The sequence below is a fragment of the Lacrimispora sphenoides genome (assembly GCF_900105215.1).
In the GTDB taxonomy this organism is placed as follows: domain Bacteria; phylum Bacillota; class Clostridia; order Lachnospirales; family Lachnospiraceae; genus Lacrimispora; species Lacrimispora sphenoides_A.
Genome location: NZ_FOIP01000002.1, coordinates 1 through 57,671, shown reverse-complemented (window position 1 = coordinate 57,671; position 57,671 = coordinate 1). Strand labels below are relative to the sequence as shown.

General features: G+C 38.6%; 38 protein-coding genes (1 of these 38 running past the window's edge). 3 read left to right on the top strand and 35 right to left on the bottom strand.

The features are described 5' to 3' along the window. From BMW45_RS29110 to BMW45_RS16870, 33 genes are all read right to left on the bottom strand, one after another. Window positions 1-5,422, bottom strand: partial view of an LPD25 domain-containing protein gene (locus BMW45_RS29110; RefSeq protein WP_092246740.1) — the 5' portion only. The gene continues 3,881 nt to the left of window position 1, outside the view; 5,422 of the gene's 9,303 nt are visible here — the first part of the coding sequence; the start codon lies at window positions 5,420-5,422; its stop codon lies beyond the left edge, outside the window. Window positions 5,423-5,506: 84 nt separating this feature from the next. Further along, window positions 5,507-5,635, bottom strand: coding sequence for a hypothetical protein (locus BMW45_RS28765; protein WP_278320799.1), 129 nt, complete (start codon window positions 5,633-5,635; stop codon window positions 5,507-5,509). Window positions 5,636-5,643: 8 nt separating this feature from the next. Continuing rightward, window positions 5,644-11,685, bottom strand: a complete 6,042-nt coding sequence (locus tag BMW45_RS17010) for an InlB B-repeat-containing protein (RefSeq protein WP_092246738.1) — start codon at window positions 11,683-11,685, stop codon at window positions 5,644-5,646. Between the two features lie 224 nt (window positions 11,686-11,909). Further along, window positions 11,910-12,230, bottom strand: a complete 321-nt coding sequence (locus BMW45_RS17005; RefSeq protein ID WP_092246736.1) for a hypothetical protein — start codon at window positions 12,228-12,230, stop codon at window positions 11,910-11,912. An 18-nt stretch (window positions 12,231-12,248) separates the two neighbouring features. Continuing rightward, window positions 12,249-13,010, bottom strand: coding sequence for a hypothetical protein (locus BMW45_RS17000; RefSeq protein ID WP_092246733.1), 762 nt, complete (start codon window positions 13,008-13,010; stop codon window positions 12,249-12,251). Between the two features lie 41 nt (window positions 13,011-13,051). Beyond that, a complete protein-coding gene (locus BMW45_RS16995) occupies window positions 13,052-14,161 on the bottom strand; it encodes a hypothetical protein (RefSeq protein WP_092246730.1) in 1,110 nt (369 codons plus the stop codon). Then, entirely contained in the window at window positions 14,142-28,208 is a 14,067-nt protein-coding gene (locus tag BMW45_RS16990) for a SpaA isopeptide-forming pilin-related protein (protein WP_092246727.1), read from the bottom strand. The genes BMW45_RS16995 and BMW45_RS16990 overlap by 20 nt, the downstream gene beginning before the upstream one ends. Window positions 28,209-28,350: 142 nt before the next feature. Next, a complete protein-coding gene (locus BMW45_RS16985) occupies window positions 28,351-29,223 on the bottom strand; it encodes a transglutaminase-like domain-containing protein (RefSeq protein ID WP_092246724.1) in 873 nt (290 codons plus the stop codon). A gap of 15 nt (window positions 29,224-29,238) precedes the next feature. Continuing rightward, complete coding sequence (locus BMW45_RS16980) at window positions 29,239-29,940, bottom strand: DUF5710 domain-containing protein (RefSeq protein ID WP_092246721.1); 702 nt, start codon at window positions 29,938-29,940, stop codon at window positions 29,239-29,241. 80 nt (window positions 29,941-30,020) lie between these two features. Continuing rightward, window positions 30,021-30,851: a Fic family protein gene (locus tag BMW45_RS28760; protein ID WP_092246719.1), complete on the bottom strand. Its 831-nt coding sequence runs from the start codon at window positions 30,849-30,851 to the stop codon at window positions 30,021-30,023. A 31-nt stretch (window positions 30,852-30,882) separates the two neighbouring features. Next, window positions 30,883-31,317 carry a TnpV protein gene (locus BMW45_RS16970; protein WP_092246717.1) on the bottom strand — a complete coding sequence of 145 codons (435 nt, stop codon included), beginning with the start codon at window positions 31,315-31,317 and terminating at the stop codon, window positions 30,883-30,885. Window positions 31,318-31,532: 215 nt separating this feature from the next. Further along, complete coding sequence (locus BMW45_RS16965) at window positions 31,533-31,769, bottom strand: hypothetical protein (RefSeq protein WP_143057060.1); 237 nt, start codon at window positions 31,767-31,769, stop codon at window positions 31,533-31,535. A gap of 93 nt (window positions 31,770-31,862) precedes the next feature. Beyond that, window positions 31,863-32,210 (bottom strand): hypothetical protein, encoded by a 348-nt coding sequence (locus BMW45_RS16960; protein WP_092246711.1) that lies wholly within the window; start codon window positions 32,208-32,210, stop codon window positions 31,863-31,865. 21 nt (window positions 32,211-32,231) lie between these two features. Further along, a complete protein-coding gene (locus BMW45_RS27950; RefSeq protein WP_166433407.1) occupies window positions 32,232-32,396 on the bottom strand; it encodes a hypothetical protein in 165 nt (54 codons plus the stop codon). Between the two features lie 21 nt (window positions 32,397-32,417). Further along, entirely contained in the window at window positions 32,418-32,855 is a 438-nt protein-coding gene (locus tag BMW45_RS16955) for a hypothetical protein (protein WP_092246708.1), read from the bottom strand. Between the two features lie 37 nt (window positions 32,856-32,892). Continuing rightward, complete coding sequence (locus BMW45_RS16950; RefSeq protein WP_092246705.1) at window positions 32,893-33,147, bottom strand: hypothetical protein; 255 nt, start codon at window positions 33,145-33,147, stop codon at window positions 32,893-32,895. A gap of 31 nt (window positions 33,148-33,178) precedes the next feature. Beyond that, on the bottom strand, window positions 33,179-33,526 hold the full coding sequence (locus BMW45_RS16945; RefSeq protein WP_092246702.1) for a type II toxin-antitoxin system Phd/YefM family antitoxin: 348 nt from the start codon (window positions 33,524-33,526) through the stop codon (window positions 33,179-33,181). A gap of 231 nt (window positions 33,527-33,757) precedes the next feature. Further along, the gene (locus BMW45_RS16940; protein ID WP_092246699.1) at window positions 33,758-37,786 is read right to left on the bottom strand and encodes a M26 family metallopeptidase; all 4,029 of its coding nucleotides are present in this window, start codon (window positions 37,784-37,786) and stop codon (window positions 33,758-33,760) included. A 29-nt stretch (window positions 37,787-37,815) separates the two neighbouring features. Next, complete coding sequence (locus BMW45_RS27945; RefSeq protein WP_166433406.1) at window positions 37,816-37,962, bottom strand: hypothetical protein; 147 nt, start codon at window positions 37,960-37,962, stop codon at window positions 37,816-37,818. Between the two features lie 83 nt (window positions 37,963-38,045). Beyond that, window positions 38,046-40,253, bottom strand: a complete 2,208-nt coding sequence (locus BMW45_RS16935) for a hypothetical protein (RefSeq protein ID WP_092246696.1) — start codon at window positions 40,251-40,253, stop codon at window positions 38,046-38,048. A gap of 187 nt (window positions 40,254-40,440) precedes the next feature. Next, the gene (locus tag BMW45_RS16930; protein WP_092246693.1) at window positions 40,441-40,620 is read right to left on the bottom strand and encodes a hypothetical protein; all 180 of its coding nucleotides are present in this window, start codon (window positions 40,618-40,620) and stop codon (window positions 40,441-40,443) included. After that, the gene (locus BMW45_RS16925; protein ID WP_092246691.1) at window positions 40,617-41,735 is read right to left on the bottom strand and encodes a hypothetical protein; all 1,119 of its coding nucleotides are present in this window, start codon (window positions 41,733-41,735) and stop codon (window positions 40,617-40,619) included. Before BMW45_RS16925 ends, BMW45_RS16930 begins: the two co-directional genes overlap by 4 nt. Continuing rightward, entirely contained in the window at window positions 41,662-42,084 is a 423-nt protein-coding gene (locus BMW45_RS16920) for a hypothetical protein (protein WP_092246689.1), read from the bottom strand. The genes BMW45_RS16925 and BMW45_RS16920 overlap by 74 nt, the downstream gene beginning before the upstream one ends. Before the next feature lie 113 nt (window positions 42,085-42,197). Then, entirely contained in the window at window positions 42,198-43,058 is an 861-nt protein-coding gene (locus tag BMW45_RS16915; protein WP_092246687.1) for a hypothetical protein, read from the bottom strand. A gap of 4 nt (window positions 43,059-43,062) precedes the next feature. Continuing rightward, entirely contained in the window at window positions 43,063-44,772 is a 1,710-nt protein-coding gene (locus tag BMW45_RS16910; protein WP_092246684.1) for a phage tail tip lysozyme, read from the bottom strand. After that, window positions 44,772-46,658 carry a VirB4 family type IV secretion system protein gene (locus tag BMW45_RS16905; protein ID WP_242883140.1) on the bottom strand — a complete coding sequence of 629 codons (1,887 nt, stop codon included), beginning with the start codon at window positions 46,656-46,658 and terminating at the stop codon, window positions 44,772-44,774. Before BMW45_RS16905 ends, BMW45_RS16910 begins: the two co-directional genes overlap by 1 nt. A gap of 15 nt (window positions 46,659-46,673) precedes the next feature. Further along, entirely contained in the window at window positions 46,674-47,300 is a 627-nt protein-coding gene (locus BMW45_RS16900) for a hypothetical protein (RefSeq protein ID WP_092246678.1), read from the bottom strand. A gap of 2 nt (window positions 47,301-47,302) precedes the next feature. Then, a complete protein-coding gene (locus BMW45_RS16895; protein ID WP_092246675.1) occupies window positions 47,303-47,644 on the bottom strand; it encodes a hypothetical protein in 342 nt (113 codons plus the stop codon). 52 nt (window positions 47,645-47,696) lie between these two features. Further along, window positions 47,697-47,951: a hypothetical protein gene (locus tag BMW45_RS16890; RefSeq protein ID WP_092246672.1), complete on the bottom strand. Its 255-nt coding sequence runs from the start codon at window positions 47,949-47,951 to the stop codon at window positions 47,697-47,699. A 14-nt stretch (window positions 47,952-47,965) separates the two neighbouring features. After that, on the bottom strand, window positions 47,966-48,847 hold the full coding sequence (locus BMW45_RS16885; RefSeq protein ID WP_092246669.1) for a conjugal transfer protein TrbL family protein: 882 nt from the start codon (window positions 48,845-48,847) through the stop codon (window positions 47,966-47,968). A 10-nt stretch (window positions 48,848-48,857) separates the two neighbouring features. Beyond that, window positions 48,858-49,304 carry a hypothetical protein gene (locus BMW45_RS16880; protein WP_092246666.1) on the bottom strand — a complete coding sequence of 149 codons (447 nt, stop codon included), beginning with the start codon at window positions 49,302-49,304 and terminating at the stop codon, window positions 48,858-48,860. A gap of 8 nt (window positions 49,305-49,312) precedes the next feature. Further along, complete coding sequence (locus tag BMW45_RS16875) at window positions 49,313-51,400, bottom strand: type IV secretory system conjugative DNA transfer family protein (protein WP_092246663.1); 2,088 nt, start codon at window positions 51,398-51,400, stop codon at window positions 49,313-49,315. A 2-nt stretch (window positions 51,401-51,402) separates the two neighbouring features. Beyond that, complete coding sequence (locus BMW45_RS16870) at window positions 51,403-51,852, bottom strand: single-stranded DNA-binding protein (RefSeq protein WP_092246660.1); 450 nt, start codon at window positions 51,850-51,852, stop codon at window positions 51,403-51,405. A gap of 145 nt (window positions 51,853-51,997) precedes the next feature. Here BMW45_RS16870 and BMW45_RS28535 point away from each other — a divergent pair, with 145 nt between their 5' ends. The 3 genes from BMW45_RS28535 (at window position 51,998) to mobP3 (ending at window position 56,080) form a co-directional block, all read left to right on the top strand. Beyond that, entirely contained in the window at window positions 51,998-52,612 is a 615-nt protein-coding gene (locus BMW45_RS28535) for a tyrosine-type recombinase/integrase (protein ID WP_092240002.1), read from the top strand. 173 nt (window positions 52,613-52,785) lie between these two features. Further along, window positions 52,786-53,166 (top strand): hypothetical protein, encoded by a 381-nt coding sequence (locus BMW45_RS16860; protein WP_143057059.1) that lies wholly within the window; start codon window positions 52,786-52,788, stop codon window positions 53,164-53,166. Beyond that, a complete protein-coding gene (gene mobP3 / locus BMW45_RS16855) occupies window positions 53,159-56,080 on the top strand; it encodes a MobP3 family relaxase (protein ID WP_092246654.1) in 2,922 nt (973 codons plus the stop codon). Before BMW45_RS16860 ends, mobP3 begins: the two co-directional genes overlap by 8 nt. Window positions 56,081-56,341: 261 nt before the next feature. Here the strand turns inward: mobP3 and BMW45_RS16850 are convergent, their stop codons facing one another. Next, on the bottom strand, window positions 56,342-56,800 hold the full coding sequence (locus tag BMW45_RS16850; protein ID WP_092246651.1) for a hypothetical protein: 459 nt from the start codon (window positions 56,798-56,800) through the stop codon (window positions 56,342-56,344). Window positions 56,801-56,870: 70 nt separating this feature from the next. Then, on the bottom strand, window positions 56,871-57,671 hold an 801-nt coding region (locus BMW45_RS27940; protein WP_166433405.1), incomplete at its 5' end, for a hypothetical protein.

Here is a 57,671-nt window from a genome sequence, read left to right as displayed (position 1 = left end):
CTACGCTTGGATCAATATCCCCATTCCGCACTGCATCAGCCCGTTCAGCTAAAGATTCCACCATCTTCTCTTGCAGCTTAGTCGGCTTTAATTTGACATTTACATAAGTAGCTGTTGGTACACTCAAATCAAGCATATCGGCTGTTTGAACATCAGCTGCCTCTTTCCAGAGACTCATTAATTCTGGGATGTTAAAAAAGCTTGAAAACCTTTTTTTAGCTCGGTAATTAGTTCCCTCTGGAGACAGCTCTATGGCCGTTTGAATATTACCAAAAGTGGAAGCCCATGCATCGAAATTCTCTAATCCATAACGCTCTAGTAAATCTGACTGAAGATAACGCATGTTTGTGTACAGTTCTGTCATTGAATTACTGATTGGTGTACCAGATGCAAACACAATGCCACATTTTCCCGGAGTTATCTCATCCATATACTGGCACTTCATGTACATATCGGTACTTTTCTGAGCCTCGGTCTGCTGAATGCCAGCTACATTTGACATTTTGGTATAGAGATATAAATTTTTATAGCTGTGGCTTTCATCAACGTACAATCTATCAATTCCCAACTGCTCAAATGTAATTACATTATCTTTTTTTCCTTCATTATTTAGCTTTTCAAGCTTGGCCTGTAATCTCTTTTCTGTTTTTTCCAGCTGTTTAACAGTAAACGATTGTCCGGACTCTGCCTTTTGTTCTTCAATAGCTCTCTCTATAGCCGCTATTTGACGATCAATATAATACCGCTGCCGCTCAACTGATAACGGAATCTTTTCAAACTGCGTATGACCAATTATTACCGCATCATACTCCCCAGTAGCAATTTTTGAGCAAAATTCCCGCCTTCTGGCTGGAATAAAATCATCCTTTTTTGCAACTAAAGTGTTAGCTGAGGGATATAAATCGGTAAACTCTCGCCCCCATTGCTCAGTAAGGTGGTTAGGAACTACAATCATAGCTTTATTACATAAACTGATTCGCTTCTGTTCCATCACCGACGCAGTTATTTCATACGTCTTTCCAGCACCAACCACATGAGCAAGCAGAGCATTACCACCATATAGAGTCCGGGCTACCGCATTCTTTTGATGGGGCATCAGCTTGATTTCCGGGTTCATTCCCGGAAAGGTAAGATGAGATCCATCATACTGTCGTGGCCGATTGTTGTTATAAAGATTATTGTACTTATGTACGAGATAATTTCTACGATCTGGTTCCGCAAATATCCAGTTCTCGAATTCGGCCTTTATCGCTTCGGCTTTCTGATTACATGTGGCTGTTTCCTCTTTATTCAGAATGGAGTCGTAACGCTGTTTCTCAGTGTTCCACTTCTGGTCATAAACTTTTGAATCTCGTAAATTCAAACAGTTTTCAAGGATATGAAACCCATTTTTTCTTGGAGTACCATACTTGGTAGTAGCAAGGAGTATTGAATCACCTACAACCTTATTACTGATATTCCATTCACCATTGAGTTTTTCAAACGATACCGTAAGACGCTCACTTTTATTTGCCGTATCTGTAAATCGCCAATCTTGCAATTGAAATGTTTCTTTTAAAAACTGTTCAATGTATTCCGGCTCAATCCAGGTAGCTCCCAAGCGTACATCTATTTGCGATGCTTCCAACGGTTCAGGCTGTACCTGCTGTAAATATTGTACGTTTATATCATATTGTGAATCTTGCTCCACACTTTGTATGGCTTTCTCCAGCTTACGTTTTACATTTCCAGACAGATATTCGTCGGCAGTGACAAAACCCGAATACTCATCCTCACCGGTTTTATCTGGGTCTTTAAAAATTACCCCTCTCAGATCAGAAACTAGCTCGCTTTTCTCTTTCCCCACAAGTCCGGCCATGTAATCAAGAACAATACGCCCTTTTTCTGATAATGACATCATCAATGCTTCATTTGCCGTGTCTACATGTGTTATCTCAGCTTTGGGATTGATAACACGTTTTGAGAATAATGCTGCTTTTCCGGAAACATCATTGTTATCATCCATTATCTCAAAGCTGCACAGAAAACTGTATGTAACATCCTTTGAAAACAGCTTCTTATTCTCTTTGGAATGAATTACACCAAAATGTTCAACAAATATATCATATAGCTCATTTAGCTTCGACATTTTAGCATCAATGCTATAATCGGAATCATTATTTAGTTCTGCATCCAGCAACTCATACCCCATATCCCGCAATTCAATCATTGCTTTCATCCGGGACAAATCCTTAGAACTTATTTGCTCTAAAACCATAACTGAATCTGTGCGATAGTAAATATCATCATTCACCAAAGCATAGGTATAGTTTCTAACCTGGGGATCTGCCGAAATAATGTTTGTTTTTTCCGCTTCAGCATCGCTTTTGACATAAGTATTAGAAAATTCACAATGGATATATTTATTAACCACAGCTTTCAGCTTATCATTCAAATCAGAATCGGTAGCCCTGCATGTCAATCGTTCACCGAACGGACCGGATACGAATTGAAATTCTCCCAGTACCATATGAGGATTTTCTATGAAATAGCGGTTACAGCTATAGACCATTCCTCCACGTTCTTTTAATGTAACGTTCTCATCATTTTGTCTAAGTTCAGTCTGGCTATCATCTAGTGCCTGTAAATCGTAGAATACTTTATTATCCATTTGCTGAATTTCTATGACTCGTGCATCAAATTCTTTTTTCCTGTATGTGGAATAATCATATTGACTTGTTGTCACGATATCCCCAACTCTTATAGGATCCTTATCTCTAATATTTTGATCCACATATAACCATAGCGGGTTAGGATCAGGTACATGATCTAACTTTTGGAAAAAAAGTATATCTGTCACTGCTTCCGTGCCAGCATTTGCTTTGAATGCATTGTCAGGCAGACGAATTGCACCTATTAAATTAGCTCTCTCAGCAAAATACTTTCGGGCTGATGAGTTTTTCTTATCCATGGTCCAGCTGGAAGTTATCACAGCCATCACACCACCTGGGCGCAGCTGATCTAGGCCCTTAGCAATAAAATAATCATGAATAGAAAAATTATACTTATCATAGATACGATCAGAGACTTTGTAATCACCAAAGGGGACGTTTCCCACAACCCCATCAAAAAAATTATTTGGGTATTTAGTTTTTTCATACCCAGTAATGCTTATATTTACATCCGGATAAAGTTGTTTTGCAATTCTACCAGTCAAATCATCAAGTTCAACACCATACAGCTGACATTCAGACATGGAAGCCGGAAGCATACCAAAAAAGTTACCAGAACCACAGGCCGGTTCCAAAATGTTCCCCCTTTTTACCCCCATATTTTCAAGTGCCTGGTATATACTTTGGATAATTAATGGAGATGTATAATGGGCATTTAGTGTTGACGCTCTGGCTGCTAAATACTCATTCTTTGTCAACAATTCATGTAAATCCTGGTATTCATTTGCCCAGGCATCTTTCGACTCATCAAATACATATGCGAGACCACCCCATCCTACAAAACCAGCCAAAACTGCTTGTTCTTCATATGTGGCAGATCGTTGATCCGCCTCTATTGTTTTTAATACTTTAATTGCTTCTATATTTTGCTTAAACTTGGCCTTAGGCCCACCACCATCATTTAAATGTAAATCTTCAATTCTATAATTACCTGGCGATGAAATATCAATATTTATTTCATCTTTGTTCACTTCTATGACTTGTTTATAATCAAGTGTAATGTCCTGTTCAACTGTAAAATCCAAAGAGGTACTGGATTGTACAGCTTCCATCAAATCATACTCCGGATTAAATTCATCTGCGGAATACGTCTGTACCAAAGAACCAGACTCATCTGGTGAATAAATAACCAAACCTTCCTGCATCATTTTCAGTTTTATTTCATTCACACATAGCTTGGAACCACTAAGTGTATCAACCGTATAAGAAATTTCTGCAATCTGTTCAAGCTTGTCCTCTGATATTTCTCCCGCAGTTTCTGGCAACATAATTTCAGCAGAAGGATTTGTCCAAATCTCTCCTTTCCGCTCAAACTCTATGAAATCTCCAGCTCCCCCTATTTTAATAAAACCATGTGTATTATTCATAGCTGCACTGAAAGCAATTTCTTTCCTGTATTCCAGTCGTTCTTCTGGGGTAATATATTCGTCTGCGCTAATCATTGAGTGGATTGTCTTTTCAACTGTATTCCATGCCACTTTAGCCCGATAACATAATCCTTGCGTTTTCCATTGTAGTTCCATTTCCTTGGCCATTGTACTAATAGAATATACACCTTCGTAGCCATCGTCTGGCTTAAAAGAACTTCCTGATTGACCATATTCTTTTTTAATAGCCTTAGCTCGATCTGATGCAACTTCTAATGCCGAAGTACCAACATAAAATTTTTCAATTTGGAATTTACTATGCTGAATATTTCCACCTGTTTTTAAAACAGTCTGAAGTAATGGTTTTGGTATCTGATCTGCTTGAATCGGATTATTCCAATTACCGGGAAAATCTTCCTCCGTAATTGGCTCTGTTATTCTTTCAATAGCAAGATCCTTTTTATTAATATCTTCGCTTTCAAAAATAGGTAATTTAAGCTGGCCATAAGGTCTTTCAGTCGAATAAACTGTTTCTTCTAGCCTCTCATCTGTAGGAGTCTGCACCGGAACTGTTTCTACTCTTACATTAATTGGAGCATTTTCCAATAGTTTAATCTGTTCCCTTATTTCCTGATAAACTGGTTTTGAAAATCTGATAATTCCATCATTTATTACATATAGCCCATTACAATCTAAGTTCTGAACAGAATAACTATTATTTCTTAATAGTGGTTCATTGAGTCTATCACAAATATCCAAATCGAGATCACACCTTGAAAAAACAGCATATGCAACGGATGCATGAAAATAATCTTGAAGTTCGTCTATCTCCTTAGAAAGAATTGCAGAATCATCATTATTAAGTTCTCTCAGCAAATCTTCTGTCTCTTCTCGGTCAATAAACCCTTTGATGTAATTCCACATCTTTGATTCTATAGAACTTTCAGAATTGTCTCCTGTCAATTCAGAAACATAACTTTTTTCTTCAGGAAAATTCCACAATTGAGGGAGTGGGCTTTGATTCCTTGAAATAACATCCGCAATGTCAAATAAATATTGTAGCTGCGGCTTTCTTTTGGAATAATCTACATACGGTATACCTTTACTTCCTTTGCGTGGGACGCAATTAATTGCGTTCCACTGTGAATAAGACGCACACGCCGTGGCTCCTGGCCGTTGTGAATGAATCATTAACTGTACGTCAAAAGGATAGTGTATGAACTTACCCTCGCTTGTTAAAAAAGCTTTCCAAGCATCTTCTGAGCTTCGAATTTGATTTAATGCATCATTATAATATTTTCTTACATCAATAAGTTTTGAAATACGACTTATTTCCCTATTCATAAAACTATCACTTCCTCTCCAGAGTTGTTTTTATAATGCAAACCTCTGTTTAATAAACAAAGGTCTGAAGGCACATGAATCTTCTCAGCCTGGGAAGGGTGGCTCCCCGGAAAGAAGGACTGTATCGGCATAAACTTCCAAACTTGGCACTGATGTCATTATCAGGGCGGCACACAATGTGTATGCCGTCCCTTCCATCATCTTTTTGTTCATTCTTCCTCCTATTTTTTATCTATGCATACCCCGTTTTCGTCTACCCAATTTCCATCTGGAGTATATTCATTTCGATACATGGAACCATACGGCCGGTCCAACAGACTCAGAGGTGTATTAAGTATCTCAAAATCAAATAACCACCCTATCTTATTGTCTCCCAAATAGGTAACACGTTCATTCTTTTCTGTGAAGTAGTATGATTTATTATCAATGCGCTGCCACCCAGTAAGCATTTTTGTTGTTCCTGGATCAAAGAAATAACGCTTGTAATCCATTGGTTCGTAATTCCAGCCAATTAACGCAGCCCCAAACTTGGCTCCTGGTTCCTTGTTCAGCTTGTACCAGGTTTTTTCACCTTCCAGGAACCAATCATAATTTAATTTTCCATCAGGATTAACATGATACCAGTCCTCTCCGTCACCAACCCATTCATCCCTTGCTACCGTTCCGTCTGGTTTGGTATAGGTGACATCGCGAGGATCAACAGGATTTACCGTAAAAGTTCCTCCCGTATCCGGTACTGTTGGCTTTGTTTTAGTGTCAATGCCTGGATCTACAGGTTTTGTCTCCTCATCGTTCTTTCCGGATTCATTGGTGGTATCTGGTTTGGAAGGTCCTGGGTTAGAGGGTTCTGGTTCCGTGGGTTCTGACTTTTTATTCCAATGAGCGTAATAAGTCGTCTCTCCAAGTGGTGCTGGTGTTGTTTCTATTACCTTGTCCCCTCCGGATGGAGCTGTGTACCAGCCTAAGAAGATATATCCCTCTGCATTTATGACTGGCAGATTTCCTACCACCTCACCATAGGGAATGATCTTATCTTCTGGATTTTTCTCTACTGTACTCATGTTTTTATTAAAATGAATCGTGCACTGTTTCACTTTCCAGTTTCCATAGTAGGCCACATTCTGCGTTCCCGTTCTGGTATCTTCTGCTATCTTCTCTCCAGTCCCATTTATTCCTGTCCACCAGCCGAGGAACTCCCAGCCATAGATTTCAGGTGCAGGAAGGCTTCCAAGTTCTGTGCCAGCGGTGTATACTCTCTGGATTACACCTCCTGTCCATTTTTCATGGTCAGGATCAAAGCTTGCTGTGTAAGATTTCTCTTTCCAGTGTGCGTACACGGTGATATCTGATGCTGGCATCCGGTTTCCGCTGTAGGTGTATTTATTTCCTCCTGTTGGAGAAGTATACCAGCCGTCAAAAGTATATCCTGGCTGACTGACTTCATTTTTTCCATCGGTAAGGATCTGGTCGAGTGAATCATTATAGTTTACGGTCCATTCCTTCACCACGCTTCCTTCCATACTGCCCCCATTTCCATCTAAGGTCAGCTTATAGCCGTTTATGGTATACTGGGCGGTTATAACCGTATGGTCTTGAATATTTGTAGAAAGCTTATCCCATCTTGAGAAAGTGTAGCCTGGCCGGGTTGGTTCTGTTGGCGGTGTTGCGTCAGCTCCAATATTCACCACCTGGGTTTTCAGTTCTTTCCCGTCCCAATCCTGATAAGTAACAAGGCTTGAGTTGCGGACCCAATGGGCATACACAGTGACATTGGAATCCGGCATTGTATTCCCGGTATAGTCGTACTTCGTTCCTCCGGTTGGAGAAGAATACCAGCCAGCAAAGGTATAATACTTGAGGGTTACGTTGTCTCTACCATCTGCAAGTGCCTGGTCATAAGATTCTCCATATTTGAAGCCTAGCTCTTTCACAGCGCTGCCTTCCATGGTTCCCCCATTTCCATCCAAGGTCAGCTTGTGGCCGTTTATGGTATACTGGGCAGTAATAACCGTATGGTCCTGAATATTTGTAGAAAGCTTATCCCATTTTGAAAAAGTGTAGCCTGGCCGGGTTGGTTCTGTTGGCGGTGTAGCGTCAGCTCCAATATCCACCACCTGGGTTTTCAGTTCTTTCCCGTCCCAATCCTGATAAGTAACAAGGCTTGAGTTGCGGACCCAATGGGCATACACAGTGACATTGGAATCCGGCATTGTATTCCCGGTATAGTCGTACTTTGTTCCTCCGGTTGGAGAAGAATACCAGCCAGCAAAGGTATAATACGTCCGGGTCGCCTGGTCTCTTCCATCTGTGAGAGCCTGATCGAACGAGGCCTCATAATTAATTTGTACTGCTTTAGTGGAACCTCCAGCCACCATTCCACCGTTTCCATCTAAGGTCAGCTTATAGCTGTTGATGGTGTACTGGGCGGTAATAACCGTATGTTCCTGAATGTTTGCGGAAGTCTTATCCCATTTAGTGAAGGTGTACCCTGTCCGGGTTGGTTCTGCTGGCGGTGTAGCGTCAGCTCCAATAGCCACCACCTGGGTTTTCAGTTCTTTCCCGTCCCAATCCTGATAGGTAACAAGGCTTGAACTACGGTCCCAATGAGCATACGCAGTAACGTTGGAATCCGGCATTGTATTCCCGGTAAAGCTATACTTCGTTCCTCCGGTTGGAGAAGAATACCAACCGTCAAATGTATAATACGTCCGGGTCACCTGGTCTCTTCCATCTGCAAGAGCCTGGTCATAAGATTCTCCATATTTGAAGCCAAGCTCCTTCACAGCGCTTCCTTCCAGGGTTCCCCCATTTCCATCCAAGGTCAGCTTGTGACCGTTTATGGTATACTGGGCGGTAATAACCGTATGGTCTTGAATATTTGTAGAAAGCTTATCCCATTTGAAGAAGGTATAGCCTGGCCGGGTTGGTTCTGTTGGCGGTGTAGCGTCTGCTCCAATATCCACCACCTGAGTTTTTAGTTCTTTCCCATCCCAATCCTGATAAGTAACAAGGCTTGAGTTGCGGACCCAATGGGCATACACAGTGATATTGGAATCCGGCATTGTGTTCCCGGTATAGTCGTACCTCGTTCCTCCGGTTGGAGAAGAATACCAACCATCAAATGTATAATACGTCCGGGTCACCTGGTCCCTTCCATCTGTAAGAGCCTGGTCATAAGATTCTCCATATTTGAAACCTAGCTCTTTCACAGAGCTGCCTTCCATGGTTCCCCCATTTCCATCTAAGATCAGTTTGTGTCCGTTAATGGTATACTGGGCGGTAATAACCGTATGTTCCTGAATGTTTGTAGAAGTCTTATCCCATTTCGTGAAGGTGTACCCTGTCCGGGTTGGATCTGTTGGCGGTGTTGCGTCATCTCCAATAGCTACCACCTGGGTTTTCAGTTCTTTCCCGTCCCAATCCTGATAGGTAACAAGGCTTGAACTACGGTCCCAATGAGCATACGCAGTAACGTTGGAATCCGGCATTGTATTCCCGGTAAAGCTGTACTTCGTTCCTCCGGTTGGAGATGAATACCAGCCAGCAAAGGTATAATACGTCCGGGTCGCCTGGTCTCTTCCATCTGTGAGAGCCTGATCGAACGAGGCCTCATAATTAATTTGTACTGCTTTAGTGGAACCTCCAGCCACCATTCCACCGTTTCCATCTAAGGTCAGCTTATAGCTGTTGATGGTGTACTGGGCGGTAATAACCGTATGTTCCTGAATGTTTGCGGAAGTCTTATCCCATTTAGTGAAGGTGTACCCTGTCCGGGTTGGATCTGTTGGCGGTGTTGCGTCAGCTCCAATGGAAACTTCCTCAGTCTTTAATGTTTTTCCGTCCCAATCTTTATAAGTTACCTGATATGATGTACGATTCCAATGAGCATATAGGTTCAAATCTGAAGATGGCATGATATTTGATTTAGATTCATCATACTTATCGCCATCCACCCTTTCCGTATACCATCCTTCAAAAGCATGATATTGCATTGAGGGTCTATTTTCGACCTTCCCATATATTAAGGAATTTAAATCATATCCTTCACCTACCTCAAATGATATCTCTGTTTTTCCATCATGACTGTTAAATAGACCACCATTTGCGTCAAGTGTAATGTTATAATTATTTGCTTTATATTGAGCGGTAATAATTACATCATTTTGTATGTTTATATAAGGTTTATCCCAACCTAAAAATGTATGGCCCTCCCTTACTGGATCAGCAGGTGGGATGGCATTGCTGCCTATTTGAATATTTTGTTCACTAATAACCTTTCCATCCCAATCCTCAAATGTTACTTTAAAATATTCTTCTTTAACATATTTAGGAACAAAAGTTAATGTTTTTATTATATAATCAGGTCTCATTGAAGGGGATCTGGGATCTTCCCAATGAGTAAATATATATCCTGGTTTTAATGGTGCTTCAGGTGGTATGCTTTTACCTCCAGCTTTAACATCTTCTTTCTTTAATCTATTGGTAAAATTTTCATCATCAAAATAATATGCTGAAAATGTACCATTTGGATCATACCAATAAGCATAATATTTATCATCAGGTTTATCATATGTATAATTTTTAGTATTTAATCTTTGGCCCCCTCCAGCAATATTTGAAAAATATCCTCCAAAACGATACTTTGAATAATTTATATAATCTTTTAAATACACAGTATCATAAGCATAGATTCCTGAAAACGGATCTTTAGTTAGCAAATTTGAAATATCTAAAGTTGTGCCAAATTCCTTATAAGAAATACTTCTATAATAAACTGATGCTGAGTTAAACATGTAAAATTCAACACTATTTGCATCCCATTGAGAAAAGATTTGCCTAGTATCATCTATTAATGATAATTTAGCCATCCCTTCCTTTTCCCATACACCATAAAAACTTATTGAACTAGGCCTATCTGCCATATTAATATAACTAGAATTTATTCCACCTATTAAATAAGTTACACTTGTTTGTGAACCAGGCTGAATAAGTGGAAATCCAGTTGTTGTTTTCATTAAATTTTTGGTGGATTTTATAGGGTGCATAAAGGACGCAGCCGGTACATATATAGTAGCACCCGATTTATCATTTAATGGAATCTCATAATTTGGATCATAGCCAACCAAATAATCATAATTTTGCGGATTTGTTTGCATATCATTCGCAAAAAACGAAAGATTTGTTGTTGGTGAGAAACAAGAAAAGAATTCTGGAAGATATCCTAAAAATGTATAACCCTCTTTTTCTAATTTAGGAAAAGTTATCATTTGCGTATTTTCTGATAAGCTATAATCTTTTACATTAAAAGTCATCCAAAAATCTTCACTGCCATCAGAATATTGAGATTGAAAACCATTGTTCCTAAATTTACCAACTGTTAAATCATAAGACGGCGAATTAGAGTCTGTTTCTCCTGGTATATTATTATAAAAATATAATTTCAATGATCTGTAATTATCTAACAGCATTGCTCTTTGTAGTATTGGCATTAATTTTATATTGCCATTTTTATCAGATTCAAACCATTTAACATTATTTTCATTTTTAATATTCTTAATATAACCGTAGAAAAAATAAGAATCTTTAATATCCCCCTCTTCAATTTTATTTGTTTTTATATGCCAAATGTCGTAATTGGAACTATCCCAATTGTCAAATTGCAACTTTTCCTTGTTTGTTACAGTCATTTCGTACTGCCGCTCAAGTTCATTCCAATTTTCATCATTTGGTTCTTGACTCTCCAATATATATGGTGCAAGATCGTAGTATTCATCATCCAAACTTATGGAAATGAATTCCTCATTTACAACTCCATTCTCGTCAGCTTCATACCAGAGGGGAAATTCTGCCTCTCCCTGGACAAAACCAAAATCCCGGTATTGTAAGTTTCCATATCGGTCCTCAAACTTCCAGAACCTTCTGCCCGCATAGGCATAGGATGCCTTTTGGTAATATTCCGGAATTTCTTTCTCCTTCGGTTCCACTCTGATAAATTTCCTCTCCGCTTCAGAAGGTGATGCTTTTTCCTCTGGGGGTACTGTCTCCGATGGCGTGGCCTTATTATCAGGCCGCACAGCCTCCGATGGTGTAGCTTCTGACACTTGCATCGTAGCTTCAGATGGGGACGCAAGCAACTCAAAAGCTTTCTCCATATTTGTCTTCCACGATGCTGAGGCTGTTAATGGAGGGGCATACCAAACTGTGGTTACTGCTATCACAGCCGCAAGACAAAAACTTAATATTCTTTTTCCATTTTTTTTCATGCTTTTTTCTCCTATTCAATTTCCATAACTAGTGCAAATTTCGCAGCGGTTCCAGCCAAATCAACAAATACTCTTTTTCGCTCTATACTATTCAAATCCGCCCCCCTTGTAAATTAAGTATATTGTCCTATTTAACTGTCCGGTTAAAATGTCTTCTTTATTGGTTTAGTAAAGTATTTTAAAATATTTTCAATTAAGCATTACAATCCTCCTTTTATTTCAATTTAAATTAAATTCACAATTGGCAATATCCTAAATATCTCATCCCACGCTTGCTGTAATATCAGCAATACCTCTGTGCGGGGGGCAGGGTAACACAATGCCAATATACCAGTCAAAGCTAAGGCTAAAACAATGACATTTCTTACCAGGCAAACAAGTGAGATAAATGTGTTAATCGTAAACTTGAAAGTATTTGCTTTTTCAACAACAACCACATCTTTCCCTTCAATCCCGAATTTATCTTTTATTTTATCCTGTTTCTTTTCATATTCTTTTTCTTCATCTGCCTGTTGCTGTAAAACAGAATTATATTTTTCCTTCATTTCCGCTCCTCTTCATAATCAAAAATTTACAACGCCGGTTTTTAACAATATAGCAAGCAAAAATATGGTATACACACAGATCAATGTCAGTATTCCAGGAAATGTTTTCAATCGGCTTTCCAACACAGAACCCAGGCGTTTTACATTTCTTAACGCCTTCACAACTAGATTTGCCTTTTTAGGTGAAGGAATCAATTCCTCAGACAAAAACTCTCCAATAATCTGTCGATACACTTTATTGCTGGTTGCATCATAAGAAAATGAATCTGGATTATATCCCACGAAAAAAGTGCTTGCTGCCCGGTTTGTCATCTGTTTCAATATTGCACTTCTATTGTCAGGAGGAACAAATGAAAAAATAAATTTAGCATGGTTAAACTCCGATTTCTGTAAAATAGGGCTTACTTCAAAAATCTCATTAGGCTTCACCCCAGAGCACACAATATGTATATCTTGTTCCAGGTATGAAATTTCATTAAAGTTATCATTTTGAAATGAACCATAATCTTTCACCAAGTACTGATAACTCTCATTTAAATCCAAAACAGAATGATACATATGAATGCCTTCATAAATAATACAACCACCATTTTTCTCAACTCCACCATATAACTTACGAAGTTGATCAATATACCCATTTCCTGATAAATCAATGAAGGCAACATCATAACCTCTAATTTGCAGATATTGTAGCAGCTGAAAAGCTTGCGTTGTTGTTCCGATTCTTGACTGTGCCCCACAGATAGCTATCGTAACCGTTTTTGATAAAGATGGTTTCATATTCCCTTAAGGCCCTTTTACTAAAGCCTGTCCCCCTTCATTTATTTATCAGAATCATTTATATATGTAACAGATGGTTTATCCTTTTTCTTTTTTCGCTTAATCAGCATTAAAAACATTACAATAAAGAATAAAATGAGCAGTACCGCTATGGTAATCGGGTTTTTCACAAACTCTATAAACTGTTGCCAAAATGTTTTTTCAATTGTAGCAGCCTCTGTTTTATCCACTAACTCATAACTTGCTGTTGCTTGAATCTTATATACTGTTTGTATCTTTTCCTCTGGTGCAATGCTGCTATATTCACATTGATAATACCAGTATGGTTCTGAAGGAATTGTAACATTGCCTTCAAAAACAGCTACGATATTCGCAACCCGACGGCTGCCATGAGCAATGGCGGCCTGTATCATCTCGCCATCTTGTTCATAAGGCTCGTCCTGCAGCTCAATACTGCGAATTTTATAATAATCCGGGCTAAGTCCCAAAACATTTAAGAATTCAGTTCCATATTGGCTCAAATCCGCTTCCTTAGGTATTTCAGTGGTACCCAGCATGTAGGTATCTGCATCTGCTGAAAATATAGTAATTGGAAAGGAGAAATCATCTACCCAATCTTCACCTGTAATTCGATAATCAGTTCGTGGTAACTCCTGCTTATATTGTTTGCCAGTTAAGGAATCCGTCACTGTTACCGATCCCCGTTCAGGCAGCTCATCAATATAACTTACTCCGTTATACTCAATCTCGGATTTCTTATTTTCAGTGCGCTCTACCGTCATTCCAGATAATAATACACTGCTTTTCAGGTAATAGACTCCGTCCTGTTCAATTGTCTCTGCAGGTGGATTTTCCTCAGCTGAATTAGTGCCATATAACCTATCAGAATCAACATCTATTATCGTTTCTTCTTTTTCAGGATATGAGTCAATAATCTCTGTTTTAATTTCCAAAAGCTTATATTTCTTTCCGTCTTTAGAGTATTCAGCATTAAATTGGCCAATACCTTCATCATCGGGATTATAACTTTCATATGTATCTTCAATAACCATTTTATTCTCTTCCAAAGCCGGTGTGGTGCCATATCCCATTAGGGATATGGCTACTACCGCCAGTAAAAGAACCATTCTCTTATTCTTTACTTTCTTCACTTTCTTTCCTCCTGTCTTTTTTGAGGATTATAAAAAATACAAATGCCGAACCACCAAAAAATATTGCCAGCAACGCATAAAGTATGATATGACTCTCAACTCCAGTCTTTGGCAAACCTATGGTACTAAACGGGGAACCCGGAGAACCAAATAGTATATGACCCTCACCTGAAATATTACTATTGTATTCAGGAACAATTCGTCCAACCTTCTTTTCTGGCTCTGGCGTTGGTGGCTTTGGCGTTGGTGTGTTTCCATCAGTAGTAATTTTTTGATCAATCATGGTAATGGTATCAACCGATCCGTCCTTGCTGACCGTAAACACAATATCAGCAGCTGTACGGTAGCCAGAAGGAGCTTGTTTCTCCCGGAGCCGGTATGTCTCTCCAGCTTTTAGCTTACCAACGATGGAATATACCTGATCGGTGACTGTTTCAAACTCCAGCACCACGGTTTCTGAAGCATCAATGACCTGCAGCACAGCTTTCCCCAGAAGATTCCCCGAACTATTTTCTTTCCGGACATCAACATTGGTTTCTTTATCCATCATTACCACGTAGTCCGGACTTCCATCTGTACTTATCGAAAACTTTATAGCTTCTGTATACGCATAGCCCGTAGGGGAAAGATCTTCCACCAGCCAATAATCTTTACCAGCCTCTAATACTCCTGTTACATCCTGCGGACTACCATCAGCATTTCCATCATATTCATAGATCTTCTTGCCTTTTTCACCTCCGTCATCTTCATGGATGGAATAATGGCCACCAGGCAGCTCTTTTTCGCCAGTAATATCCGTCTTGCTTATCACTACATGAGTAGGAATATCCCACATAATAACTGTATCAATAGTACCATCATGAGAAACGGTAAACGGAACATCCTCTGCATAGGCAAGGCCGACCGGCGGTGTTAATTCATGCAGATAATAAGCCGTATCTACAATGAGCTGCTTTGTAATTACTGTAAATTCATTGGTTGTAGTAAAATTCAAATCTTCTCCCACTTTAAACAAATTGTCATCACGAATGGCCTTAACCGGCTGCTTATCTGCATCAAGAATTTGCATAATAGCACCAGCCTGATTACCATGATGTTTAAAGTCCGGAGCCGCCTCAGAAGCAGTGGCCAATTTGTAGATATGTTCTGTGTTTGGCTTGTCCTCCATCACTACCACATCAAAGGCTCCATCTTCATTCACAGAAAATTTGATATCCTCCTCATAGGCAAACCCTTCTGTAGGATTCTTTTCAATCATGGTATATTCTTTACCCGGCTCCAACTCAGCTTCAATCTCATGGGGTTCATCACTGGAAATCCACTCATCAATGATATTTTCATCTTCATCTTCAATGACAATATGCGTGCCAGGCAGCTCCTCTCCGGTTGTAATATCTGTTTTATGGATCATCTGTTTGGTCTGCTTATCATATACGCCAATTCCTTCTATGCTGCCATCTTCCGAAATCATAAATTTCAACTGATTTGTCTTTAATATTTCACCGTCGGAAAATACAGTAGTTTCTGTTAACAAATACTCTTCACCTTTGATGAAATTTTCCCGCTCTGACGTATCAACCGTGTGCCTGGCAAAGATCGCAGCCGCTCCCAGTCCTGATGAAGCTATTCCGGAAGTATTCCTGGCTTCCACCTCCAGGCTATCTTCTATTCTTGTGACATCATACCGAATATTTTTGTAAATACTGCCCGGATTAATGACAATAAACTCGTTTCCCGCCAGTGAAATAGTGTCTCCGCTCTTAATGATCCCATTCTTGCTGCCAGTGTAATCATAACTGCCTTTTAGCTCCACGCCGGCATTGCTATACAACTGAACCTTAAACTGGCTTGTCTGATCTGCAAATAAATATTTACCGCTTCCGGTCAGTTCATTGAAAATCGTCAGTTTATTGGCTTGCAAGATCGGCGTTTCTTTCGTTGTAACAGTCGTCTTTCCACTGGATGTTAGTGTTGCTATTACACTTGTTGAACTAAAATCATGATCTGCTTCAAGCTCAAATGTTACATATCCGCCCTGTAACGGCTTCACATCAGGAATAGTAAAAGTAAGCTTATTATCATCCTGATCTCCGGCTCCGCTGTCAATAATTCTTACTGCATCATCAAACCGAAGTGTTAATTCAACATCCGTTGTTGTATGTGATGTATTTGCGTAAAATACTGATCCAATTACTGCCTGGTTCGGATTCAGCACATCTCCCGGCTGACCATCACGGTTCCATAAAAATATCTTTGGATTTTCCGGATTAACATGATTCTGTATGGTTGCTTCCGTTAAATATTCTTTTGGAATATAGGAGTGGATTTCCGTTCCGTCTGCGTAGGCAAGCGTTAAATTATTGCTGCCGATCGTTCGATCTTCCACATGATAGCTGCCATCATTAAAATGCAGCCTCCGGGTAGTTTTTCCGGTTAATAACTCGGAACCATCGGAAAAATACACGATCTCCCGAATGGTATATAGTCCTCCTTCAACCAGATCCTCTGATGGATATATATCATACCCATTACCTGTTGTGGTCCATCTAAGAACTTCATAGCCGGCCTCATTTACCATGATCTTTTCCATCTTCGTTGGATACCGGCCGCTGATTGTTACGGACTGTATGGAGTCCACATCCGGATTATAAGTATCCATCGTAAAATCATCCGTTTGAATGGTATTGACCGTTACTGTATGAAGCTTGTCAGATATCGTTGTAATCTTCCGGCCGTCCTGTGATACTGTAAACATGACTGGATTCATAAGGTTATAGCCTTTCGGTGCCTTTTTCTCTACCAACAGGTAGCTCTTTCCAGCAACCAGACCTTCCACCATATGCTGTTCTGCAGTCGTTGTCCATTCAGTAAATGCTTTGCTTTCATCGTAGATGAAGTTATCCTCTGCATCCCGTCCCAATAGTTCAAAGATAGCCATTTGTGCACCATCAACGAAGGCGCCATCAATACCGGTATCCTCCAGCTTGTCAAAATCTCGTTTCTCAATAGTAATCTTGGTTTTCTCATTTAGTACTGTAACGCTATACTTTGCTGTTTCTCCTGGCTGATAAGACTTACCGCCATTATCAGGAGCAAAACTAAAGGTTTCGATCAAAGTATTCACTGCATATCCATCCGGCGGCACGATCTCCTTTACCCGGTACCGGTATGGTTCTACACTTCCGTCTGATAAGATTCTTCCGACCGACAGCCCTGTCAATATAGCCTTACCATTGGTCGTACTTACCGTTCTTGTAAATACTGGTTCCCTGCTTCCTGATTGCTGTAAATATGCACTTACTTCAAAAACAGCACCGGATAACAAATTTGTACCAGTTTCATCCGCTTTGATAATTTCCAGCTGACCTTCCGCTACCTGATTGCTGGCTCGGACAATCCTTATATCATCAGCCCGGTTATATTCGATCCTGATTGGCTCAAATAAGGTGTAGTAGTCTGCACTGGCATTTTCTACCACGTAATAAATTCCATTGTCCATACCAGTTATGGTGTGTGGCTTTAAATCTCCCTGACTGTATCCTTCCGGAATCCGGCCATTAATAAAATCAGCTTCGGTATATTCTCCATCACTTCCGGTAAACCATGTTGTAAAAAGATACTCTGGTGTTTTTATAAGGCTGCTATCAGTAGCAGCTTTGTAAAGTGCTAATTCGTTGCCGGCAAATTCTTTGGTTCCATCGCCGCTGACTTTGCTGATCCGGATCGCACTCACTTCGTTTTCAATGGCGTAGTGCTGCACATCAGCAATATCCTTTACAATAATCACCGTATCCTCTGCTTTTGCGTACCCTTCCGGGACACCTGTTTCAACCAGCACATAGGCCATGCCGGCTGGCATATAATTGAACCGGCGGTAGCCCTCGGCGGTCAAGTAAGAATACGCTTTAGAATTAACTACGGACAGCTGCTTATAATCATACTGATATTCAAACGTATAGTTTCGTCCATTTCTGTCTGCGGTACCCTCATATACGGTAATCCGGATCATTTCCCCATTATCAGTTTCAAAAAACATAGTAGCTTCTGTTGGGAATGCAGTTGTATTTCCGCTGTCAATCTGAGTATGAGACACATAGGCTGCGGACCGGTTGACGATCCATTTAATGGTGTTCGCTCCATGATTGGCATCATAAGCAGATAAAAATCCATCCATATCCTGCTGATCCATTCCTGCCGGGTAGGTGATCACACCATTGATGATAGGAATTTTCGTTCCATCTTCCATGACCCAAACGGTATCATTTTTGCTGGTTCTCGTGGCAGTTCTCTCTACTGCCCAGGAAATGCTTGTCCCAGGCTTGGTGCCGTTTAACTTGTACATGGACTCAAATTCTAAGGTGAAGCCGCTCTGCCCATTCTGATTGCTGTTAGGATAGTTTCTCAAATCTATAGATTCTGTGTAATCGGTAGCATCATTGGTCACCCAGGTGTCAATAACCGTTGTGTCATCGTAAACCGGCTTTCCATCTTGATACACCACACCAGATTTATCCATAACTGCCGGATATAGGGTAAAGCCAACATTCCCCAGGAAAATCCTCTCATCTCCGACTGTTACATACTTATCAACTTCCACTTTTGTATGATCGTTATTCATTGTGAAGTTTTGAACTTCTCTGGTATTTGTAACGGTTATTTCTACTGGTGTAGCAGTTACATATCCTGTTGGTGTTGTTGTTTCTTCCAGCAAATAGTCTCCGATAGGCAATCCTTCAAAATAGACCGGCGTTGTTCCCGTTGTCCAGGCTGCATGAATCACTTCAGGAGCCGAAACCGTGTCGTTTGTTGTTGCAAACGCTACCGGGGTATCAGCCGCTTTCTGTAAATAATATCCGGAAGAGGTATAAACCCGTTTTGCTTTATAAAGAGCCAGATCCGCACCGGAAACATGCCCGTATCTGTAAGTACCTTTCCCCTCTAATACAGTTCCCATCGTTTTTCCGGAAAGCATATCAATACGATTTACAGTATATTTATTAGTTCCGTCTAGTTTTTCAATTTCCGTCTTAGTGGACGTATCTACCATTTTTGTATTCTGCATATCTGCTGTTTCCAAAACGGTTTTACCCACCGGCAGGCCTTTGTTCATACCCTCTGGACTTATGAGTTCCTCCAGGATATAGTTACCTTCTGGTAATCGTTTTAAGATATCTGCCTGACCGTCTGTCATGGTAAGATCAAATGGATCATTGGGAGTGGTATCAGAAGTGACCCAGGTATTCTGCACAATATAGGCTTCTCCCATCCGGTGGTATAGATTCTTCTGATTCTGGTTCTCTCTTGTCTCATCTCCATCAAGTAATTCGCCCGGCTCATTGATACGATAGGCTGCTTGATTATATTCCTCCAGATTATCGGAATCCTGATAGCGGACAAAATCACCGTTTCTGTCATAAAGTTCTGTCCCTTTATCGTAAGTTTCATCACTACGCTGGTAGTATGAGGGCAGACCATGTTCATCGTATACCGGATTCATGTCTTTCTCAAAACTACCATTATTTTCATCAACCAGTGTACTGTCATTCATACTCTGGCCATTGCTATTCTGTAGCACTGATGATTGTTTATGACTTTCTTCTCCGGCATCGGAACCCCAGGAGCCGGTAATATATCCGGATTCCGTGTGGCTGTAAGTTGGATTTGTGACTGCTGTCCCTGAATTATTAGTTACTTCAATTGTTCCGTTGTCAGGGTATCCTGCTTTATTTTCGCCAACGGTTGCTATCCTAGAAGTTGTAATTTTATCCCTAGCTATTATATTTCCATAAATATCTCTCCGGATATTAACCGCCCACACAAGGACTTTCTGACTTCCGTCAGGCTGTTTTTCGAGAACATATGCCATACCGGTGTAAGGATCAACCAGTGCATCCCGGTTTCCATCCCGGTCAATGTGATAAACAATCGTATCTTCTCCGACCTCAAGCATCTTATCATTTGCTGAATAACGGATCTGTGTGAAATCACCGCCAACAAATTCCAGGTAGGCAGCTCCATTTTTGAATGCATAAATGGAATACTCACTGTCCGTCTTGTCAAAGTTTACTTTATCTGACTCCAGCGTAGATAACGGTACCGGAACATGTTTCCTGTCATATCCATATTTAACGCTCTGACCTTCAATTGTCTTGGTAGTAAAAAGATTTAGACTGTCTAGGTCATAGTAGAGGATATCCGTATCTAATCTTTGAACCGTTTCAGCTGTCCAGATCGCTCCGGATTCCATAATAGGATTCTGATTTTTATCTACTCCGGCCTGGACAGTTACCTGGCATTCATTTCCAGCCTCATCTGTTTCTTTGACAAACTCAACCTTTTCGTCAGCAAAGCCTTCTTTCACATACATTCTGGTAATGTTATTGGTGCGGTTTCGTTCAATTGTCAGCCCATTGTAGGCGTGATCCTGGGTATCCCCGGTTGGCTTAAGTTCCAGGGCATCGTACAAAGTCATCGTTGCCCCAGCAACATATTGGTTGGTATCATTGGCCGTTTCCAGTGTTCGTGTTACAAAACCATAGCCGGTAAATACATTTCCTTCATAGGCCAGTTCCACCAATTCACCAGCTGCTTTTCTTGCTGCAAGCTGCTCTAATGTACCTTTTTTCCATGCGTACCCTAAGTAAGTACCATTTTCACTGTAGGCGTATATAAGATCAGGGTTGTTACCAATTTCAGCAAGGGTGCCGTCCACACGACCGCTAACCTTATAGGTTACGGTCTTATCTGCGGTTGTCTCTGCTGTATTAACACTGGATTCCTTCACCTTTTCAACCATAAGTTTGATCGGAGTGTTTTCTACATTAATTCTGGCCACATTTACAATATCCTGGGGTTTATTCCCATTTGTGGACTGATTGTCGGAAGGATCTTCATACATGGCCGCAAGCACACGGTCATCTTTGTTTCCCTCTTTGTAATAAGCCACTTTATCAGAATACAATTCAAGTGCTACCGGCTTACTCCTGGTATATCCGGAAGTTGGTTTCAGTTCCGCCACAACATAGGTACCTGCACCTAATGGCTGAGGTGTTTCAATATATCCAACCGTCTGATACTGGTATCTCTGGGTAGAGTTATCTGTTTCATCTTTCATCAAGCCGTCCAGAACGGTACTGTAGGCTTTAAATGTTACTGTCTGGTTCCCAAAGGAATCACCTAATATCACCTGATCCGATTCCTCGCAGATCGGGGTTCTAGCTGGTACAGTTCCGTTGTAGAGATTTCCAGGGCCGGCTTCTTTTCCAATCAGTTTTTCGAACCAGGAAAGGTTCCGCACAAACGGAGTGATTCCAGTTGCTCCCATTGCTTCCAGAAACTCTTTTGTCCCGGAAACCAAAGTGTCTGTTTTGTAAAATAATACTGCTCCGTCACCATCTTTCGAATCGTCCCGTTTTGCTGCATAAATTCCAAATATCGCACCATCATGAAGAATGTTCTCATGGGTTTCGCTATCCAGCTTTTCAATCCTCAGTTTAGAGGTATAGAAACGATTTTCAAACTGGTTATAAGCATATCCAATGTAGGAACTCTCCCCACTTGGCTGTGGCGTTACCTCATTTGCCTCACTGCTGGCACTGGCCGGTGCAGTTACGGTATAAGGTACCAGCATTGCAGCAAATTTTCCGTCATAAGCAGTAAGGTTTCCCTGCATGGACTTCACATTGTCCTGGTACATAATTCCAAGCAGGTTATCTTCTGTCACAGCAGCTCCCGGATATGGCACATCATTCGCCACTCCAAAAGATTCTGAGACGGAACTATAACGATATGATGTTGAAATTCCATCTCTTCCGCTTTGTCCCTCTGTCAGGTAATACGGCACATTACCAGTCATCCGATCATCCTGAACATTGTAATAATTTTTAAGTGGACGGTATTCTGACTGAGTAAGGGAAAAATAATCACCGGCTCCCGGTATACCAGGTACTTCGTTTGTAATCTGGCTGATGCTTAATCCATGCTTATACACTTCAAAATCGCCGTTATAATTATGAGCCTTTATCACATGATCCTCTTCAACAAACCGGATCTGATACTTAGCCGCCAGCTCCTCTGCCGTTTCTTCTGCATCATAGTTATAATATTCATTAAGCATTGCTGGAATCTGCTGGGAACCATCATAAGAAGCATATACCGTAGGAACGACTACTTCTCTTGGCTTATCAATCTGATAATGCTTATTAGCAAAATCCTCTAAACTGCTATATTGTGGTTGCTGCTCTGCCACTACATAAACTCCGTATGGCAGATATTCAGAAGTGTTAAAGTAATATTCGTCTGCTTCTATATTAGCAGAAAGCGTTGATAGATCGTCATCAGTTCCACCGCCGCCTTCTGTATCCCAATCAACAGCATAAATCTCGTCCATATCATAGCTGAAAAATGGTTTTAAATAGTTTTCTGCTTTGATGATTGCATGATACAAGGCTTCATCGTACAATTCGTCAGAATAAGTGGCATCACCGGCAGTTTCCGTTTCCTCGTTGTTCGATGGAACCTTCTGTACCAGTTTGGCGATTTCATCATCTAAGTACCAGGTGATGGCAAACTGACGTACCATGTCAGAAGCTTTGGCATTCTCTATCGTGTAAGTCGTTCGATTTGCCTCATTTCCGATTGGCTGATAAGAGGTATAAGTCGGTGTGGCAATATCCCATTTGTCATTATTGGCTACCGCAATTGCATCAAAGAACTTTTCGTAATTGTAGCCTGAAATAACTCTTGTGCCGGCTGCATCTTCCACCAGTTGATCTGATGTTTCCAAAATGGCAGTATAACCACTATTTTGCCCATCGTTGATGAGATCACCGGTGTAGCTATACAATTCCTTGTTGTAAATAACCGCATCATTGGAATCCCTATAGAGCGGATCCGTCTGATGAAGAGCTTTTGTATATATCTTGTTCACCAGCTCCGGGTAGGCATCATTAACCGCCAAAACATCAATCTCATTACCCTTTAGATCTACCCATGTGACGGAACCGGCCTCATCCCGATACAGCCTCAATAAATTAGATCGTAAGTATGTCTTAAAGCGGAAATTATCCATCTTGTTGATCTTAGGAGTGCCAAAAAGTTTCGTAAACCAATCTTCCTGTACATCGCTGTAAGAATTTGTGTTTTCATAAGAACCAGGATCAATTTTCTTTGTAACCTTGATTTGCTGCTTGATTGCTCTCTGTTCTACTCTTACAGGACTTAATCTGGTATTCGTTCCTGGGCGGTTTTCTCCATCCTGCCAGATATATTCCTGTCCCGGATAACTTAGGGTAATTGTCTTAATATAGCTTCCCTCACCGGCAATACTTAGTTTTTCATAATCCAGGTATATTTTTATGTTCGCATTTCTTACTGCCACATAATAGGAGGCCGCTCCCATCTTATCCCCTGCAGACCACCCGGCCGGGTTCCTCATTGTCTCAATATCTGCCTGAGTCAGGGTAATCTGTTTTTCAGGTACGACAATCCGGAAGGTGTAAGACTGTAAATCTTCATCTGCATGGGCCGCTCCATAAGCATCTGTATAACTGCTGACGGCATGGCAGATCTTGGCTCCATTCACGGTAGAAAGGGGCAGCTCTATCCACTGTCCGACAGTCACATCCTGCATAATCTTTTTGGTCTGTTCCACGTACTCATATGCTTCGATTGGATTTCCGTCCTTATCATATGGAGTTTCACCTGTTTGATAATACACATTTTGAGTAATGGTTTTACTGATCAGTCCGCCCGTTCCGGTTGCTACGGCATCTGTAATCAGACGAGCCGATATGTAGTAGCGGCTTCCAATCAGTTCTGATTTAAAACCATCATAGGTACCAAATGCTCCATTGTCCGGATTATTAGAATACGTTGCATATATGTATCTTGGACTTTCACTCGTATCATCTGGAAGGTACTCTACCCGATTATAAATAATACTGTCTGTTTCCGGATCGCTGCCGGATGCAAAAAAGGTCTTTGGATTCCCATACTGGCTTGCATAAACCGTAATATAGTAAGCACTGGAATCCTCTTCTATGCTGTGAACACCGCCATAGTTGTAAAAATTGTTCGTGTTATAAAAATCCAGGACAGACAAAATTGCATCTCCGACTTTAATTGGATTGTCCTGACTGTCCAGCTTGTTAATTTGCAGTGTTATAATTGGGGAACCATACACCGTGCGGATTGCAGGGCTTCCAGGAGTTACCCCAGACACACCATATGCATCAATATCGCCCTCTCTCACTCCGGCATCAAAAACACCTGCATAAATACTGGAATAACCACTACCGTTGGTTTTTATTTTAGGAGTATTCTTTCCACTACTGCGGAGTGCTTTTTCGGTTTTCCCTTTCAGAAAGTTAAAATCATCAGAAGTAAAATCGCTGGCCAGCTTATCCAGGACCTCCACGTCAGTCATGGCCGGCTCTTCACTCTCTAGGGCCGCTTGAACCGCTGTTGTGTCGAGATCCTGCCACTGTGCAACCTGGAATTGGTTGGCCTGATAATTCGTTGAAACTTCTGTTGTCATCAAGCTGCCGTCCGGGTTATATTTCGGATACTGATAGTCATTTTCTGCTGTAACATAATAACCAAGCATTACCTTATCATAAACACCCGTTCCTACTTCTACTACCCGGCTTTCCGTTCCATTATCTAAGCGGTATATTTTTGATCCCTCTGGTAGGTTATTAAGTAGAATATCAAATCCAGCCATTCCAGTCCCTTTGCTTTCCACAGCAAAGAACAATTCGTTATAATCTGGGCTTCCCCATTCACCAGTTGGATTATCTGAAATTTGTCCCTCTGGATACAGATTTTTGGTTATGGCAGCGTAACCGCTTCCTGAATTACCAGGTACCCCTGTATTTACATCCTGGCCATTGTTTGTATGACTGTTTTCTTTGCTTCCTACAGAAAGTTCAAATCCCTCAGAACGGCTTAATTCTTTCACATAATAATCACCCATTAAAAGTGGCCGGCCAATCCATTCATTTCCATTATTGGATTTATTATCATAATACGCTCTTGTATACTCGCCATCTGCTGAGTAATCGTCATAGGAACTGTCAGCCACATAGAGGTTGGAAGGAGCTTTTCTTGCCCAGCCGCTTGCTGTTTCCACCACGGTTCCGGTTTCATAGTTGTAAGTAAATCCAGGAGCCTCTGTATATGCCATAAAAGACAACTCACCATTTTTATCAGCGGTTCCGATGGAAACAAGATCATTCGCTTCATAGACAGTCCCGGTTTTTCCATCCGGATGGGTTAGTGCACTGGCAGCAAACAGCCCATACACACCTCCTTCAACAGTTCCATCCCCCTGAGCATCACCGCTGGGATCATACTCTCCAGATTCTCCTTTTAAAAGCTCTATATCATATTTTTTTGCATGAATTTCCCCTTCAGTCCGGTGATCATATATCCTCCACCGGTTACCTTCTCCATCTGAATCATTACAGTGACTGTAATTAGTAGATGGTCCGGCTTCAACATCTTCCCCTACACTGGCCGATGTCAAAGCAGTATTATAGGCTGGTACGAACAGATCGCCGGTACTACCAGTTTCATCATCACCTTCTTCAGCCAACAAATTAATTCCTGACCTTGCGTTAGATATTGTTGTAAAAACAATTTCTGATTGAACCAGTGCATTAGAATTTGTGGCTTTATTTACCTTTGAAATTCTCTGGTTCATTTCCGTTTTTGTTTTCGCCACTGTCTCTGGTTCTTTCTCTTTTGTTGCTGCTGGTTCTGATTCCTCAGCTACTTCTGTTTCAAGCTCGTCAGCCGCTTCTGTTTCGGGTTCCTCAGCTGCTTTTGTTTCGGGTTCCTCCATCACTTCTTCATTTTCGTTATACAGAATAGAATTAGAAACATTGGAAGATGATAACTTCAAAAATTGTGAAGAATCATATGCATTTGAGTTGGTGGCTATCTTGTCACTGTCATCAAACAACGAATCGTCATTATCAATTTCTTCCTCAACCTCTATATCCTCTGATTCTGGATCAGGAGGTAAAAAGAAATTAATAATTTTTTGAATGATAGTTGATTCCTTTTCCTGCTCAAGCTTAATATCTTCCTCTACAGGCTCCTCCATCTGGAATGCTTCAATTGCCGCTCTTTGTGCTTTAATTATGTAAGCAGATCTTCCAGTAACTTCTGAATTGATCGCAATATCTTTGCTGTACAATCCTGAAAAAGAAGCATTGTCTCCGTTTTCAGAAGCATCCGTTGTTATAACCTCGATCGGAACATCATCTGGATGCAGATCATGCAGAGTATATCCGTCTTTCGCCGTTGATTCTATCCAGGTATAGCTATATTTCATGGAAATAAATTTTTCATAAGTGGCCTGACAATCTGCCTGGCATCCGGATTCCTGATATGCTTCCTCTTCACTGGCTGATGTCGTTACGCCACCGTCAGGTGTATCACTTCCCCCATCAGACAGAACACTTTCAATCTCTGAGACATTGACTCCTGACTGTATCCAGTGAAAATGTACCCCCTCGAATTCCCCGGAAGCATGTTCTTCACAATCTGCCACACAGCTTACCCAGGCATTTGCAAGGCGTTGATTTTCAGCCTGAGCAGCTTCAATTTCTGCTTCATTGGTTACCTCTCCGGTTTCCTCATCAGTTTCCTCCTCCGGAACGGAAACAAATTCAGGAGCCGGATGCCCATCACAAAATGTTTTATCGTAATTATAAGTATGATTAACAGTTTTTTCACCATAGCCAGATTCATCCGTTGTTACAGAACCAACAAAGCGGAAGTTATCCCATATGACAGGATTATCTGAATAATAGCTCTTGTAAGGCTCTCCACCCTCATACAGTTCTACTGCGCCGTCACGCTCCGTATTTACCCGGCCTTTATCATCAAAACGCTCATAAAGCTTAAATATTGCGTTTGAGAGTGGTTTTCCGGTTTCACCATCATATTTATTAAGTTGCAAGTTATATGTAGATTTCATCTCCTCGTTATGGCGATAGATCTTAAAATCAATGCTGCCACCAACAAGAGAAGGGACCGGATCGGTACCAATTGCAGCATAATACGGTTTAGAAGAAGTTTCTAACTCTAAAAATACCAGACGCTGATGATCTTCTAAGGGAACTGTCTTTGAATGACTTACATGTGTTCCGCTACATTGTGTACAAACCCATAACTGCAAACCATCTTCATAAGCATCCTCAACAGAAGCAAAACTACCTGCAGTTTGATATTCAGTACCATAAGTATCAAACTGAATATACAGCTGAGGGGGGGTCGGGTTCGGATTGGAAAATATGATATTAGTATCCGTTTTTTGATATGTCCACCCTCCCATTGGTTTAGGAAGAAAAGAACCAATACTGCCATCTGACGAGAATTTTAACGGAACCTTTTGAATAAAATCTGTATCAGCTCCACCAACATCAAACTCAATAGTAAATGTATTCCCCACACTTAAAGCGGCCGATAAATCTGTATGCCCTTGCAATACTGATGGAATTGATTTTCCAGAATTACTTGTCTCAGTTCCTGAACTAATAATTCCACCTAGCTTCATATATTCCTCAGCATTATTTACTGCATCTACAAGCCAGGGATATTTCGCTCTTGTCTCAGCCTTATGTATAATAGTTTTTAAGTCTGTTTCAGTCACCAGTTTATTAATTGGTGTTAAACCAGCTCCAGCAGCTCCAGCATTAATTTTATCAATAATAGTATTAATATTTTGCTGATTACCAAAGCCTGCGAGCATTGATAATGTTGCCCAAAATAAATAGGCTCTTTCTGTATCATTCAAGCGGGTAGATGGTAACACGTATGTGTACATATCTCCAGCCTGTAAGATACCATTAGATGCGACCCCATAAGCATCAATACAATAGAAATGCCAATTATTTCCGAAAGCCGGCAGACTATCTCCTGGATTATGCAGCTTAGCTGCTTGCACCGGAAGATAAGGCATAAAAGCCATTGCCGTTATCACAACAGACAACAACCATGATATGTATCTGTTTCGTTTCTTCATTCGCTTATTCATTATTCCCTCCTATTTTTAGTTATTTAATTAAAACGCTCCACTCTCGCTCATGAACGATTTAAAAAACTAAAACAAAAAAGAAGTAACCAGTCAGCAAATTGCTAAATGATTACTTCTCTTTTTCTGTATACCTATTCAGTTATTAGTTACCGAGTCCATCTACATGTCCGTCCCAACTCATGAACTTTTCTTGAATTTCGGTTTCACTCATTCCCGAATAAATCCTTTGATAATACTCAACCCAGGTTATTTCTCCCGCTTCGGCCTGTCTCTGCCATTCCACTTGCTGCATCTGATCTTGATACCACTGGCTGCTATTTACTTCATTCGCATACCGATTATATTCTGTATTATAGTCAACTGGAATAGTGTAATTACCATTAAACAAAGGTGAAACCATATACGGATCAACTATGATCCATTGTTCATTAATCTTTACCAAACAAGCCGTATGCATCGGTCCTGCACTGTAAGTTACACACTCTAAACCCACATATGAAGCAAGACGCTGAAAATCTGATGCAAAGTTCATGCAAACTCCTTTTCCATACTGCAATACTGGAAAAGAACTTGCAACTGGACTGCCCTCAATATTTCCACTCTGGCCATTAGCAATTCTTTTGAATACCCTTTGAAGTCTGGTCAGTTCATCACTATGAATCCAGTCAAAGCTGTTTACAAACTCCTGTAAAAGAGGTAATGCTTCTGAATAATCAGCTTTATACCCTCCAGCACTGTTTTTTGTTCCGATTGTTTCTCCTGGGTAGAGGATAGATTCTTTTAAAAAGTATTCAGTATCAGTGATTTCCGGGTGTACATTATTAAATACTGGCCCTCTCCCAATAGTTACGCTGCCACCATTATTAAAGCTCCATGTCAAATTATTCGTATTACTCCAAATCCCATTACCATCCAAACGACTACCAAATTGTGCTGCATATGCCGGAAAAGCATTTCCTGCTAAAGTTGCCATTGTAATTGCCATGGCTGCAATCTGCTTCATTCTTTTCCTCATAATTATATCCCCCTTCTATAAATCCATAATGCTTATTTTAAAATCCAGAATTTCTATTTTCTTGTTCTCATCAAGTATAAATTGATCATAGGTATAAATCCCGTCACCTGTATAATACTGTGTGAACAAACCATCTTCACTTAAAAATATTTTAAATAATTTAAAATCTTTTGGTTGTGGCACACCATTACAATATAAAGTGTCTAAGTAAAACGGCCCTCCCGGAATTTCGTGCAACAAGCTAAACTTCAAAACTGCTCCACATTCCCAGCAGTGATTCGCGTAACAACTAGAAGATTCATAATAATATCCAAATCGTTTCTTTAGATAGTTTTCAAAACGGTTATGGTTTCTTTGCTCCTCATCTGACCCAAACAAAACCTCATCTTCTCTTTGTATAAGACGAATAAATTCATCATGATAATCCCACTTCTTGATTTTGCCACTCTTTGTCACTTCTACTTCAAAGTGATTTTGAATAGCAAAAGCAATTACACTTGTATTTTTATTACACTTGGGACATTTATATTTTGTTCTTACTATATATACCCAATCACATATGATATCATCATTTCCAAGGTAAGGATACCATCTAAGAAATTTTTGATAATTATTTTTATTTGCGACATACCATTGTTTCCTGCCATTATCCCATACTGCCCCTAATTTTTTTGCCTGTTCTCTTTCTTCATATGGAACCTGTAAATAAAGTGGCATATACTTACCCCTAACTCACAATGATAATTTTGCTTTCTTTATTTTACCATATATTTCCTTCTAGGGGTATAGCAATTTTACTAAAGTTCTATATCTATGTTGTTGTCTGGCACATAAGAGCTTCCCGAATTGCTATCTTGTCTCTTCTGATCCATATTAGCTTTCCAGTCAGAATCAAATGCTGGCGTTTCAAAATCTTTACCAAATGGCTGCGGTTTATCGGATTCTTCTATTTCTTCTCGACTCATTTCAAACCGCTGCATAATGCTGTTTTCTTTATCACTTAAGCTTTTGAAAAAAGCACTTAATCTATTAATATCCTGATTTGCCAACAACTCAAAGTAGTCTACCCTATCATCTTTAGGAATAACAATTGGAACCTGATCCTCCTTAAGAAGCAAATAATTGATTAAAAGACGACCCGTCCTTCCATTACCATCACTAAATGGATGAATCCGTTCAAATTGCAAATGAAAACTGGCTGCTTTTTCAAATACGTTTTCATATTCAGTATGGTCTATATTATGCATCAGATACATCATTGCCTGCGGCACCTCATTCGGTAATGGCGGAATATGTTCTGCTCCTCTTATAAATACACTTCCTTTTCTATAATTATCAATTTCATCAATATTTTTATTTACAAGTGATGCAATGTGACAAACAAACGACTTTGACAATGGCAATTCCAAGTTTTCTAACATATAGGAAAGTGCATATTTATGGTTAATTGCTTCATATAACTCTCTGGGAGATGTTTTAACCTTAAATGAATTATCATTCCACAAGATAGCATATGTCTCACCATAGCTTAATGTATTGCCCTCAATTGCATTTGAATGGTAAGTACTTCTGGTGATAAAATCCTCAAAATATTCTTGATTACTTTTTATTACATCCTGAAAACGCATTGATTATTTGCTCCTCTCGCTATATTCTAACTTAAACATAAATCAGTTCATTGGCAACAATTTCATCCACCTGGTTGATCATATTATTGAGTGTCTGAAGATAATCAAAATAGTCTTCAGTTTGTAAATGCCGATAAGGTTTCATTCTCTCTTCTAACAATTTCTGATGCATCTCTAAAGCTTCCTCTTGCACATCCAAACAATGCTGATGCAGTTCCATTGTCATGGTCAGCTCTGACCACAGCACCATTTTGTGATCCTTAATATAATTAAGTCTCATCATCCCCCACTTTGACAGGCTCTGTTCTGATTCTTCCATAACAATATTAGGATAAAAAATCCCACTTTCCGGTTCTTCCACATAAGTAAGTCCATTCTCATCAAAACACCTTAATCCGGAATCCGAATCAGTATAATATTCTCTATTTTCCTCTGTTAGTACAGTTTGCATCATCTCTTTATCCATCTTAATCCTTTCTCTGAGCTGTTAATTCAGCTTATTTATTCTTATATTTCTTTTTGATTTTTCTTATTGTCCATAAAGCATAAATAGTATTATATAATATACCTGTGACAATCATAGTTATAGCAAACACAATACTTTCTTTCAAAATTTAAAATTCCTTTCTTCGTTAAATGCTAATTTCCTTGACTAGACTTATGCCCCGTCGAATATCAGCTTTACTTCTGGGGCCACTCAATCTCCTCCCCACATTTTCCGCAGAAAACTTTATTGAAAGAGTTCATCACATCTGATCCACAATGAGGACAATAACCTTGTAGATCGCATTCAGTTGGTGCCCATACACAGGAAACCGTCTTGGGAATGCTTTTACAAATATCCAATTCTTTACACTTTCCAGTATGTATACTTCCTTGTGTTATATTTAGCATATCTTTATCTTTTTCATCAGCCAAGTAAGTATTACCTATTTCATCTATAAACATTAAACAGTTATCTGGTATTTGTTTTTTTTTTTAAATAAGTTCACTTTTAACCTCCTATAAATATCAGTTTAATCGCCAAGCCCTTAATGGGTTTCTCCTGGCTTTGTTGAAATACGCTTCATCAACAAGCCCTCTTTGCCGTTTGCCGTCGTAATAGATGAGCCTGCGAGTACCGTCCTTATAAGCATATATTTCTTCAATTTTTACTACTTTGTACCAAGTGCGGCTTTCAGTGCTACAGTCTATCGCAATCAAATTTCCTACTCTATGAGTTATTTCATCAAATGAAAGTTCTTGCCCAAGGCGAGCGCTATTAATGTATTCACCTGGCAGTTGTTTTGGTTGTTTATCACGTATAAAATCGAATGAAAGTTGACCTTCGCATTTATATTTAGATAATAATGCATTCATAATTCAAACCCCTTCATAATACTAATTGACTGTCACTTCATCGTAATTCCATTCCATATGACCAAATGCAGCCTCTTTACCAGCCTCCTCTATTTCTTTTACAGTAGCGTTGTCTTCTACTTCAAATGTGAATTCACAATCTGATCCATCTATGTCTGTTCTAATTGTTCCAACGAATCTACGCATATCCCTTTCCTCCTGAAAATTCTAATTTAACTGAACTTCTCCTATCGTTGGTGGAATTAAATCAAATGAAACATCTTCGCCTGATAATTTTCTTTTTTCCCTTCTCTCCCACCACTCTTTGTAAAGATTTTTATTTCGACTATCCACTTCCTCTTGTGGTATTTTTCTTATATCTGTGCATTTTGAAAAATCATCATAATTTATAAATCCAAATTTTTCTGCCCATTCTAATATCTCTTGCTCACTATCATTGCTGACATATGTATAATAGATTCTTTCAACATCATTCAAAACGAATGAATAATAATTAAAATCATCTGCAATTTCAACTATGTGATATAATTCTGGTTTTTCCTGTTTTTGCATCAACTTCTCACATTCTTCATATGACAAATCAGTAGCCACAAGCATTTTTACTTTTCCGTCATTAAATACGATTTTATATAGATTATTTTTCATACAATCTCTTCCCTTTACTAAGTTTCAGTTTAGTTAATTATTGCGGATAATCATAATATTTTATGGTATTATCAAAATCTTCATAGACAACATACACATGTTTTATTTTTTTGTGTAAAAAGCCATATTTCTCTACGGCTCCTAAACTTGTTTTATATAGTTTGGCTTGAGTTGAAGCATCGAGTAAAAAATTATCGCTTTTATTCATTTTTTTTACTAATACTCCTTTTACTTTAACTGTCTTTAATAAATTTTTCTTAAATAAATCATATTCTACTATTCCATTTTTCATAATTTTTATCTCCTCTAAATGCTAATTCCTATTAAATAATACCCTCAGCTTTTATTTTTTCAAGATACTTACCTGCACATTCCTTACAAACCCCATGCATCAGTTCACCCTGAGACGGAAAATCCACTCTCTCAGTAATTGGAAACTCATTTTCACACATTACACATTTAAATGTATCCACATAAATTCCATGTTCCAAACAATGCTGCTTATATCTCCGTAATTCATCATACACATCAATATGCATAACTACATGATTGCCTTCTCCATTAACAGTAAGAAACACTGGCTCCTGATCTTTATCAATTTCCTTCAAATACTTAGAAATATGAGTTTTAAAATTTGCTGCTGAAACTATCGTTGTTCCTTTTTTTAACATTTAAAGTTTCCACCTTTCAGAGCTTAAATCTATTATATTAATTATAATATACCACATTTAAACTCTAAGGTCAAGTATAATTCAGGTCTTAATTTAGGTCTTAATTATATTTTTTATTGTTAGAGGGTGGTCGATCCACCCTCTAACGATTGGAAGTAATCTTAAATTTCTATATTTGGTTGTCAAGGTGCAATAATCCTATTACATCTTAATCAAAATCTTATTCTCTTGCTATTGAGTTTGAATCACACCATCAATTACCCATACACCATCAGTATTTACTGTATAACCCTCTGGAGTTGTTGCATTTTTCATAAGTGAACCTTCTGGATTTGTATCACTCTTTATCTCAGTAAAGAAATAACATTTTCCAGATATCCAATGCCAGCCAGTGAACATAGCTCCCTGCGTATTGTCTGATATCGGATTTAGATAATATACATGGCTATCTGCATTTGTGTACCAGCCTGTTACCATGTGACCTGTTTCAGAAAATCTAAACCAATTCGCTTTTGGCTGACTTCCTGTAGAATATGGATTACTAATATACGCCCATTCATCCGTATAAGTCCGATTGGTTGCAAATATCCATCTTCCATCTGCCGTCTGTGTCCAGGTTCCTGTTACCGATCCGGCCGGAGCTGCTGGTCCCTGGGTATTCCCTGTTGTAGTTACTCCCACTGACCGGAAGCCACCTCCGCTTGAAGAACCGCCTCCGCCACCCCCGCCTCCGGAGCTACTGGGATAGGTATTATCAACTACCTTCACATTAACCGTCACCATACAAACTGCTGTTTTACCATTATCAACTGCTTTTGCTTGCACTGGTATTTCAATTGTGCCAATGTATGGATGTTTTGAAATTGTTTCCTTGATCCACTCTGAATCTAAGTTAGGGGAAACATTTCCGTTAACAACATTAAGTGCTGCATTGCTGACACTCCAGGTGATAGTTTTGTCATATGGCTTATAAATGCTGCTGTCTGCAAGATTAGGATTCATAGTAGCTTGTAACATCTGAGTATCCTGGCCGATCCAGGTCAATGTTGGACTTGTCCTTCTTCCAGTCTTTGTCAGTGTCAGGTCAAATGTTAGAGCATTTTTATCAAGAGATACACTTTCCGGATGGATAACCGTATTATCTATGGTGGCAAAGTTAATGGTTATATCACACTCTGCCATAACGTGACCATGGGTCTGATCTTCACTGACTGCTGTCACCTTCTCGGTATACGCCGTACTACCTGAAAGCTTTCTATATGGATCTGCAGTCCTAGCAGCATTATCTGCGTTAATTACGTTTTGAATCCATACTGGATTCTGCTGTCCAGACGAATCATATCGTATAGCTACTGAGCAATCCTGTGTCCAATCCCCTGATGGTGCAAGAGTGATTATCTTTCCACTTTCTTGATCCGACCATGTTGCATTTCTTAGAAATGGCTGATTTGGATTTAAAGTTGCTGTTAAACTCACTGGCGCACTGCAGGTAATTGTTTCTGTCGGGTTCAACCGATCTCCTGAAAGTGTTCTGGTTACGGTATAAGCAATATTACTCTTATTCAGTGCTAAACCTTCCACGCGAATTGTTGTTAAATCAATGATCTGAAACGATACTGTTACTTTCGTATTTCCGTAAACCGTCCGATTATCTACCGTTGTTTCCGGATTTGTGGTTGCCGTAACAACTGCATTTTTTCTATATACTGTATTACTGATCGAATTTGCATAACCTGCATTGGCCTGAGCCTGAACTTCTTGGGTTATGATATTCTGGATGAAATTTGACTGCAAATTCGGCATTATCTTAGCATCTGTCAACGTATATCCACTTTCTGAAGTACTCGTAATAAGGTTTGTATCGTCAACGGACCACTGTACAGTTTTATTTACCGTGCTACCATCATTATTATGCTCCGCATGGATGGATACTGGCTGTACTTCAACGCTGGTATCCTGTACTCCACCAATATACCTGGCAATTAATATACCCGATTGATTTTTCACCTCGGTTGTAACCGTTGGATTCTTCCGATCACCGCTCCTGGTCTGTGTAACGGAAATGGTTGTTTCGGCAGGAGTCATGGTCAGCTCCGTTGTTACTTTCTCATACTGAACTTTTAATTCTGTATCGCATTCCGGCATGACAAAGGTATAAGTACCACCGCTAGCATATGTCATGGGTATAACATCACCATGTTCATCTGTGTAAGTCGGTTCAGTATTATATACCATCTGATAACGGTTCCCGCTGCTGTTCTTTGCCGCAGTAGATACACTTACAGATACACCATAAGCCACGGCTGCCGGATGATCTTTGTCAATCTGGCGGTAGAAAGAATTATTGCTGACTGGCATTGCGGTCAAAGTTGCAACATCGGTATCATATGTCCCATTTGCGTTTAATGCATCAATCCTGGGAACGGAAACCAAATACCCACGAACCGGCTCTCCTTGGAAGCCAGGTGCATAGTGATCTAGTCTGAACTTAAATCCATCATAGTACCCGGAAGCAGTGAACTCTTTATTGAGTTTTTGTGTAATAACATGCTTAATTCCAGCTTCCAATTCCTCATAAAAATAGTTGCTGCCAAGTGTTTCTGTTTTTCCAGCAACCAGGTAGTAGGATTTTTCATTATTGCTCCAATATCCAATGTGAGCATCTCTCGTAAACGAATTGTCCCCATCAATATTACTTCCAAATGCAACCTTTGCTTTCGATGCACTGGTTGTAAATAAATACGCAAGGTTATTGTTGGATCCGGTTCCATATGTAAAATTGTTCCCACTCCCACGAGTTCCAACAAATGTACCTTCTCTTGATGCTGTACCATTATTGGTTTTGCCTATATCTCCAGCAAACCGGCCCAGTATCAGATTTCCACTCTCATACTTTCCTACTAAGCCACCAGCTGCAACTGAACCATTTCCGCCAATGGTTCCTCCAACATAGGAATTATAAATATTGATCTGCTTCATTCTGCCAGCAATCCCACCGACATAGCCTTTGCCGGCGATTCTATTGCCATCACCATCATAGGTATATACGGTGTTGTCGATCAGATCCGCTTTACTCGCATTGCCGACAATTCCGCCAACAAAACCGTTAGTTCCTTTTGAGTAAATGACAACACCATCTGCGGTACAATTTTCAATGGTCACATTGTTACTTCCTCCGGCGATCTCTCCGGCGATGCCACCGGCATCCTGTGCTGAAAATACATATCCTTTCACAGTGACGTTGTAAACCGTTGTATCCTTTGATATCATTCCTGCTAAAATACCAGCGTTATCATTTCCATAAATCTCCTCTGCTTCAATGGTCAGGTTTTTAATTGATCCACCCTCTATTGCTCCAAATAACCCGATATTTCGCAAGCTCTGTGTGGAATTTGAAATACGTAATCCTGAAATTGTATTCCCGGCTCCATCAAAATTTCCACTAAATACATTGGAAACATCACCGGCCATCTCTGATGCATTCTGGTACCAGCCTATCGGATTCCAACTGCCAGAGTTTATTTGAATACTTCCAAGATCAATATCATTAGTCAGTTCAAAATAAGTATTCTTAAAGTTCGTCCCGGAAGCCACCAGTTCTGAAAATCCCATCAGCTCTGATACAGATGTAATCTGATATGGTCCTGATTCCGTTCCTTCCCCTTGCCAGTCCATGTCACCGGTCCAGTCTCCCCATAAATCGCCGGTTGAAAAACTCATTAAGGAGATTCCCATACGAATCTGCATGGCTGCATCAACACGCTCTGCATGAGTCTCGTACCAATCCATATACAAGACATATTCAACCGTATCCGGGGAAGCAGTAATTTGTGATACCCATTCCCATAAATCACTGTTTTCTGCATTCCTAAAAAACCATTCCGTAAACTCATCGGTTCCAATCTCTGGCATATCCTCAAAAATATCGTCTTTGACTTGCAGATCTGGCACTTTTGCGTTACTGCCTTTCCCTTTAGAACTGGCATTTGATGGAGTTGAAACTTTTATATCTACATCTTCAGTCTCCTCTATATCCGGATCAGCTATGTCACTGTCTTTTGTATTAGCTTCTTCAACATCTACATACGCCGTACCTGTGCCTTCAGTATCTCCATCACCGATGTCTATATCTGATGGAATATACTCTTCTAGAACAATTGGCATAACAGGTTGAGCCAATGCCGGAAAAATATTTCCAACAGATAAAGCTGTAATCAATCCACAAACAGCCACTCTTGTTAACTTCCCGTTCTTTTTCATTCTTTCTTTAATTCCTTTCTCTCATGCTTTTAATATTCTTGATATTCTCTTATCCATTCCATCTGCTCATTATCCTCCGATTCCTTCTGTTCTGGATTGACCGAAAGAACACAGCCAAAGAAGAAACCAAATAATACAAAAACTGCAATCACTAACATAATCATCACCATTTCCATAAATTCCTTCTATCTCTGGGGGATTGCTTTCTTTCACTGGAATCGGCTTCTTTATTCTGTATTCTGCTATCGGAAATTCCAGCTCATTTTTGCGGCATGGTGTAAGCAAGCCTTACCCCTGTTGTTCCAGTTACATTGATTTCTTCATCAGAACCGCTGCCAGCAGCCAAAACTGACTGAGCCCGGATATTCTCATTGACCAAATCAACAATATATACATAACCAGTATTATATTGACTGCTTGTTCCCATTGGGTTTCTCAGCCAATAACCTTTTGAAAAAGCTCCTGTACTTTCCACCTCCCATAAATATTCTTTATATTTCAATGCTTCATCCACGGACAAGATAAATAGTTGATCTGTCATCTTCTGAACTCCGATATATGATGCAGTTAAATCTGATTCCTGCATCTGATCACCTGCCCCTTCGGCAGTTGCGCCCATATATGCATATGAAATTCCAATGCTTGTATTACCCAGGTTATAAGTATCTGATTCCAACTTATTTAACCACTTACGTACTTCTGAATATTTATAATCATTATTAGAGCCAAAACTTGTTACTGGGCCTGGGTAAAACACATAGTTATAGGTTCCATCTGGCAATTTCTCATATTTATACTGAGAACCATAGTTGGCAGGAACAATCGTTGTACTCAAAAATAATGCCATCTGATTATGATTCTCAGCTCTGTCTGAATAATTCTGATCAATGCATTTGAAGAAATAAATCTCTCCGTCCAGCTTCTGAACCTGAATATCACCTAAATTCCAATGTTTTCCTGCCGGCTCATCGGCTCCGATAATCTCACCACAGACATCACAAATGGTATCATCATCCTCATCAATGTGGCCAAGTGCCGGTAAATCGGCTTCCATCTGCTCTCCGCAGATTTTACATTCATATAATTGATTTCCCTTTAAAGAACAAGTTGCTGGATTTTCATATACCAATTCCCAATGATGATCATGTTCGCTTCCTGAAGTCAAAGATACGTTTATACGAACAACGGTGTATTGGTCACCTTCAATTTGGATTGTATCCTCCGCCGTAACAGCATAATCAGCATTACTGCCGTACCACTCAGTAATAGCCAACCCATTTGGAATATAATTTCTTCCAATTATATAGAAGGTATAAGATTGTTCATCAGAAATACCGTTTGTTATACTGCGGACTCTTGTATCATTCTGAGTCTTATTTGATATGATAAAGCGTGAATCTAATATTTGTTCTGGCATTTCTCCAGTAATAACTGCTTCGGCTTCCTTAGCTGCCTTAAACCATTTCCTTAACAGCTCCTTTTCCTCTGCATAAGAGTCTTCTGGTTCCGGAATAATCCCGGCTTTCTCAAATTCAATGTAAAAGATCTGATCTCCTGGTCCATAAACCTCACTCTCAAAGGGTGGTGTGTCCAATGCTTCCCATATCGTTCCATCAATCGTGATTGATGGCATATAATTCACATACAAGCTGCCGCCTTCTAAAACAACGCCGCTTCTTTGCGGAAAGATTTGTTTGTGATGTGTTTCCTCATCTACAAAATTCACTTCCCATCGGATTTCCTGCGCTTCACTTGGAGTAGCCGACCTAATCTTTTGGTAATACACAATTTCTTTCGCATTGTTGTAAGTTAACTGGAATGACGTTGGCTGCTCATCGCAAATCTTGTAACCATAAAAAGTCCTATGATCAATTTCGATGATCTTATCTTTTTCTGCTTGTCCCACTTCCTCCCGGAGAATTTCTTTTGATTCAATGTCTCTATACTGTATGGTATAAGAAAAAGTGATGATTTCTGGCTGCTCCGGTTCCGGTGTGGGTTTTTCTGGCATTGGTGCTGGTTTTTCCGGTTCTGGCTTCACACTCGGTTTATTGGAGCCTGATGAAGATCCTCCTCTACCACTGCCACCTCCACCAATGCTAATATTTCTGGCCATTTTAGTGGATACTAATTTCGTCTGTACTTTATCATCAACGATCCATGCTCCATCTACATTGACGGTATAACCATCTGGTGTTGTTGTATTGGCAAACATCCAACCATCAGTACCAAATGCATAGCACTCAAATACTCCATCTTTATTTCCATCAATCCATTGCCACATGACCGGATCTCCAGCATACCAGGTGTTATTAGAAATATTTGTTGAATACCACCAGGAAGATCTTCCGGCCTCTATTGGAACTGTCTCACTTTTTATCCAGCTTGCATATGCTGGACACACCGGTAATAAAGACAACACTGCTGTTATCATTGCACCTGCAAATAAATTTTGATACGTTCTCATTCCTTCCCTCCGATTGTTTTATCTTAGAACCCTTATAAAAAGAACTAACAGCACTTTCAAGCCATTAGTTCTTTTCTATACTTCATTTAAATAACAAATTTCTATCACTACCTATCAAATCCTCCTCTCTGAACTATGGCATATGAATTTTTCAATGTACAACAAGACCTTTTTATAATTTAAATATTTACTTCAGCTCATTCTTACTCTCCTTTTTAGTCCACATCATGAAAAGAAATAAAATAGGTATTATCACTCTCATGAACCGAATTAACATAATAACCATGGCTTCAAAATCGTTGTATCCCTCATAAATGATGAGCCGACTAAACTCGTTTTTTAACAGCTTCATTCGTTTTTTTATCATAAGCTTGCTACTCTCTTTCTTTTACCAAAGTTGAAAAATCCTTTTTTTGGGGGGGCATCTGGTAAATATTCTTCGAGCAGTTCTGACATGCCAGGAAAATCTTTTTCGCTAAATGGATCCGCTGAATAACTAAGAAACTTCAAATCCTTATGAAACAACTTTTTTAGCACCTTTCTATCTGATTCTTTTTCAACAAAATTAAGATAGAAATTAATATGTTCTCTGGCTTCATCGTCATAACGATTCCAAAAATCTGCCAAAAAAGTGATTTCCCATGGCTGCGTATTGCCAATAACGATTTTTACATGACAACGATTGTACGCATTAATATCACAATCTTGAAAACTTCCAAAATCCAGAATAATAAAATTGTATACTTGATCCTTCAAAATTTTTTTCAGTAAGGAGTTATCTGCATCTGGGTAGTAGTCAATATTCCTACTTGAAAAATATGAATCCACCATACTTAGCTTTTCTGCCTGGCGTATCTGCTGTAATGCACCATTTTCATTCATTTCTACATAAGCAACACTATATCCCCACCGTTTTAACTGGTTTGCAATTACGATAGAATTATGTGTGCACCCCACTCTTGGCTGTGAACCAATCACACCAATCATTACCTTATTGACTTCTTTTACTTCTCTTTTTTCTTCTAGAGTTCGGTTTTTTACATCTTTATACTCAGATGCTTCTTTGTAGCTCATCCCCTGATCCGTTAAGCACTCTTCAAGCTTTTGTTTGATAACAACGAAGTCACTTGATACTGCAAAGTCCCGAACACCTACTGCAAATAATTCACTCAGAATTTTATCACCGGCTTGATTTATTGGAGAAATGATAATAATTCTCACATGTTCATGAGTAATTAAAAACCCCTGTATTGACTCTCCAATTGTTTCCTCGCTGTCAGCGAGTGCCGAAAGGTCAATAATCATATAGTCAACATCATTTTTACTTAATAAAAAACCCTTATTTCTCATGTAATCAAATAGTGAAATATTGTTTCCGATCTGATTATTACAATCCAACGTTAGTAATTCAGCTTCTTTTATGGAGTGGTCCACCGTTTGTCTCATTGCCTTGCTGGATATGTACAGAACCATCTTTTGCATTTCCATCACCTCCTCCATCTTTGTCATTTAGTAGTTCTTTTAAAATCACCACCTCTGCAAAGTTTTTAAGTGACATGGTCGTATAACGTTTTGCTTTATAAAGTAGCTCATAAATAACATTTTCAACCTCAAAAGTAAGTCGTTCGCAATCATTTAAGCGTTTCTTTCCATCTGCCAAAAACATTGAACGATTAAAGTTGATATAGATTCCAGTAAAATTTCCATCTGAGTCAAAATAATGATGCAACCCATTCTGTAAAGCCGTTCTTACGCTGTTAATCATAATGGTTCTATCACCACTCAGTAACTCTATCGGAATATCAACCACGACAGTTTTTTTCCTCGCCATATATTACCCCTTATCTAAATTGCATGTATTTTCAACCACTGTGACAGCTTACAAAAAGCGTAATTACTGAAACAATCATGCAAACTGCTATCTTTAATATTTTTATTTCTCTTTTATTCATGTTTGTTCCTCCCCTTTTCACTGATTATTATCACTATCACTAATGCCAGGAAAAGTACAACAATAGCCAACACCCACAATCCATTTGTTTTTATACTTGTAGAAGGTTGAACTTGACTCTCCTCCATGTTTTTTTCCTCAGTTGCTGACGGAGTCTGTACTTGACTTTCCTCCATTTGATCTATGCTTTCCTCAGATTCCGGATAAACATGCATAGGAAGATTTTCGTTTTCAATGGTTGGAAATTTTTGACCAAAACCTCCATTTTCTGAAAGGAAATTATGATTCTGTTCCCAAACTTCCTGTTCAGTAAATGCCCTCTCTGCCTCAACAAGCATTGATTTCTGTATTTCATACAGTTCATCAATATCATCTAAGGTATATATTTTCTCCTCCTGGCTCAAGTCTGATCCCTGTTCAGACTCATTATCAGTAAGATTCGAATGTTCTTCTGGCTCCTCCCTTGCCCCTTCAATCGTAAAGACTATCTCATTCAAAAAATTATTATTTTTGTATGTAAGTTCAATATTCTGTGAATCTGGAAGAATGGTATATTCCTCATTCATGTCATATCGAACCCTTGCCCGGAAGGTATATACACCATTTACAAATACCTTTTTATATTCATAGCGATTGCTTTTATTCAAATCAATGCTCATATAAAATTGGCCGTCTTTTTCACAATAGACCTCAATTTTTTCATTGAGATAGGCAATAACTGCCGGATCAAGCTTTACTGCTATGTTATAACTTGGTTCCATGTCCGCCTTACTTTCCATTGCTAATTGAAAAATGGCCAACAAACATAAAACTAAAGCAAATAAATGTTTTCCTTTTTTACTGCAATCATTCATAAAATTAATCTCCCGATACTGAAAAATGCATATAATCTTTAGAGCTGGTCCAATTTCCTCCCCACTTCCATCCGCTACTCTTCATCGTTGTTACTGCAATTCCACCCTCATACATACTCAATTCGTGCGAGCCATACGGCGTTCCTACTTTGACCACCCCACCAATAACCTGAGGATTTCCATAGCTATAATTTTTATCAATCGCCAGACCGTACGAATGAGAAGATCGGCTGCCTGATGAAGAATTTGTTTTATTTTTCCAGACATAACCATCTATTTGCTTTATCTCATAACCACCAGCTGATATAGTGGTCAATGCACCTAATAAATCAGCTGACACCGCCTTATGTACTCTTACCTTTTTAGTATTTCCAGCACTATTTACAAATGAAATTGTTGTTAAATATGATCCCATTTGAGATTCTGATGTTGGTAATTTTCCGTTTGGGAAAAAAGAAGCCTTAATTTGTGCATAAGTTCCGTTATATACAGGACTACTTCCACCGGTTGCAAATAGATTATAAGCGTCCTGTGCAGCTCCCTGTCTCCGATCCCACTGTGCATACTTATAGTTAGGCGATTCCCAATGCCATAAAAAATCATCAACTGCATCTGATAATTGAGAATATGAGTAAGTTCCAAATTCACTGAGAGAACTTGCTTTTGATTGATGTTTCAATCCTCCGCTGTTATACAATGTCACATTGCCTTTATACCAGACATTCTCAATTATCAGGTATTCGCACTGTGCTTCTACATTTGACAAATTATAGCCTTTTACATCCAACCAATTCAGGAACTTTGTTCTTCGTCCATATGACCATTGAGCCATTCCAATGCCAGTTCCTCCAGCTTCTTGCTGAACCACTTTCATGCCGCATTCTGCTTCAATATTTCCGATCAGAGCGGCACAGGCATAATCTGACCAGCCTTTACTTTTAAAATAATCCCAAATCTGTTTTGCTACAGAAGAATCGCTTATATTTCCAGAAGGTGTACCATCATACCCCATTCCACCAGATTCACGAATCAATTCTGTAATACGCTCAATAGATGTTATAAAAAAATCAACGTCACCTTCATCTTTAAATGTGCCATCAGTTAACAAAGCTTCTGATAACTCATCATCTGTTTTATATGTAAGAGACACAGTATAATAATCTTGATTATGACTGGTCACAACATATGGAAGATTGGCAATTTTATTTTCATAGAAATCTATTACCGACTGTTTAGATACCTTATCCTTGACATCAGAAAGCTGTACTTCTTCTGTAAAACAAAAATATGCAATTGCAGTAACTATCGGAGGGGATGGGGTGATAACCTCAACAGTTGGATATACCGTTTCTGTTGAACTTGAATATGAATCTGTATTTGCATCATATTCTTCTACCTCTATTTCATATTTGTACTCTTCCCTGGCATCTTGAGCAATTTTAGACATCGTCTGGACTGTCTGCTCTATGTATGCCTCTCTGGACTGTTCAATCGCCTTATAATATCTAGTCTGCGTAATCACAAAGGTATCATCAAGCAATGCATCTATATCCTCATTATCATCCCCGGTGACAAAACCTGAAATCGGTAAAAATGCTGCTCCTATCAATAAAACAATCGCTATTACAGTTATAACAATCCATTTCAAAAGCTTGCGGCCATCTTCCGTAGTTAATAACTGTTTTGCTATCTGCAGTGCAATTTTTATATGCATTATCGTCCTCCGGCGGAACCGAAAATAGCAAGCATCTCGTCAGAAACATCTACAGTCATGTTAATTCTCATGTTTCCGCACATAAATACACCTTGACCTCTGGACTTTGCGGATAGTATATTTACCTCTTTATCCGATAAATTAAATAACTCTTGTGTCTCTTTTAGATTTTTTCCGTCGGTTCCCATTATGAATTTATAACATGCACTATCTATGATAGCCTGTCCATATCGTTTAACTGCAGGATCTAATATATCCACAATTGAATGGGTAATAAACATAAGACCGCCTTCATACTTTCGTGCTCTCTTTGAGATGTTTCGAAGATATTTCATCATATCTGGATAATCTGGGTCTACGAACAAATACCCTTCATCGACTCCAAACAATACCCGTTCTGTCCTGTCAGCAGACATTTGCTGCCAACTCCAAGAAGTCAAATTACAAAACTGCGCTCGTTTGACATTGTCATCCAAATCAAGCAATTTAGAAACATCCAAATCAATGAAATCACTTTTAGTATCTAACGTTGTGTAACCATTCCAAATAAACTGATCCGCACCATACGCAGAGCTGTATAGTTTTAAAACCAACTTATCTCTGATCGCTTTTATGTACAAATTGTCTTCTTTCTCCGCTCTTTCTTTCGCATAATCATATAACTCTCTCATTGTAGGAAACTTATCATTGGGGATATTTGTCACATCTGTATCCCACGTAATATCAAAGCGTTCATACAAATCAATCAATGTTTGCTCTAAAATTGTCTTCAGCTCTGCATTATAATCTTCTTTTCCAAAATATAATGAAAAAAACAATCGTAGCTGCTGAATATATAAAGCTAACTGTGATTCTAGCAGCTCATCCTCTATGTCAAATGTAAAATAATCTCCTAATGATTCCCCTTCATCCAGATCTTCCGCTTTAACCTGGCAGACAGCTCTGACTTGTAATGGATTGATTCGCCCATTAATACCAGTAGCACAATCAATCACATCGCCATTGATATAATCACTATTTGCCAAATCGACATATTCTCTTTCCGGATCAAAAATAATAATTTTTGTTCCAGTCCAGTTCTCTTTCGCAAATATAACTTTTAGTACAGTTGATTTTCCGACGCCGGGGACACCTGTAACTACCCAGTTTGAATTAGTTCGGTCTTTATTACGTATCCATTGGTTAAGAATCACCAATAACAAATCTTTTGTTTTACCTAAAAAGTAACCCTTTTCGTCATACAGGCCAGATGATGCATTTGGAAACCCTCCCAAAAGTGTTGAAATAGGCATTGCACGTTCCCCCATGTTACTTACCATTTCATAATTTGGTAATCCATAAGGGGCCATCGCCTGAAACGCTAATAGTTGTTTGTGCACCAGAGGACGGACTCCACATTCCTGAATAGATATAATAGACTGGATTCGTCTTATTCTACTTGCCAATTCAGCAGTATTCTCTGCGGATATATATAGCATAATATTTACAAATCCAACCGGCTCACCTTTAACTGTAATCCTATCAATTAAATTCATGAGGTTTTCAATTGAATACTCCAGACTTTGCCGTTCTGACTCTTTTTTAGCAGCATCAAGATTTTCTCTCAATTCAGAGATTTTATTATTCAAAGCTTTTGTTATTCTTTCTGGTGACGTATGGCGGTATTCGATTTTTGTTATTGTACTTTCTAATTTGGCAATTGGAGCCAACCAACCATAATTTGTATAGGAGGGGAATTTTGATATACACATTACCCGACCTACGCTTTCTGAAATATTCAGAAAGCTTCTGTCATGATCAATCGCAGAAGGAGTTATAATATTAAGCAGGGTAGTATTTATGTCTAAATCATAACTAACGATTTGATTTTCTGTTTTTTTTACCATATTTTCTCCCCTCATTTATCCTCTGATTTGCGTAAATGTTTCGTAAAAGTTGATTGATCCTATACCCATATATGGAGCTTGCTGCGGATTTCCAAAAAGCTGACACATCTTAATAATTTCGGTTTCCTTCAATATTTCACAGGTATTCCCAGCCGCCATATAACGATCCAGGAATTCATTTATTCTGATTGTCAACTCTTTCTGGGTATCCTTTAAATTTGAACCGATCTTTTTCCATATTTTAATATAATGTTGATGCTCAAAATTTTCGCCACTCGTAGACAAATATGCGACCTCACGGAGCATGAGGTTTAACCCTTTTCGTTTTCCCAAGTCCTCCGTCTCCTGATGCTTAAATTTGAGATATTCTTTGGTAGGATCAAGGTTTACCTGGGAGGGTAAGGTAAAATAATCAAAATTATTTTTATCCCCTTCAAAAGACATTGCTTGTCTTTGGGTAACATTCTCCAGTTCATCATCACTCATAAGATCTATATTGAGATTACCAATATTGAGATAACAAATTGCATACCCATTTTTCGTATATAGAAAAATATCTTTAATGTCTCTTACATTTACCATGTCATTTGCTGTTTTTTGAGAGGGAGTCAATTGAGTATCATTTTTTTTAACTGCTTCCATCTTTACACCTCATCATAGATATTGTCTAAGTTAGAATCATAACTATATAAATATTTTTTTTGACTCCGCTTATGTTGAATAACAATCTTAATTTTCCTGATCATGTTTTCGTTATTATTATCTCTTCTTATAATCACAAATACAGTAGAGACTAGGAAAACTCCAGCTACAATACCGGTCAACGAATTAATTAAAAATGCAATAATTACACCTATAACAATGGTTACCACTATCGTAAAAAGAAGAATTGCAAGTTCTAATTTTCCGAACCCTGTAACATAATCTTCGGAATCCAGCGTCTTAATAGGTATATATAAAGGCTTTTTCGATTTAATTTTATCCATTACTGGCTCCTTCTAAATTTACACGTTACAATTATCATATACAGTAACAATATCAAGCCCCTCCATATGCCTCCGCTATAAGTCTAATAATTTGAGGAATACTTCCGCTCAATATTGCTGCAAGAATTATTTTCTTCAATTTCTTAAGAAATTCACCTAATGGCTGATCGTTTGATAGGCAGCTCAATCCCGCAAACACAGAGCGAAATATGGCCCCTGCAATGAATAGACCTGTTAGAATATTCATAAACAACTTAATATAATCTATATAGGAACCTGCGGAAGCTCCAATATCTAAATTAACCATATATTCTCCTCAAATTATTTAATCAACTTATTGAAAACCCCATGCATTGCACTTGTACCAACAGTCCCAACTGCACGTTTACTGCTGTCTCCAATTCCTGTAGAATACGCAAATTTCTCCAACCACTTTGGGGACCTGAGTGTCGCAATTAACCACCCCAAACTTCGGAATGCCTCAAATGTAATAGCAGAGTCAGGTTTTACACCCGTTAACATAGATATAATTGACTGACAAAGCATATAAAAACATATCAACTGCAAAATATAATACAGACCGGTAACACAGATATTGGTTGTAATTCCATTAAACCGTTCGTGAGCCGTATAACACAGTTCAGAACAAAATCCCGGAAGAATAATGTACATCAGCATAAGTTCTATTGCCCTAATCGTCGCTATCACATAAAACGCAATGATTCCAATAACCAGTACCAGAATAATCACTAACCAAATAAAACCGAAACCTGTTATATTTCCATTGATTTCTTGTATCACTGTTCTTAATGAAATTGACCAGTCTGCACTTTCCCCCAGCTCTGCAATTGCCATCTCTGCTAAGGCAGAAGTAAAATTCATAAAAGTCCCAAATACCCACCCAGAACAACAAGAATATGCTACTGCTTTTGCTCCTCTTACCAAAATATCCAAAGGGTCTGCATCCGGATCGCCGTCCGTCTCAGAAATATAAGTATTAAAATAGCTATGCATGCAAAACAACATGATTAAAAATATTGATAATCCAACAGATGCATTATGTATGCTTTTAACAGCTGACTGCTCGACAAAAGATTTAACAAGTGTTTGAAACACTGAATTAAACGTCAGCACTACCCCCTCAAGTAATGCTGTTGTCAAATTCCCTATAAATTTAGCAAGTGCCTTTAATAAAAAATCCATAAGCTTTTACTTAGCTATATATATAGCAATAGATGTTCTGAGCTACTTCGTAAGTCCTATCAATTGCTGCTGTACCTGAATTAGCTCCCCCACTTCCGTCTGACAGGCCATACGCACCGAGTATCAATGTAATTAATCCGCTAAGGGAGGCGATAAGTACACCAATCGCTATCGTATGAATTAATATCTTTTTCTTTTGTGCTTTTTCCTGATCGTCTGCAAGTTGCCATGCAATTCCAGCCTTAATGGATAGAAATACAGTTACCGCTACTGTAATCGCTGTAAGTGCAGCTGTTCCAGCCCAAAGAATATTTGCTGTTCCTTTAAATAGATTGGTTTGTTTAAAATCAACAGAAGATGCAAATACTGGTAATGCAAAACATATACTTATTACTACTCCCATTAGGATTATCTGTATGATTCTATTAATGCTCCTCTTTTTGCTTAAATATCTCATAATGCTTCTTAACCTCCTATATTTGATTCCTTCATTTGACGTGCTGCTTCTTCTTCAAGCATTTCTTTATATTGATTCCATATTCCCCAGAGAGGAACTTGCCTTAACTTTCTTTCTGGCCGTGCTTCTTCTAACCGTAATATCAATTGGTTATTATAATCCTCATCACCCAGACCAAGCATTTCATTAAAATGGTATTTCGATAAGTCAGGCATCTTTGTCACCATTGGGCGTTCCGAGGTTACCATAATAAGAGCATCCGGAGACTTAAATTTGGATATTTCCTCTTCCATAAGTAATTTTCTTCCTGTTATATTACTGGAATTCGATATATTAGCATCCATTGTTTTTATACTGGTACTTGCCGACGTGGAAGCACTTGTAACCTCCACGGTATAATTCCCTAAGGTTTTCGAAATCTCCTCTAAGGTTTTGGGATTATCCGACTTGAGGAAAATCTTCAAACCACACTGAGTTTTAATCGTCTCTACCTCATCTTTATATTTTGTTGCAAGCTGCTGGTAATCCTGAATTACCAAATTGGCTACAATCCCCCTTGACCTTCCAACAGCTAATAGATTAGCAAGTACTGGAATAGGTGGAAAGTTTCCAATTTCATCCAAATCATAATCTGTAGGAATCGGTAATCGACCACCGTTCTTCCTAGCTGTTTCGACTTGAGCAATATATAATTGAGTAATTAAAGTGGAGGCTATTGGGTAATAAGTCTTCTTTTCATCAGGAATAATCATGTAGATAATGATTTTTTCCTTTCCAACATCATATAAATCGAAATCGCTAGATGCAGTCATCTCTGCCAAACCGGGATTCGTAAAAAGTTTTAATGTTCCCATGGCAGATGTATAAAAAGATGCTCTTGTCCGTTCCGCAGCCACCTGTGATTGCATGAAAATAGTTTTCGCTGGATGGGTATCTGGTAAAGTATTCAAATACGCTGACAACGGAGTCTTATGAGATACTGGGTGTTCCTGAGCCATATAAGCGATAAAATTATACACGTTATATAAATTCCAATATTCCTGTGGAGCTTCCATACAAATTGCCATGATACACGCAGCCATCGTTGCAGTCTCCCCGTTGTACCATAGCGGTTCACCTTTCTGCTCCCCTGCAAAAACGGCAACAATGTCCCAAGTGTAATCCTGTGCCTTCCCTGTCCAAGAATAATCCTTTTTGATATCTTCTATTTCCTGAGCAAGACTAACTACCTGTTCCAGATCACCTGCTTTATCAGCAGCACGAATTTTCTCTTCTATCTCTGATATCTCTTTCTGTTGATTTCTCCGTCCTTCTTGAATCGCATCAATGATCGGTTGCAAAAAGTTGAAGCGAGAGGATTTTGTTGGATTGCACAAATCAATTGCAATCACCTTATACCCTCTTTTTTCTGCTTCGCCTTTTGTATAGTAATAAATCTCTCCTTTTACGTCTGAAATCAATATACAGTTGCCGGCCATCATCTGCAGGCAAATTGTCTGTAGCAAGACACGCCTGGTTTTTCCACCTCCGGTAAGTGCAATAATAATAGAATGTGCAAAAGTTCTAAGATATCGAATTACATCTGTATTTCCTTTACGCTCCATAGAAACAACAACTCCTGGACGCTCCTTCAATTCTTGAAATGGATCTGTACCATCAAATTGAATTGTCTTTAGAATCTCATCTTCTTCCTTTTTGCTGGCAAACCACGCATTACCATGCTGCCCATTACCAACAGGAATCGGAATCTTAATATTATCTGTTACTGTATATTCTCTAATATTGCTTATCTCTGAACGTGGCTTAAGTAACAGAGTAACCATTACAGCACCGAACATAACTTCAAATATCCCCCACCAGAGGATCATTCCAAACTCCCGTTTTAAAATCAGAAGCTTCCAGGCATTTATGTAGTTGAGATCGAATCTGAACTCTGGCAAACGACCATTTGCCATCTGGCTGAAATATATCGCAAATTGATGGGCTAAATATGCGAAAAATACTGTCACAAAAATATGACTTACGAAAATAATCGTAACTTTAATTCTTCGCTCCTGTTTTTCTTTATTAAGTTTTTCTTTGTCAAGTGTAGCCATATCTATTCCTCATCATCCAGACCAGGAATATAAGACGGCATACTGAAATCTTCCCCAAATGGCTGATTTGTTGGTCCAACATGTATAAAACCATCATTTGCATTTTCATCATATGTCTCCTGCCCTGAGATTACTTTTGAATCACAGAACTGAACCTCTTGCAAACGTAAAGCTAACTGATATTGTTTTTTTCCGTCTTTTTCATAGTGCAGATTTCTCCACACTCCAGAAATACCTATCCGATTCCCCTTTTTTAAATAGTCCCGCATAAACTCTGCCTTGGGACCATATCCGATCACCGGTATCCAGGTCGTGTACTGCTTCCGTTCTCCGGTTTCTTTATCTCTGTAATACTGATTTTCAGCAACAGAAACACTGGCAAATGGAACTTTTCCATTATCAAAAAACCTGACATCATTTCCTACTCTTCCAATGAGCATAGTTTGCTGCATAACCTTCCTCCTTTTGTTGACTTATTTATGGACAATTTACATGGTTACAAAGTTGGGAATATATGGTAATATACTCTATGTCCCAAAATGCTTATTTTGTCGCATTGCTGTTTGAACTAAACTAAAAAAAGGTGGTGAATATCCAATGGGATCATCATTTAGTACCTCAAACATAAAATATTTATCAACGGCAGAGTACAATGAATTAATTGATGTAATTAAAAAAGTTGATACGTCATCAAAATTTCACTCACGAAATCTAACTATTTTTTTGATTGCTGAATATTGCGGTCTACGTGCCAGCGAGATTGGTTTAATTGAAATTACAGATTTCAATGTGAAAGATCAGAGTATTTTCTGTCGAAGGTTAAAAGGAAGTGTGAGTAATGTTCTGAAGATTGTTGATGAACGGGTATTTTATGAATTAGAGAAATATTATCAAGAAAGAATTAGAACTCCCTTCACCAGTAATTATTTATTCCCATCCAAAAGCGGCCGGCCAATAAATCGCAGAACTTTAGATATTCTGATGAAATTTTATTGTAGTTTCACAACAATAAGTCAGGATAAATGGCATTTCCATACACTCAAGCACACCCGTGCCATGGAACTTATTGCCATTCCTCATATCGACGTGCGGGACGTTCAATGGTGGCTTGGACACAAATATATCAGTAACACAATGATATACCTCAATTATTCTATCGAGGCCCAAAAAGGGCTATACGATAAAATCTCAAACAGCAAAAGTATAATATAAGCATATAGCAATTACTTTCTATCTACACGATTATGAGGAATACGAAAACACAAAAAAGCAAAAGCAGCTGCAGTTTACCTGAGTTACATGTTCGCCTAGTAGACGATGATCACAAACAAATAAAAGCCATGGCGGAGGAACAAGGAATCAGCAAAGCGGAGATGGCTCGAAGAATGTTACATGATGCAATAGCTACTGACGCTGCGGAACGTGGCCTTGATATAATTACTACAACACTTAGGAGAACACTTCGTTCAGAATTTGATGGGAAATTTAAAGAAATAAAAGATCTTGAATACAAAGCACTAAGTACGGCGGCAACTGCCCAATTCCTACTACTCAAATCCATGCAGTACACCATGAGTGGCCTTAATGAAATCGAGTTCAGGGAACTTTATGAAGCAGCTCGTAGAGATGCTTTTAATTATGTATATCGCAATGGCAAAGCTCCTGATATTGGTTTCGATTTTATGGAGTCGGACGAGGATTCTGAGAAAAGCAACGACACTGACTATGCTTCCATATTGAGTAAGGGGTTTAAACCGAATGCATAAACCTTTAATTTCAAAGATTAGGTGTCACTCTCCTAATAAAAAGTCTACCGCAATAAGGAATTATAATCATTTGTACTATATTGCCACCCGTGAAGGTGTTGATCTGCAGCCGCTGGAAAAGGAATTGAATGCCTTTGAAAAAAATATGAAAAGTGCTGCTGAGAATGAAGCCTATATAAAATATATTAACGAACGTCCAAGAAGTAATGGGCTTTTCGGTAATATTAATACAAATGATGTAAATGGAATATGTAATTACATGAAAAAAATATCAAGTAAACGATGTGTATTCAGAGGAATTATCTCTCTGGGCCAGGAGGATGCCGAGGACCTCAACTTTACCAATAAAGAAAGCTGGGCTAAATTTTTACATGAAAACTTACCTGATATCGGGGAAACATTTGGTATCTCTAACACTAATTTAGCTTGGGTTGCATCTTTCCACAACGAACAGCGTCACCCACATGTACATTTTATGCTATGGAGTGAAGCTAAAGAGCAACATATCAAACCATTTATTTCCATACCTCAGCAACATAAATGTCGTGAACTCCTTTCAAAACAGATGTTTAAACAGGAACGAGAGCAATATGTGCGTTTGAAAACAGATTTTCGAGATCTTCTTACAAAATCAACCCAAAAAGATATCAAACTAGAAGTAGACTCACTTAAACAAGAGGTATTGGGGATTCCTGAGTACCGTTCGTTATCCAGAATTAATAAGCAACTACTTTCAGATTCCACACAAAAAATATTGGAATTAGTAGAAGCAATTCCCCCAGAAGGAAGCTTGAAATACAGGTTTATGCCGCCAGAAGTAAAAGAAAAAATAAATTCCCTTGTCAGCACTATACTCAGTAAGTACGAATTACAAGATGAATACAAAAAATTTCTGAAATATACTGAGCAAATGGCCTTAACTTATTCTCCTACCGAAAAAAAACAACAAGTAACGCTCGATAAGGCAAAGAAGGATATTGATACACGTTTAGGAAATATTGTATTAAATTCAGTCAAAGAACTACGCACAAATAAAGATTTGTATTTTTCAGTAATTGATTCAAAATCAGAATTTGAGTTAATTGATCCCATGGATAGCATTGATGAATTTGATTCATCTGGGCAAGAGTTTGATTTATCAGCCTCACCTGAAATTAATTATTCAGAGCATTCTTTATCCAATGGTGCTGTCTTTATTAAATGGAACAGAGAATTTAAAGCTGCCTCAGCTGAACTTTACGCAGATTCACCTGATTTTGACAAAGCATTATCGTTATTTGATGTAGAACATCGTAAAGGTAACATTCTGGCTACATATGAAATTGGAAAGATATATGAACGCAATTTAGCAGGCTCTGATCCAGAGCTGGCTGCTGCTTACTATCAGGAAGCCCTCTCCGGTTTCCACACTATCTATAATTCGAACCAGAAGCAGAGTATTTATGCCGCATACCGACTCGGAAAAATGTATCAATACGGCCAGGGTACAGATATAAATATTGAATCAGCTAAATCTTGGTACGAAAAAGCTGATAATAATGTTTACGCTCAATACGCTCTTGCAAAAATATTAATGTCTGAGGCTAGGGAAAATGATGATTTCAACAACAAATCTCATATAGTCAATTTATTAAAAAGCTCTTCGAAAAAAAATAACTACGCTGCAAATGAATTAGGACGCATTTATCATGAGGGATTGTTTGACAAAAAAAATCCTGATTTATCCCAGAAATATTATAAGCAAGCATTTGATGGTTTTTCTGAGATGCTAATCAAATCTGAAAAAAATGATGATTTATTATATCGTCTGGGTAAAATGCATCAATTAGGCCTGGGAACAGATGTTGACATTGAACAAGCAACCTTATTATTTGAAAAAGCTGCTGCTTTAAAAAATACAAATGCATTATACTCATTATCAAAAATTTATATACATTCCAATGATGAGAAATTGTTGAAGAAGGCAATAAAAATCCTAGAGGAATTATATAAGCTTACCCCAGAGAATCATTTGGTATCATATGCTTTAGGATCTGCTTATTCTGATCCTAAAACAAAAAACTATGATATCCATAAGGCCATTAACTTCTTAGAACACGCTGCTGAACTGGGAAATGACTTTGCTATGCTTAAGTTAGGAAATATTTACAGTGGACCCGCTGAAAAACATCCGGAACTGCCGGCTAATATCCCACTTGCTATTTCCTACCTTGAGAAATCAGCCAATTTAGGTAATAGCTTGGCAATGTATTCCCTGGGAAAGATTTTCTCAGATAAAGATTCAGGTCATTACGATATCCGTAAAGCTATCGAACACTTGGAGCGAGCAGCCAGCCTCGGTAATGATTTTGCTATGCTTAAACTAGGTAGCATGTATAGTGATTCTACAGATAAATATCCGGAACTGCTGGCTAATATCTCGCTTGCTATTTCCTACCTTGAGGAATCGGCCAATATGGGGAATCACCAGGCAATGTATTCTTTGGGAAAACTCTTATCAGATCCTGATACAAGTTACTATGATATCCATAAAGCTATCGACTTCCTGGAACGATCTGCTGACTTAGGTAACGATTTTGCAATGCTCAAATTGGGAAACATATATCTCTGGGGAAAAGGGGTTCCGCAAGACAAGGAAAAAGGGATACTCTGGCTTGATAAATCAGCTGCAGCTGGAAATGAATATGCCGAAAAGTCAAAACAGGCTTATGAGACTTTTGAAGAAGAAAAAGCTACGCAGCAAGTATTTTCATTATTCGGAAACCTGTTAAGATCTTTATGTTACTCAAATAACAAAGCCAGAAATGGCTCACTTTATACAGATAAAGGTATCAAAGGTAACAAAAAAGCACTTAGAGAGAATGCCCGGAAAAATCCTTACAAGCATTCCCAGGCTTATGAACCAGAAGTCTAATCGATTATCATTCATAATGTCTATAGGCAAAAGTGAAATTATTTCCAATTATAATCAGACGAAAAACCCAGAGGCGGCTATCCTCTGGGTTTTCATTCATTTAAAAATGCTTCACTTTATCAAAGCAGCTTTATATTTCTCGCTAACATATATATTTTTTTATATGGCTATTTTGCCATGTGAAATTCTCTTAATAAATATAATGGGAAGTTTGATATTTCTCTACAAAATGGGCTTAATCGAAAATAATTTATCATTATTTCACTGTTTTTTATAATGTTCTTCCCAATATTTTCTTTCATACGTTCCTGAACCTTCTGGCATTTGAAATTCGCACTGTCCTTGTTCTTGATATTGAACTATTCTTTGAAGTTCGGCTAAGGCTAGACGATGAGCAGCTTTTGAAAAAGAAGTATCATGGTAATCAATTATATCAAGAATTCTTACTTCAATTTCATATTTACCATTACGATATTCATTAATTTTTTGCGGAAGTAATTTTGAATACTCTTTTTTTAAGTACAGATAAACGTGACCATCACTAGAACCTAACAGTCTATACGCTATATTAGTAGATTTCCCTATATAGAAACAATATTCTTCCTCTTTCTTAATTGCAAAAAATCCATATATACCGACAATATTTTTATCACCCAATAAATCAGTAGGAATATGGATTCCTTCTTTTTCTGCTTCATCTTTCTTTTGTTTTAATGTCATAATCTACTCCTTAAATTCAAGGTTTATCTATTTGGTTATTTATATCACAACATCACATACCAGACATCAATCATAAACTATGCAATACAACCGGGACTCTATTTCTCCAAAAAAGACGTCCCTCTTCAGTCAAATACTTCCTGTTTATGTATTGCTCTATTCTGTAATTCTTTTCATAGTGCAAAATCAATTTAATAATAATTGTCGGCATTTTCTTTATGCGATTAACCTTTTTAATATCATCATCAATTGTTTTAGATATTCGTTTCAAAAAAGCAAATAAATCTTCTTCCTCTCTAGGAGCAGGATATCCACATATTTCAAAAACTCCCTTATCATCTTTAAAAGAAAAATCATAAATATTACCCGAACTCATGATATCTACTATCTTGTATTTTATTTCAAACTCTTTACTACAGAAAAACTTTTCCTTTTTAATAGTATCGCAATGTCCATTTGTTACTTTTGCACGAATATATTTAGCACCAACCAACATAGCTATAAGTGTCCTATGATTTCCATCACCAGATAAAAAATATTTATCATCATCTACGTAGTAAACCATATTTACTGGATCATATAATTCTTCATAGGATTTTCGCAATTCCCCCAGCGACAATTTATCTAAGAAACTGAAACAATTCTTAAACCTATGAGGCTCTCTTTCTCCACGATACATTGCCCTTACATTATCATATACGCTTAATCCTGCTGTTCCTCTAGATGTACCAATTACCTTATCCATTGGAACTAAATCGACATAATCTCTTTCAGGAGAATATAAAGATGGAAATTTTTGATATGTACCTCTATCGTTTTCTAAAATCTTGGTTTTCATTTTATTAATATGTTCAATGCTTATACCATATTT

What these genes read in the sequence shown, in the direction of transcription:
- BMW45_RS16990 (WP_092246727.1), bottom strand. Translation starts at nt 28,208, where the DNA reads ATGAATAAGCGAATGAAGAAACGAAACAGATACATATCATGGTTGTTG.
- BMW45_RS16905 (WP_242883140.1), bottom strand. Translation starts at nt 46,658, where the DNA reads ATGGTAAAAAAAACAGAAAATCAAATCGTTAGTTATGATTTAGACATA.
- BMW45_RS16890 (WP_092246672.1), bottom strand. Translation starts at nt 47,951, where the DNA reads ATGGTTAATTTAGATATTGGAGCTTCCGCAGGTTCCTATATAGATTAT.
- BMW45_RS28765 (WP_278320799.1), bottom strand. Translation starts at nt 5,635, where the DNA reads ATGAACAAAAAGATGATGGAAGGGACGGCATACACATTGTGTGCCGCC.
- BMW45_RS17005 (WP_092246736.1), bottom strand. Translation starts at nt 12,230, where the DNA reads ATGAAGGAAAAATATAATTCTGTTTTACAGCAACAGGCAGATGAAGAA.
- BMW45_RS28760 (WP_092246719.1), bottom strand. Translation starts at nt 30,851, where the DNA reads ATGCGTTTTCAGGATGTAATAAAAAGTAATCAAGAATATTTTGAGGAT.
- BMW45_RS16875 (WP_092246663.1), bottom strand. Translation starts at nt 51,400, where the DNA reads ATGGCTACACTTGACAAAGAAAAACTTAATAAAGAAAAACAGGAGCGA.
- BMW45_RS16920 (WP_092246689.1), bottom strand. Translation starts at nt 42,084, where the DNA reads ATGGCGAGGAAAAAAACTGTCGTGGTTGATATTCCGATAGAGTTACTG.
- BMW45_RS16925 (WP_092246691.1), bottom strand. Translation starts at nt 41,735, where the DNA reads ATGCAAAAGATGGTTCTGTACATATCCAGCAAGGCAATGAGACAAACG.
- BMW45_RS16930 (WP_092246693.1), bottom strand. Translation starts at nt 40,620, where the DNA reads ATGATAAAAAAACGAATGAAGCTGTTAAAAAACGAGTTTAGTCGGCTC.
- BMW45_RS16960 (WP_092246711.1), bottom strand. Translation starts at nt 32,210, where the DNA reads ATGAATGCATTATTATCTAAATATAAATGCGAAGGTCAACTTTCATTC.
- BMW45_RS27950 (WP_166433407.1), bottom strand. Translation starts at nt 32,396, where the DNA reads ATGCGTAGATTCGTTGGAACAATTAGAACAGACATAGATGGATCAGAT.
- BMW45_RS16955 (WP_092246708.1), bottom strand. Translation starts at nt 32,855, where the DNA reads ATGAAAAATAATCTATATAAAATCGTATTTAATGACGGAAAAGTAAAA.
- BMW45_RS16945 (WP_092246702.1), bottom strand. Translation starts at nt 33,526, where the DNA reads ATGTTAAAAAAAGGAACAACGATAGTTTCAGCAGCAAATTTTAAAACT.
- mobP3 (WP_092246654.1), top strand. Translation starts at nt 53,159, where the DNA reads ATGCATAAACCTTTAATTTCAAAGATTAGGTGTCACTCTCCTAATAAA.
- BMW45_RS17000 (WP_092246733.1), bottom strand. Translation starts at nt 13,010, where the DNA reads ATGAAACCATCTTTATCAAAAACGGTTACGATAGCTATCTGTGGGGCA.
- BMW45_RS27945 (WP_166433406.1), bottom strand. Translation starts at nt 37,962, where the DNA reads ATGGAAATGGTGATGATTATGTTAGTGATTGCAGTTTTTGTATTATTT.
- BMW45_RS16940 (WP_092246699.1), bottom strand. Translation starts at nt 37,786, where the DNA reads ATGAAAAAGAACGGGAAGTTAACAAGAGTGGCTGTTTGTGGATTGATT.
- BMW45_RS17010 (WP_092246738.1), bottom strand. Translation starts at nt 11,685, where the DNA reads ATGAAAAAAAATGGAAAAAGAATATTAAGTTTTTGTCTTGCGGCTGTG.
- BMW45_RS16870 (WP_092246660.1), bottom strand. Translation starts at nt 51,852, where the DNA reads ATGCAGCAAACTATGCTCATTGGAAGAGTAGGAAATGATGTCAGGTTT.
- BMW45_RS16885 (WP_092246669.1), bottom strand. Translation starts at nt 48,847, where the DNA reads ATGGATTTTTTATTAAAGGCACTTGCTAAATTTATAGGGAATTTGACA.
- BMW45_RS16900 (WP_092246678.1), bottom strand. Translation starts at nt 47,300, where the DNA reads ATGGAAGCAGTTAAAAAAAATGATACTCAATTGACTCCCTCTCAAAAA.
- BMW45_RS16985 (WP_092246724.1), bottom strand. Translation starts at nt 29,223, where the DNA reads ATGAGGAAAAGAATGAAGCAGATTGCAGCCATGGCAATTACAATGGCA.
- BMW45_RS16935 (WP_092246696.1), bottom strand. Translation starts at nt 40,253, where the DNA reads ATGAGAACGTATCAAAATTTATTTGCAGGTGCAATGATAACAGCAGTG.
- BMW45_RS16980 (WP_092246721.1), bottom strand. Translation starts at nt 29,940, where the DNA reads ATGCCACTTTATTTACAGGTTCCATATGAAGAAAGAGAACAGGCAAAA.
- BMW45_RS16970 (WP_092246717.1), bottom strand. Translation starts at nt 31,317, where the DNA reads ATGGATAAAGAGATGATGCAAACTGTACTAACAGAGGAAAATAGAGAA.
- BMW45_RS16860 (WP_143057059.1), top strand. Translation starts at nt 52,786, where the DNA reads ATGTTACATGATGCAATAGCTACTGACGCTGCGGAACGTGGCCTTGAT.
- BMW45_RS16910 (WP_092246684.1), bottom strand. Translation starts at nt 44,772, where the DNA reads ATGCATATAAAAATTGCACTGCAGATAGCAAAACAGTTATTAACTACG.
- BMW45_RS16915 (WP_092246687.1), bottom strand. Translation starts at nt 43,058, where the DNA reads ATGAATGATTGCAGTAAAAAAGGAAAACATTTATTTGCTTTAGTTTTA.
- BMW45_RS16880 (WP_092246666.1), bottom strand. Translation starts at nt 49,304, where the DNA reads ATGAGATATTTAAGCAAAAAGAGGAGCATTAATAGAATCATACAGATA.
- BMW45_RS28535 (WP_092240002.1), top strand. Translation starts at nt 51,998, where the DNA reads ATGGGATCATCATTTAGTACCTCAAACATAAAATATTTATCAACGGCA.
- BMW45_RS16895 (WP_092246675.1), bottom strand. Translation starts at nt 47,644, where the DNA reads ATGGATAAAATTAAATCGAAAAAGCCTTTATATATACCTATTAAGACG.
- BMW45_RS16950 (WP_092246705.1), bottom strand. Translation starts at nt 33,147, where the DNA reads ATGAAAAATGGAATAGTAGAATATGATTTATTTAAGAAAAATTTATTA.
- BMW45_RS16850 (WP_092246651.1), bottom strand. Translation starts at nt 56,800, where the DNA reads ATGACATTAAAACAAAAGAAAGATGAAGCAGAAAAAGAAGGAATCCAT.